Here is a 57,671-nt window from a genome sequence, read left to right as displayed (position 1 = left end):
CCGTCGTCCGGGCCGAACGCGCCGCCGACCACCATCACGAGCCGGTCGTGGTGGACCCCGGCGAGCACCTCGAGGCCGGCCGCCCGGGCCAGCCGGTGCACCTCGTCGACAGCGACCTCGGGCGAGGTCGGCGGCGCCGCGCCGACGACGACGGTGACCGACGGCGGGTTGCGCCAGCCGACCGCGGCGGCCCGCGACGGCAGGCTGCGGTCGACCTCGCCACGCACCACGTGGTCGACGACCAGCGCCTCCAGCCGGGCGTCCCACGCGCCGCGCTCCTCGGCGGCCCGCGCGTACACCACCGCGCCCGCGAACGCGATGTCCCGGGAGTAGCGGAGCACGTCGGCGAGCAGGCGCTGCTCGTGCTCCGGGCCGGCCAGCGTCGGCACCTCGGCCTCGATGGCCTCGACGGCGACCCGGACGAGGTCGACCAGCCGGCGGAAGGTCACCGCCCGCACCAGCTCGCGGGGCGCGACCCGGAAGACGTCGCCGGACAGCTCCCGGGCGTGCTCGGGGCGGCGGCACCACTCGACGAACGACGAGATCCCGGCCTGGACCACGAGCCGGATGTCCGCCCGGTGCCGGGCGGACATCGCCGGGTACCAGGGGAGAACCTCCGTCATCCGGGTGACCGCCCGCGCGGCGAGCCGGCCGCTGGCCAGCTCGACCCGGCGGATCACCTCGTCGGTGGACCCGCGGGGCGGGAGCGCGCGGCCGGCCGGTGCGCCGTCGGGGGAGTCGTCCCGCGCGGGCGGCGCGGTCCGGGCCGGCGGCACGACGTGGCCGGGGCCCGACGTCGACGAGACGGGGGTGGAGGAGGAGAAGGAGGCCGCGGTGGCCGGTGAGAGCGACGGGGGCAGCGGAGCGCCCTCCGCCGGCGATCCCCGACCGGCTGAGCCCGGTCCGGCTGAGCCCGGTCCGGCCGAGCCCGGTTCGGCCGGGGTCTCGGTGGTCACCCCGTCACCGGCTGCGGGCTCGTGCGCGGATGCCTCGCCGGACCGGTCTGCTGCCACGGCGTCGAGCATGTCACGCCGTCAGAGCTGGTCCCGATAGGTGGCGGCCCAGTCATGCACCCGAGCGACATAGGAGCGGGTCTCGTCGAAGTCCGGGATGCCTCCCGCGACGCGGACGGCGTCCGGCCCCGCGTTGTAGGCCGCGAGCACCAGGGAGATGCGATCCCCGGGCAGATTGGCCACGGCCTCGGCCAGGTGTGCCTCGTAGTTGGCCGCCGAGACGATCGCGTCGCGGGGCTCGAGGGGGTCGGCGCGGCCGTCGCCGCTGCCGTCGATGCCGAACTCCGCCCAGGTGGTCGGGAGGAACTGCATCATGCCGCGGGCGCCGGCGTGCGAGACGGCCGCGGGATCGAAGCTGCTCTCCACCCTGGCCTGCGCGGCGAGCTGCGCCGCGCTGAGGACCCCGTAGGTGGCGGCCGCGGCCTGGAACACGGGGATCAGGTCGGCGGGCACGTCGGCGAAGGGTCGTTCGAAGATGTGGCTGCATCCGGACAGCAGCGCGATCACGATGACCACGGCCAGGACCGCGGTGACGGGCGCGCGCCGGATCATGCCTCCTGTTGTCCGTTCCGTACGGGTGATGTGTCCGAGCGATTGTGGTCTTCGTCGCGGCCGTTCCAGCCGTCGCCCCCCCTCACCCGACAAGCCGTGACCGCAGCGAGCGCAGGTCCTCCTCGGGGACGCCCGCCCCGCGCGCCCAGGCGGCCGGACCACCCCAGATCTMGGCGACACCGCCGAGAAAACCGCGCATGACCTCCGGCCGGCAGCTCATCTTGTCGATGGTCAGCGGATCCTCGGGCCGGTTGTAGGACGGGCGGCGGGCGAGCCGGGCGTCGACCCGGGCGATGCGCTCGTTGGTCAGGGTGTAGTCCTTGATGATCGCCTCGTCGTCGACGCCGACGATCCCGAGCAGGAGCGCCGACAGTACGCCGGTGCGGTCCTTGCCGGCGGCACAGTGGAACAGTGCCGGCCCCGTCACCGGCTGGGCGAGCAGGCGGATGGATTCGGCCACGGCGTCCCCGGCCAGGCGGAGGTAGTCCAGGTAGTGCTCGACCCGGTCGACCGAGTCGAGGTCCTTCACGATCGCGGGGAACCGGGGATCGTCCGGCATGATCCATTCGCCGGGCAGGAACGAGTGGTTGTGGTAGGCCACGTCCTCGTACTCCAGCGGGCCGCGGCCCTCCCGCGCGGCCTCCACCCGGGCCCGCAGGTCGAGCACGGTCCGCAGGCCGAACACCTCGCGCAGCCGGGCCACGTCGGCGGTGGTCAGCTCCTGCAGGGTGTCGCTGCGCAGGAAGACGCCCGACCGGGTCAGACGCCCGTCGGACGTCGGCATCCCGCCGAGGTCACGGGTGTTGTCGGTGCCTGCTAGGTCTAACCACCGGTGCACCTCCCGATCATAGGTCGGCTCGGGGTGCCCCGGACTGGGGTTCGGGTGTCCTCGGTTCCACTATCGGTGGCCGGGCGGCGTCCGCACCGGCGTCGGACGGGTCGATCGGGCGGGCCGGCACCCCGGCCACGACGAGTCCGGGGCGCACGTCGCCGGTGACGACCGCCCCGGCGCCGACCACCGCCCCGGCGCCGATCCGCCGGCTCCGCACGACGCTGGCCTGCATCCCCACCCAGGCGCCGGGGCCGACCTCGACGCCGCCGCCGATCCGGGCGCCGGGGGCGAGCGTCGCGTAGTCGCCGAGGCGGCAGTCGTGCGCGATGCCGGCACCGATGTTCACCAGGACGTGCCGGCCCGTCTCGATGTTGGTGGTGAGGCTCGCGAGCGCGCAGACCACGGTGCCCGGCCCGAGCTTCACGTCGCCGCCCAGGTGGGCGCGGGGATGGACGATCGTGGCCGGGCGCCGTCCGCACGCGCTGGCGTACCGGTCGATGCGGGCCCGTGAGGCCGCCGCGCCGACGCCGATCAGGTAGTCGGCCTCGAGGCTGGCCAGCAGGTCGAGCCCGCCCAGCACGGTGCTCCCGCGCCGGGCGAGCGGGTCGGGATCGACCTCGCCGTCGTCGAGGAACCCGAGGAACCGGTAGATGTCCCGGTCGCTGGCGGCGTTGACCGCCTCGACGAGGTCGAGGAGCTCGCGGCCGTGGCCGCCGGCTCCCACGATGACGAGCTGGCGTCCGAGGTCTGGCACGGGGCCGACCGTAGAGCGATGACGGCTCCCGTTCAATCGGACACTCTGAGTAGTCGATCCTGTCGGGCGGTGCCGCCCGCCTGGAGGGTGCGCCGCCCCGGGATGTGCGGTATCGCCGTCCGCTTCCCTCGATTCGATTACTATAGGTATCTGATCGGTTGCTTATCGTCGCTTGATGTGCTCATGGGGAGTGATTCGGACGATGAGGGTCGTGGTGACCGGGGGCGCCGGGTTCATCGGTGCCCACCTGACCCGTGCGCTGCTGGCCCATGGCTGTGAGGTGGTCGTGGTCGACGACCTCAGCACCGGAGCCCGGTCGAACCTGCTCGGCCTGCCCGCGCGCCTCGTCCTCGGCAGCGTCACCGACCGTGAGCTGCTGGAGGACGCCTGCACCGGGGCGGACAGCGTCGTCCACCTGGCTGCGCGGCCCTCCGTCGAGCGCTCGCTGCTCGACCCGCTGGCCACCCACCACGTCAATACGACCGGCACACTGACCGTGCTCGACGTGGCGCAGCGGGGCGAGACCCACGTGGTGGTCGTCTCCTCCGCTCTGGTGTACGGGACGTCCGGCGGCCGCCCCCAGACCGAGGACGACCCGCCGCGTCCGACCAGCCCGTACGCGGCCAGCGCGCTGGCGGCCGAGGGGTACGCCCTGGCGCACCAGGCGAGCTTCGGGCTGCCGGTCCTGGTCGCGCGGCTGTTCAACGTCTACGGCCCGTACCAGCCGGCCCGGCGCGCCCACGCCGCCGTCGTGCCGTCGTTCATCGACGCCGCGCTGCGTGGACGTCCGTTGCCGGTGCACGGCGACGGCCGGCAGACCAGGGACTTCACCTACGTCGAGGCGGTCGCCGGGCTGCTGGCCGACGCGGCCTGCCGCCGGCTGGCCCACCCCGGGCCGGTGAACCTGGCGTTCGGGACGAGCACCGACCTGCTGGCGTTGGTCGCCCACCTCGAGGACATCCTCGGCCGCCGGCTGGACGTGGCGCACGGCGCGCCGCGCGCCGGGGACGTCCGCGACTCGTGCGCCCGCCCGGACGCCATGCACGCGCTGTTCGGCTCCGTCGAGCGCTCTGACCTGCGGGCGACCCTGGAGGAGACCGTGCACTGGTACCGGGAACGCCTCGGCGAGGCCCCGGCGCCGCGCCCAGATCCGCGGACACCCCCCACCGCTGACCGTCACCGCCGGCTCACCCGACCCGAGCCTCACCCGACCCGAGCTCGGGCGGCCCGTCCTGGCGCGGCTCGTCCTGGCGTGGACCGGCCTGGCGCGGCACTTTCGGCGTGGGCTGTTCGGTGGCCAGCCGGGCCAGCGTGGCCCGGATCAGATCCGGCGCCGCGTACGGGTCGACGTCCCGGACGGCGGCCGGGTCCAGCGGCGGCACCGGTACCTGCGAGATCAGCGGGTGTTGCGGCCGGGAGTCCCACTCGCCGGCGCCCAGCAGCTCCTCGTGCAGCTTCTCGCCCGCGCCGAGCCCGGTGTAGACGATGTCCACCGGCGCGGGCGCGCGGGCCGCGATGCGACGGGCGACGTCCGCGATGCCCACCGGTTCCCCCATGTCGAGGACCAGCGCCTCGCCGGCCGAGCCCAGCGCCCCGGCCTGCAGGACGAGCTGGACGGCCTCCTGGACGGTCATGAAGTAGCGGGTCACCTCCGGGTGGGTGACCGTCAGCGGCCCTCCCGCGGCGAGCTGGCCGGCGAAGACGGTCAGCACCGAGCCGTTGCTGCCGAGCACGTTGCCGAAGCGGACGCTGACCAGCACCCCCGGCGCCTGCCCGGCGACGTGGGCGGTGAGGCGCTCGGTGATCCGCTTGGAGTGGCCGAGCACGCTGCTCGGGTTGGCGGCCTTGTCCGTCGAGATGTTCACCAGGCGCCGCACCCCGCAGGCGACCGCGGCCTCCAGGACGGTCAGCGTCCCCCACAGGTTCGTCTTCACCGACTCACCCGGGAAGCGCTCCAGCAGCGGGAGGTGCTTGAGCGCCGCGGCGTGGAAGACGACCTCGGGCCGGCGGGCGGCGAACAGCGAGGCCATCAGCTCGGTGTCGCGGATGTCGCCGAGGACGATCGCGTCGTCCTCGAGCATCGCCCGGCCGTGCAGCGAGAGCTGGACGGCGCGCAATGCCGACTCGTCCCGGTCCAGCATGATCAGCTCGGCCGGCCCGAAGGCGTGGATCTGCCGGCACAGCTCCGATCCGATCGACCCGCCGGCGCCGGTCACCAGGACGCGGCGCCCGGTGAGGTACCGCTCGGCGGCTGTCATGTCGGTCTGGATCTGCCGCCGGCCGAGCAGGTCGGCGAGGTCGAGATCGCGGATGTCCGCGACGCCGACGGTGCCGTCCACCAGGTCGACGACGCGGGGGAGCACCTTGACGGCGAGCCCGGCCGGTTCGGCCAGCGCGCTGATCTCCCGCAGTAGGGCCGCGTCCGCGCTGGGGATCGCGACGAGCAGGGTGCGCGCGCCGGTGGATGCCGCGACGCCGGCGATCGCGTCCCGGCCGCCGCGGACCCGCACCCCGGAAAGCTGCAGGTTCCAGGTCCGCTGGTCGTCGTCGAGCAGCGCGACCGGGTAGTAGGGGCTGCTCGGCGTGCGCAGCATCGCGGTGAGCACCATCTGCCCGCCGTCGCCCGCGCCGAAGACGATCAGGGGCTCGGCCGCGTCCGGGGCCGGCCGGCGCAGCCGCTCCTCCGTCAGTCTCCACAGGTAACGGACGCCGAACATCAGTACCAGGGTCACCGCCCCGCCGAGCGGCGGCACGCTGAGCGGAACCGGCCGGGGCGCGCCGAACGCCATCACCACGACGAGCACCCCGAGGACGGTGAGGGCCACCGTGACCAGGATGCCCAGCACCTCCTCGAACCCGCCGAACCGGTACCGGCCCAGGTAGAGGTGCAGCGCCGTGCCCAGGAAGTGGAGCAGGCAGGTGGCCAGGAAGACGATGACCCAGAAGCTTGGGTCGGCCAGCGCGGCCGGGTCGAGGTCGAGCCTGCCGACCTGGGCGGCGGTGAACCCGAGCGCKAGCGCACAGACGTCCAGGACGATCTGGAGCCCGACCCGCTGACGGAGATTGAGGCGCGACACGCGCCGTGCGACCGCTGTCATCCACAGACCGTGACGCGATCCGTCTACTCTACGTCTCCACATGAGGCCATAGAGTAATTGCCACTGTGCGTAAATGGACAACTACAACTGCGGTACGTTGTGTCTGTCGAGTGTCACGGTGAGTGTTCGGGAGAGGTCCCGGGAGGGTGGTCGGCGAGTGGAACTGCGCGACTATGTGCGCGTCCTGCGTCGAAGCTGGTTGCTCGTGCTGACCTGCGTCCTGCTGGGAGGTCTGCTCGCGGCGACGGCGAACTGGCGGGCGGCCAGGATCTACGCGGCGACGGTGACCATGATCGTGTCGTCCTCGGACGACAGCGAGGGCGTTGCGACCGCCTACCAGGGCGGCCTGCTGTCCCAGCAGCGGGTCAAGTCCTACGCCAGCCTCGTCGCCAGCGAGCGGGTGGCCGCAGCGGTCATCGAGCAGCTGAAGCTGGACGACAGCCCGTCCGGTCTGCGCGGGCGCATCCAGGCGCAGGCCGTCCCGGACACCGTCCTGCTGCGCGCCGTCGTGCGCGACGCCGATCCGGGCCGCGCGCGGTCGATCGCGGACGCGGTCGGAGAGGCGTTCTCCGAGGCCGTCGCCCGGATCGAGCGGCCGGCCGCGGACGAGCCGCCGTCGGTGCGGGTCAGTGTCTGGGAGCACGCCAAGCTTCCCACCACCCCGGTCTCCCCGCAGCCCGTGCGCAACATCGCGCTCGGTGTGCTGCTGGGCCTGCTGATCAGCGTCGGCGCCGCGTTCCTCCGTCACCGCCTCGACACTAGCGTCGCCGGGGAGGTGGACGCCGACAGCGTCACAGGGCTGCCGAACCTGGCGATGATCAACTATGACTCGAGCTCCGGGCGGCGGCCGCTGATAATCCACGCGGGCCCGCACTCGCCGCGCGCCGAGTCCTTCCGCCAGCTCCGCACCAACCTGCAGTTCGTGGACGTCGACACCGCCCCCCGGTCGATCCTCGTCAGCAGCTCGGTGCCGGGGGAGGGCAAGACCACCACGGCCTGCAACCTCGCGATCGCCCTGGCACAGGGTGGCGCCCGGGTTTGCCTGGTCGAGGGTGATCTGCGGCGGCCTTCCTTCGGCGAGTACCTGGGCATCGAGTCCGCGGCCGGGCTGACCTCGGTGCTGATCGGCGCGGCCGACCTCGACGACGTGCTCCAGCCCTGGGGCGAGGGCCGGGTCGGTGACGGCCGGGTCGAGGTGCTGCCGAGCGGCCCGATCCCGCCGAACCCGAGTGAGCTGCTCGGGTCCCGCAACATGTCAGACCTGATCGAGGTGCTCCACTCCCGCTTCGACATCGTCCTGATCGACGCGCCGCCGCTGCTGCCCGTGACCGACGCCGCCGTGCTGGCGACCCGGGTGGACGGCACCCTGCTGGTCGCCCGGGTGGGACGGACGCGGCGCGAGCAGCTGCACCGGGCCGCGGAGGCTCTGCGGGCGGTCGACGCGCGGATGATCGGAACGGTTCTCAACATGGTGCCGACCAAGGGACTGAACGCCCATTACTACGGGCGGTACGAGAGCTACGCGCCGCGCGCCCGGCATGTGCGCGCACCCGGGCTGAACTGGGCTCGCACTCCAGCCGCCCCCGACCGCGGCCTGCGCCCGGCCGGCGGCCGATCCGCGGCGACCGCCAGGCCGGCCTCCGCCGCTTCCCCCGCGACGTCGTCTTCCGGCCGGCCGTCCAGGCAGCGTTCGGCGTCCCGCCCGGGGAACGCCTCGCCCACCGGGTCCGCGGCCCAGGGCGCCTCCGCGTCGGCGGCGCCGGTGAAGCCCGCCCCGGGCGCCCGCAAGGCCGCGACCTGGGCCGTGACCGATGCCGGTCGGGGGGGATCGCGGGCCGGGTCCCGGCTCGGATCCGGGTCGGGAGCATCCGCCCCGGTATCGGCATCCGCCGCGGGATCGGCGGCGGCGTCAGCGCCCGCGGGCCAAGGGGAGCCGGCAGCCGGTCCCGCACAGCCGCCGGCCGCCGCGGCGTCAACGCCCGCCGCCCCGGCGACGAAGCGATCGGCCGCTGGACGGCAGGGCGCGCGCCAGCAGCAGGGCGCCACAGCGCCCGATTCCAACTCGTCGGGGCCTTCGGGCTCCGCGCAGCGGGCGCCTGATCAGGCCACCGAGGCCGGTGCGAACCCGCCCACCGTCGAGATCGCCGCGCAGCGCGAGCCGGGGGACCACACCGCGCCGCTCGCCTATGGCGCGAGCACGCCCGACCGCGGTTCCGACGGTTCGACAGGCCGGTGACGCGGCGGTCGACGGGGGAAGCGGAACGGCCGGCCGGCCAGGGGGGACAGCCGGCCGGGGGAAAGGTGCGGCCGGGCGACGGTGGCACCAGCCCGTCGCCGCGGCGGGAGTGGCGACCGGACCGGAGGATCGTGGCGGGCGGCGCGCTGCTGCTGGTCGTCCTGCTGATGGCCGGCACCTGGATCGTCGTGCGCGGCCTGCTCGCGCGGTCGCACCTGGAGGCCGCCCGGGCACAGATCTCCCGGCTGCAGGCCGCCGTCACGAACGGGGCGGTTCCCGAGGGGGCTGAGCTGCGCCGGGCCGTCGCCGAGATCACCGCGCAGACCGAGTCGGCCCGCGCGCTCACCGCCGACCCGCTGTGGTCGCTGGCCGGGCGTGTGCCGCTGGCGGGCTGCCCGCTGCGCTCCAGCGCGGCCCTCGCCGCCGCGCTCCACGATGTGGCCGCCGGCGCGCTGCCGCCGGTCGCCGAGCTGGGGGACCGGCTGGCCCCGTCCAGCCTGCGGTCGGGGATGGCGGTGAACGTCGGGGCGCTGGCCGCGGCGCGCGCGCCCGCCGCGCGGGCCCGGGCGGCCGTCGAATCGTTCGAGGCGGCGGCCCGGCGGGTTTCCGGCTGCGGGTGGCTCGGCGGCGCGGTCGGCCTCGACGAGGCCCGGGAGGAGGCGGTCGCCACCGGCTCCCGGCTGCACGGCGCGCTCGACACGTTGGTCCTCGCCACCCGGCTGGGCCCGGGGATGCTCGGAGCGGACGGTCCCCGCCGCTACCTGCTCGTGGTGCAGAACCCGGCCGAGTCGCGGACGAACGGCGGCATCATCGGCGGGTTCGGCGTGCTGACGGCCACCGGCGGCAGACTGGAGCTCGACGACATCTCCGGCAACGGTGCGCTGCCCGGCGGGCCGACCCAGGCTCGGCCGGTAACCGCGCTGTCGCCCGAGTTCGCAGCGCGCTACGGGGCCTTCTGGCCGGCCAGGGTGTGGGCGAACGTCAACCTCACCCCGGACTACCCGAGCGCGGGGCGGCTCTACTCCCAGCTGTACCGCGCCGGCACCGGGACGGCGGTCGACGGGACGATCAGCCTTGACCCCACCACGCTGTCCTACCTGCTGGCGGCCACCCGCCCGGCCGTCCTGCCCGACGGGCGGGTGATCACGGCTGGAGAACTCGTCGAGCTGGTCGAGTCCCGGGTCTACCAGGAGATCGACGACGTCGCGGCGCGGGACGCCTTCTTCGCCGCGGTCGGCGAGGCGGTCTACGAGGCGGTCGTGTCGGACGCGGGTGCCGCGGGCGGTACGGAGAACCTTCTCCGGGTCATGGCCCGCGCCGCGAGAGAAGGTCGGCTGCTGGTGTCAAGTAACCACGCCGATGAACAGGAGGTGCTTTCCTCGACCGTGCTCGGTGGTGCGTTGCCGGAGGCGCCCGGCCCGTTCCTCGGAGTCGTCACGCAGAACGCTACAGCGAGCAAGCTCGACTACTGGCTGCGACGTAGCACCACCTACCGAATGGAGCGCCAGCCCGACGGGACCGGATATGTGACGATCACCGTGCGGCTGACGAACGCCGCGCCGGTGGGTCTGAGTGACTACGTCCGCAACCGCGCGGACCTCGACGGCCCCGGGCAGYGGAACGAAGAAGCTCAGAACAACCTGTGGTTCTCCCTCTACACCGGGCGCGGGAGCTGGTTCGTCGACGCGCGCCTTGACGGCAGGCCCGTCTCGCTGACGTCGGGCGAGGAGCGCGGCCACCCGGTCCTGTCGACGTATCTGACGGTCGACCGGGGCCAGACGCGGACGCTGCAGGTGCGCGTCCTCGAACCGGTGGCCGGCCCGACACTCGCCGTTCGTGGCCAGCCTCTGCCGTTTCCCGAGCGGCTGGTGGTAGAGGGGCTGCCCGTCACCTCACCCTGGTCACAGAGAGTTGGAAAGTGAGTGCGGAGCGTTCTAGACGCTGAGGGTGACTCTCTGTAGTCTCCCCGTAGTCAATCATCCAACGGCTTGAACGGATCATGCTCAGGGAGAGTGTCTGAATGAAGTTCCGAACTCTCGGCGTCGCGCTGCTGGCGGGCGGCGGGCTGGCGCTCGCCGCGCTGCCGGCTTCACCAGCGGCGGCGATCGACGACGAAGGGCCTAGCGGCTGCTTCGGACCGACCGGGGAAGGTGGCGTCAGCAGCTCGGTCGTCATGGTGGGCGAGCCAATCTACTTCAGTGGATGCGGCTTCGCGCCGTCGACATCGGTGAGAGTCGAGGTCAACGGAATCTACCGGGACAATGCCTCCGTCGACGGCGACGGCTTGTTCGGCATGAACCTCACCTTCTCCACCGCGGGTGTCCAGACGATCACCGCAGTCGGTACCGCCATTACTGGCCCCGGCGGGCCATACCCGCCTGTTGGGCCGGTACTGCCGGCGCCGGTGGACCCGCCGCCCGGTGATCCGGGGCCGCCGGACGTGCCCGCTGGGCCGGTATCGCCGGCGCCGGTGGACCCGCCGCCCGGTGATCCGGAGCCGCCGGACGTGCCTGGTGAGCCGGGACTGCTGGACGACTTCGGCGGGCCGGTCCTCCCGGATGCACCGCCGGCCGCGACCGAGCCGGTGGCGCCGGGTGTCGCCGCGACCGACCCGGCTGTGCCGGGTGTACCCGGCGTGCCGGCAGCCGTGACCGAGCCGGTGGTCCCGGATGCCGCGGCGGCCGTGACCGAGCCGCCTGTGCCGACCGGTCTCAGCGTGCTGGACAAGGACAAGGGCTACGAGGACTGGCCGGTGGGCGTGGAGGGCGAGCGCATCGTCACCGCCTCGGTGCTGGTCATCGGAATCGGTGAGCGCGGCATCACCGGTCTGCCCTTCGACCCGGCCCTGGTCGGGAGCTGGGTCGGCGACTGGGTCCGCTGGGGCGTCGGCGGCTTCGACAAGGACCGTGACCGCTCCTGCTTCGGCGACGGCTTCGACAAGGACCGCGGCAAGGTCGACGGTGTCAGGGACGACAGGTTCGGTGAGCACCGCGACGGTCTGGCCGCCCCGGTGGCCGCGCCACTGGCCGACGTCCGGGACGACAAGGATGGCTGGGACGACAAGGACGTCCGGGACGACAAGGCCGTCCGGGACGACAAGGCCGTCCGGGACGACAAGGACGACCGGGACGACAAGGACGGCAGGGACCGCAACGGTGACTGCATCATCGCCGGTGGCGTGGTCGGTGTCGGCGGTGTCGGCGGTGTCGGCGGCGCCGGCGGCGCCGGCGCGGCCGGTGGGGCGCTGCCCTTCACCGGTGTCGCGACCGGTGCCATGGCCTCCATTGCCGTCGCGCTGCTCGGCGGCGGTGTGCTGCTGCGGGTAGCCGCTCGCCGTCGCCGCCTCACCGGCCGGATGCAGGGCTGACCCGTCCAGGCTGAGGAAGTGCGGTCCGGCACCGTGGGGAAGAGGTGATCCGGCACCACCTGTGAACGGCTCGGGCCGCTCGCGCGAATCTCGCGCGGGCGGCCCGTCGCCGTTCCGCCGCGAACCGAGCCCGCCGCTGGCCGCTACCGGTGCCGCAGGCCCGAAGCGGCGGAGCGGGGCCAGCGGGCCGGGCGGCGCAGCGGGTCGAACGGGGCCAGCTCGGGCGGCGTCCGCCCGTCGACCAGCGCCTCGGCCACCAGCCGCCCGGTGATCGGGCCAAGGGTGATGCCCCACATCCCGTGGCCGCCGGCCACATGCACCCGCGGTGAGGAGGTCGGCCCGACGAGCGGCAGCCCGTCCGGTGTGCACGGGCGCGGGCCCACCCACTCCAGTGTCCGCGAGCGCAGGTCGACCCCGCGCAGCAGCTCGCCCGCGGCCGCGGCGATCGCGTCGACGCGGCGCGGGTCCGGCGCGGCGTCGGGACGGCGGAACTCCATCATCCCGGCGATCCGCAGGCCGTCCCCGATCGGGGTGCAGGCCACCCGGGAGGCCGGGAAGTAGATCGGCCCGGTGGGCGGCTTCTCCACCGCGGCGGTGAACGAGTAGCCGCGGCCGGCCTGCACCGTCGACCGCACCCCGTAACGGGCCGCCAGCCGGGGCAGCCAGGCGCCGGTCGCCAGCACCACCGCATCGAAGTGCACAGGTGGCTCGGTGTGGTCGGCCAGCGCGAGCACCACCCGGGAGCCCAGGTCGATGACCTTGTCGACGCCGACTCCCTCCCGGATGATCCCGCCGCGCTCGCGCACCGCGTCCGCCAGCGCGGCGACGAACCGGCCCGGGTCGCAGTAGCGCTGCCCGTGCACCTGGACGACGTGGGTGATCTGGTCGGAGAGCAGGGGAGCGAGGTCCCGCGCGGTCAGTGGATCAAGCGCGACCGCGTCCACCGGCTGGCCGCAGGCCCGGACGTCGTCGAGCTCGGCGAGCAGCGCGTCGGCGCCGCGCTGGTCGCGGTAGCAGGCCAGGAACGGGGCGGCGGCCCGGGTCGGCGCGGCCACCCCGCCGTCCGCGAGGTCGTCGAAGGCGTCCAGGCTGCGCCGGGTCAGCGGGGACAGCGCCCGCATCGCCGCCCGCCACCGGTCGTGCGTACTGTGCGCGACGAAGCCGGCGAGGAAGCGGCCGAGCGCCGGGTCGGCCGCCGGCGGCAGGTAGACGGGGCTGTCCGGCCGGAGCAGCATCCGCAGGCCATAGCGCAGCACGGCCGGTTCCGGCAGGGGCGTGGCCAGCCCCGGGGTGAGCCAGCCCGCGCTGCCCCAGGACGCGCCGGCCCCGCCCCAGACCGGACCGGGCGTCACCCGGTCGCGTTCGAGGACGGTGACGCCGACCCCGCGTTCCTGGAGGAACCAGGCCACACAGAGCCCGACCATGCCGCCGCCGACGACGGCCACGTGGTCGGGGCGCGGCCCTGCGGAGCGCGCCCTGGGGGCGGAGGAGATGACATGCGCGGGACGAGGGTCCACGACCGAAGATGTTCCCGCCCGTGGGCCGTTCAGCCCTCCGGCCGCCGAAACAGCCACCAACCGGGCACCTGCGGGCCACCCCGCCAGGTGGGCGGGGCGGCCGGCGTCGAGTGGCGCAGGCGGGCGGGCGCCGGGCGGGTGGGCGGCGCGGTGTGGGTGGGACGGCGGCTACCGCCGGGTGACGGCCCGCAGGTACTCGCGGTTCAGGTTCCCGATGCTCGTCAGCGGGATGCCCTTCGGGCAGGCCACGGTGCACTCACCGGTGTTGGTGCAGCCGCCGAAGCCCTCGGCGTCCATGGCCTCGACCATGTTGCGGACCCGGGTCTCGCGCTCCGGGGCGCCCTGGGGCAGCAGGTTGAGGTGGGTGACCTTGGCCGAGGTGAACAGCATCGACGACCCGTTCGGGCACGCCGCCACGCAGGCACCGCAGCCGATACAGGTCGCGTTGTCGAACGCGGCGTCGGCGACGGGCTTGGGCACCGGCGTCGAGTGCGCCTCGGGCGCGCTGCCGGTGACCACCGAGATGTAGCCGCCGGCGCCGATGATGCGGTCGAAGCTGGAGCGGTCGACGACCAGGTCCCGCACGACCGGGAAGGCACCGGCCCGCCACGGCTCGACGTCGATGACATCGCCGTCGTTGAACGAGCGCATGTGGAGCTGGCAGGTCGTGGTGCGGTCACGCGGGCCGTGCGCCTGGCCGTTGATGACCACTCCGCACGCGCCGCAGATGCCCTCGCGGCAGTCGTGGTCGAAGGCCACCGGATCCTCGCCCTCGAGGATGAGCCGCTCGTTGAGCACGTCGAGCATCTCGAGGAAGGACATGTCCGGGCTGACGTCGGGCAGGTCGTAGGTGACCATGGCACCGCGGTCCTCCGGGCCGCGCTGCCGCCAGATCCGAAGGGTGAGGTTCACGGTCGGGGCTCCTTCGAGTGCTGTGGGCTCGTCGCGCGGCGCGCGGACGTCCATGATCGCGCCGCCTGTGGCGCGGGGAAGACTGATGGCGGGGAGCGGGAAGCGGGGAGGGGCGCGTCCGGAGCGGCCGGCGGCCGCTGGCCGCTCCGGACGGGACGTGCCCGCGGCCGCCCGGGCTCACCCGGTGGGACGTGTGCCGGCCGCCGCTGGCAGCCCCGTCGCCGGCCGCCACCGTACCGCCCCACATCGGGGCGACGGGCGGCGGCCGACCAGGAGGATCACGAGTAGTTGCGCTGGGCCAGGTGGACGTAGTCGAACTGCAGCGGCTCCCGGTGCAGCACCGGGGCCCCGCCGGTGTACTCCCACGCCGCCGCGTAGGCGAAGCGCTCGTCGTCGCGCAGCGCCTCGCCGTCCGGGGTCTGGCTCTCCTCGCGGAAGTGGCCGCCGCAGGACTCGGCGCGGTGCAGGGCGTCGATGCACAGCAGCTCGCCGAACTCGAGGAAGTCCGCGATCCGGTTCGCCTTCTCCAGCGACTGGTTCAGCTCGCCGGAGTCGCCCGGCACCTTCACCCGCCGCCAGAACTCCTCGCGCAGCTCCGGGATGCGGGCGAGCGCCTTGCGCAGGCCCGCCTCGGTGCGGCCCATGCCGCACTCGTCCCAGATGAGCTCGCCGAGCTCGCGGTGGAACGAGTCGGGCGTGCGGTCGCCGTTGATCTCCAGCAGCCGGCCGAGCCGGCCGGTGACCTCGCCGACCACGGACGTCACCGTCGGGTCGTCCAGGCTGACCGAGCCCAGCTTGGTGCTGGCGATGTAGTTGCCGATCATGGGTGGCAGGACGAAGTAGCCGTCGGCCAGGCCCTGCATGAGGGCGCTGGCACCGAGGCGGTTCGCGCCGTGGTCGGAGAAGTTGGCCTCACCGATCACGAACATCCCGGGGATGGAGCTCTGCAGGTCGTAGTCGACCCACAGCCCGCCCATCGTGTAGTGGACGGCCGGGTAGATCCGCATCGGGACCTTGTACGGGTCCTCGCCGGTGATCCGCTCGTACATCTCGAACAGGTTGCCGTACTTCTCGCGGACCTTGTCCTCGCCCATGCGCTTGATGGCGTCGGCGAAGTCGAGGTACACACCGAGCCCACCCGGGCCGACGCCGCGGCCGTCGTCGCACTGGTACTTCGCCGCGCGCGACGCGATGTCACGCGGGACCAGGTTGCCGAAGGCCGGGTAGATCCGCTCCAGGTAGTAGTCGCGCTCGGCCTCGGGGATCTGGTCCGGCGAGCGGGTGTCGCCCTTCTGCTTGGGCACCCAGATACGGCCGTCGTTGCGCAGCGACTCGCTCATCAGCGTGAGCTTGCCCTGGTACTCCCCGGAGCGGGGGATACAGGTCGGGTGGATCTGCGTGTAGCAGGGGTTGGCGAACAGTGCCCCGCGCCGGTGGGCCCGCCACGTCGCCGTGGTGTTGGAGCCCTTGGCGTTCGTGGAGAGGAAGAAGACGTTGCCGTAGCCGCCGGTGGCGAGCACGACCGCGTCCGCCAGGTATGGAGTGATCTTGCCGGTGACCAGGTCGCGGGCGACGATGCCGCGGGCCCTGCCGTCGATGACGATCAGGTCGAGCATCTCGGTGCGGGGGTGGATCTCCACACCGCCGGCGTCGATCTGGCGGGACAGCGCCTGGTAGGCGCCGATCAGCAGCTGCTGGCCCGTCTGGCCCCGCGCGTAGAAGGTGCGCTGGACCTGCACGCCGCCGAAGGAGCGGGTGTCGAGCAGGCCGGAGTACTCGCGGGCGAACGGCACGCCCTGCGCGACGCACTGGTCGATGATCTGCGTCGAGATCTGGGCGAGCCGGTAGACGTTGGACTCGCGGGCGCGGAAGTCGCCGCCCTTGACCGTGTCGTAGAACAGCCGGTAGACGGAGTCGCCGTCGTTGCGGTAGTTCTTCGCCGCGTTGATGCCGCCCTGCGCGGCGATCGAGTGCGCGCGCCGGGGCGAGTCCTGGAAGCAGAACTGGATGACCTTGTAACCCTGCTCGGCCAGGGTCGCGCCGGCCGCGCCACCGGCGAGGCCGGTACCGACCACGATCACGGTGTGGCGGCGGCGGTTGGCGGGGTTGACCAGCTTGGCGGCGAACTTGCGCCGGTCCCAGCGGGTTTCGATCGGGCCGTCCGGGGCGGCGGTGTCGACGATGTCGTCGCCCACCGTCCAGTAGGAGCCTCCGCCAGAGCCGAGGGAGGTCGTCTCGGGCATCTCAGTCCACCAATCCGGCCAGCACGGCGATGGGAACGACCATGAAACCCGCCGAGAGGAGGACCGCCAGCACGGTCGCGACGGCCTTCAGGTTCTTTTCCCGGGCCGCACTGTGCACGCCGAGGGTACGAGCAGCGCTCCAGAATCCGTGATGGATGTGGAGACCGAGCGCTAGCATGGCGATGATGTAGAAAAGTGTGACCCACCACACGGAGAAGCTGGACACCACGTTGTCGTAGGCGGCGCCCTCAACCCCGTTGCGGTTGAGCGTCAGGGCCGTGAAATCGAGGAGGTGGTAAATGATGAACAGGCCGATGATGATGCCGCCGTAGCGCATCGTGTTCACGGCGTAGCTCGCCTCGAGCCGCTGCCGGTGCGAGTACTTCTGCGGTCGGGCCCTGAGGTCGCGCCGGCTGAGCTGGTACGCCGACGCGGCATGCAGAACCACCGCCGCGAGCAGCAGGGCTCGCATGATCCAGAGGAGCCAGGCTCCGTGGAGCGCCGGCACTCCGATCGAGCGCAGCCAGTGCGCGTACTCGTCGAAGCTCTCGCGGCCGAAGAAGATCTTCAGGTTCCCGAGCATGTGGGCGAGGAGATAGAGGAGCATCACCGCCCCGGTGACGGCCATCACAGCCTTCTTGCCGATGGTGGACCGCCAGAAGATGCCTACGGGGGACGTAGGCCGCGCGTCGTTCGTTACAGCCACGTTGGGAAACCCTAAGGACAAGTCTCCGAGTGGTCCAAGACATGATGGGCCTGATCTCGATAGCCAGTAACTATCGTCGGCTACCCTAAGGTGTGCAGCTCCATCAGCTTGCGTATTTCGTGGCCGTGGCCGAGACCAGGCACTTCACCCGTGCGGCCGAGCGTGAGCACGTAGCGCAGCCGTCCCTCTCGCAACAGATCCGTGCCCTGGAACAGGAGCTGGGTAGTCCCCTGTTCAACCGAATGCGGGGGAACATCACACTCACTCCGGCAGGGGAGACACTGCTCCCGCTGGCACGAAGGATCCTCGCCGACACCGAGACGRCCCGCCGTCAGGTGCAGGAGCTGCTCGATCTGCGGCACGGCACCGTGCGGCTGGGCGCGACGCCGAGCCTGTGCACCGGGTTCCTGCCCGAGGTGCTGCACGCCTTCCACCTCGACTACCCGGGCATCCGGCTGCTCGTCGAGGAGGGCGGCTCGCGCGATCTCATCCGCGACCTGGCGCAGGGCCACCTCGACCTGGCGCTCATCATCCTTCCGCTGCACAGCTCGGACCCGGCGCTGTCGACCACGCCACTGCTGCGCGAGGACCTGGTCGTCGTCACGTCCGAGAACTCCCCGCCGCCGGCGCGGGACGGCCACCTCCAGGTGTCCGACCTGCGCCACCGCCCGCTGGTGATGTTCCGCCGGGGCTACGACCTCCGGGAGTTCACCGTGAGCGCCTGCCGGATCGCCGGCTTCGAGCCGACCTTCGCGATCGAGGGCGGGGAGATGGACGCGGTGGTCGGCTTCGTCGAGGCCGGGCTGGGTGCCGCGGTGATCCCGAGCATGGTCGCCCGGCGTCAGCGGCTGCGTACCACCGCCTTCGCCCCGCCCGGTCTGCACCGGACGATCGGGCTGGCCCACCGCCGTGACGTCGAGCCGCCGCGGGCGGCCCAGGAGCTGCGGCGCAGCCTGCGGGCCTACCTGAAGAGCACGGCTGAGGCCGGAACGCTCCCGCCGGGCACGGATCTCCTGCCCGGGTGACGCATGCCTCCCGGCGTGGATGACGTGCGTTCGCTGGTCGACGGCTCGACCTCTGAGCCAGGCCTGAGGCGAGCCGGGCCGGCGGGGAAGATGGAGGGGTGACGACCACGCCGACGCTGCGGATCACCGGCCACGTCCTGGTGGGCCCCGACGACGTCCGGGATGAGGCCTGGGTGGTCGACGGGCGGGTGAGCTTCTCCGCCCCGACCGGGGCCGCCGCGCGCGACGTGCGCACCGTGTCAGGGTGGGCGATCCCCGGCCTCGTCGACGCGCACTGCCACGTGGGCCTCGTCGCGACCGGGGCCACCGACGCCGCGACCGCCGAAGACCAGATCCGCACCGACCGGGACACCGGCGCCCTCCTGCTGCGCGACGCGGGATCGCCGTCCGACACCCGCTGGATCGACGGCCGCCCGGACCTGCCGCGACTGATCCGCGCCGGCCGGCACATCGCGCGGCCCAGGCGCTACCTGCGCGGCTACGCGGCCGAGGTGGACCCGGGGGACCTCGTCGCCGAGGTCATCGAGCAGGCCGGCCGCGGCGACGGCTGGGTCAAGCTCGTCGGTGACTGGATCGACCGGTCCGTGGGCGACCTCGCCCCCTGCTGGCCGCCGGACGCGGCCCGCGCCGCGATCGACGCCGCACACGCCCACGGCGCCCGGGTGACGGCACACTGTTTCGCCGAGAACTCCCTCGCGGACCTGGCCCGGGCCGGCATCGACTGCGTCGAACACGCCACCGGGCTCACCGCCGACACCATCACGCTGTTCGCCGAGCGCGGCGTCGCGATCGTCCCGACCCTGGTGAACATCGCGACCTTCGAAGGGATCGCCGCCGGCGCCGAGGCGAGGTTCCCCACCTACGCCCGCCACATGCGCGACCTGCACGCCCGCCGGTACGACACCGTGGCCGCCGCGCACGAGGCCGGCATTCCGATCTACGTCGGCACGGACGCCGGCGGCTCCCTCCCGCACGGCCTGGTGGCGGACGAGGTGGCCGAGCTCGTCGCCGCCGGGCTCCCGCCGCGGACGGCCCTGAGCGCCGCCTGCTGGGACGCCCGCCGCTGGCTCGGCCGACCCGGCCTGGAGGAGGCCGCGCCCGCCGACCTCGTGGTCTACCCCGAGGACCCGACCGCGGACGTCCGCGTACTGCGCGCCCCCGACCTCATCGTCCTGCGCGGCCGCGCGATCTAGACGTCCCTTCGGGCCGTGGGCCCGGCGGAACCTCTCCGCGTGCCGCTCGTTCCACGTGTGGTGGGGCGGCGCCGTACCGATGCGCCGTACTACCGATGCGCCTGTGTCGATGCGCGGAGCCCGGTGACTGGTGAGAAAGAGAGGCGGAGGGCCGGATGACGGAGCTGGTGTCCGGCGCGAACCTGACCCTGCCCGGCCCCGTGGTCGCGCTGTCACTCCCCGGTCCCTTCGATGTGACCGCTCTGGTCCTCGGGCCGGACGGCCGAGTCTCCGGCGACCGGGACATGATCTTCTACAACCAGCCGACCGGTCCCGGTGTCACCCTGCGTGCCACCGCGGGCGTGCCTTCCGTCGAGCTCGACCTGGATGGCCTGCGCCCCGGCGGTGAGCGGGTCGTCCTGGTCGCGAGCCCCTCCGACGGCGCCACCCCCTTCGGTCGGCTGCCACCACCGCTGGCCACCCTGCGCGCCGCCGGCCGCACGATCGCGACGCTGCGCCCACCCCGCCTCGGGACGCAGACGGCGCTACAGCTCGCCGAGCTCTACCGGCGGGACAGGAACTGGAAGATCCGCGCGCTCGGCCTGGGCTACGCGGACGGACTGGCCGGGCTCGCCCGCGACTTCGGCGTCGATGTCAGCGCTGATGGCGGCGTCGACGCCGGGCCGGCCGGGGGAGTTTCCCGCGCGCCGGACGGTGGGGACCTCGCCGAGGTCGTGGCGCTGACGAACGTCGAACGAGCCCGGGGCGGCCTGGTCGCCCTGGTCACCGAGCCGCGGCTGGCCGCGGCGGCGCACCGGCACAGCGCCGACATGGCGACCCGGGGATTCTTCGCCCACGACACCCCGGACGGCATCACGGTGGCCGACCGGGTCCTGGCCACCGGCTACTCCTACGCCGTCGTGGCCGAGAACATCGCGGCCGGCCAGCGCACCGCCGCCGAGGTGGTCGCCGGCTGGATGAACAGCCCGCCGCACCGCGCGAACATCCTGCGCCCCGAGGTCCGCCAGACAGGCGTGGCCCGCTTCGACGGCGGCGAGTACGGCGTCTACTGGACCCAGGTCTTCGGCACCCCCCGCTGACTCCCGCCCCCGGCACTTCGGTGTGTCCCCACGCTGGTGGAATTGCGGTGGCCGTCCATTGCCGGCGGCAGCCGGGTCCAAAGGTGGCGATTCGTCGGCGGCTGGTGTGACGTAGGGTCTCCCGGACGCCGACCGAGGGCTGAATGCCCTGGTCCGGGCCCCTCGGAGCGGCGCCGGCGGGGTCTGGGGCCGGTGAGTTGTGGCTGGTTTGCTTGTCCGGCGACCATTCACGACCTTACGTTCGCTCCCGTCACCGTGATCAGTATTGTCGCGGTGGTCGTATGGTTCCGCGTATCTTCTCGCGGGCTTCCGGGGGGTCCTCTGTGACCATCCCGAGCGCAGGCAGGCACCGGTCACCGGTGCCATGTGAGGTGGGCGGCCGTGGACGACGTCATGGGCTACGCCCTGTTGAGCCTGGGTGCCGGCGCGCTGTACGCGCTCGTCGCCACCGGCGTGGTCGTGATCCAGCGCGGTGCCGGCGTGTTGAACATGGCGCAGGGCGCGCTGCTGGCGTGGGCCGCGTACGCGTTCCACGGGGCGCGCGACGAGTGGGGTCTGCCCGCGGCGCCGGCGGCGGTGCTCGCCGTCGGGTCGACGATGGCGGTCGGCCTGGTGTTCCACCAGCTGGTACTCCGCCCGATGCGCCAGGCCACGGCCGTGCTGCGCCTGATGGCCACGCTCGGCCTGCTGATCGTCATCCAGTCGCTGCTGACCCTGATGTACGGCGGGGATGTCCGGCGTTCGCCCACCGTGCTGCCGACCGGCAAGGTGACCCTGTTCGACACCGCGGTCGGGGTGGACGTCCTGGTGCGGCTCGCCGTGGTGGCTGCCGTCGTGGCGGGGCTGTGGGCGGTGTTCCGGTTCACCACGCTCGGGCTCGCGGCGACCGCGGTGACGGAGAATCCGCAGGCCGCGGCGTCGCTGGGCTGGTCGCCGGACACGGTGGCGAGCTGGGCGTGGCTGGCCGGGTCGGCGCTGGCGGGGCTGGGCGGTGTGCTGCTCGCGCCGCTGCAGAATCCGTTGTCGGCCGGTGGTCTGATGCTGCTGATCGTCCCGGGGCTGGCGGTGGCGCTGGTCGCCCGGTTCCGGTCGCTGCCGGCGGTGCTGGTGGGGGCGCTGGCGCTGGGCGTCGTGGAGCTGGAGACCCAGGTCCACCTGGTCGCGGACCATCCGGCCTGGCGGGGTGTCGACCGTGCCGTCCCGCTCGCGGTGATCGTGTTCTACCTGGCGGTGCGTGGGCGCGGCATTCCCGACCGGGGCCATGTCGCCGAGCGCCATCCGGTGCTGGGTAGCGGCCGGGTGCACTGGCGGGCGCTGGGGATCACGGTCGGCTGCGCGCTTGTCGCCGTGTGGTGGCTGCTGCCGGCGTCCTGGGTGAACGCGCTGAACGCGAACGCCATCTGGGCGACGATCATCCTGTCGGTCGTGGTGCTGGTCGGCTTCACCGGGCAGCTCTCGCTGGCGCAGCTCGCCTTCTCCGGGATCGCGGCACTGATCGCCGGACGGCTGGTCGCCACCCGGGGCTGGCCGCTGGAGGCTGCCCTCGTGGTGGGTGTCGCCGGGACGGCGGTCGTCGGCGTGCTGTTCGCGCTGCCGGCGCTGCGCACCCGGGGCCTGCAACTGGCCGTCGTGACGCTCGGCCTCGGTGCCGCCGTGGACGCGCTGCTGTTCCAGCGCGGTTACCACTCGCCGGCGGCAAGCCCGCTCGGTGCCCTCTTCGGTGATCTCGGCACGCTAGAGGGGACGGAGGTCGGCGACGCGACCCTGTTCGGGATCAGTCTGGACAAGGTGACGCACCCGCGCGGGTTCGCGACCCTGTCGCTGCTCACGTTCGTCCTGCTCGGGCTGGCCGTGGCGAACCTGCGGCGGGGGCGCGCGGGACGGCGGCTGATCGCCGTCCGGACGAACGAGCGGGCCGCGGCGGCGCTGGGTATCAGCGTGGTCGGGGCGAAGCTCTACGCCTTCGCGCTGTCCGCCGCGATCGCCGGCTTCGGGGGGGTGCTGTACGCGTTCTACACCTACGGCGAACGCGGCAACATCGACTACGGCGGCGGCCTGTTCTCGCCGTTCGCCTCGATCCTGTTGATCGCCTACGCGGTCGTCGGGGGAGTCGGCTGGATCAGCGGTTCCTTCGCCGGCGCGACGATGGCCGCCGAGGCGCTGGCGACGAGAGCCGGGGCCTGGGTCGGCAGCGTCCTCGGCCAGCTCGGCCTGCTGCTGCGCCTGCTCTTCGCCGCGGCCGCCGGCCTGCTGGGCCTCGCGGTCGGCCGCGCCGTCGTGCCAGGTACGGGGCCGACAGTGCCGGCCGCAGGCGGGACGGCGCCGGGCACGGTGCGGGCCGCGCACCTGCGGCGGGCGGCGCCGTGGGTGGTGACCGCGGCCTTCGCCGCAGCCGCCTTCGCGGGCGGGGGCAGGGTCGTCGACTGGCTGGCCGACCTTGACCGCTACGTCCCGCTGATCGGCGGCCTGGTGCTGGTCACGGTCCTCTCCCGGTCCGGTGGTGGGATGGCGCCGGAGAACGCCCGTACCGCCCGCCGGATCCTGGAGCGCCGCTTCCCGAAGGCCGTCGAGCGGCGGATGGCCGCCGACGCGGCCCGGGTCGCCCGCCTGCTCGGCCCCGCTCCGACCCTCGAACCAACTCTCGCCACCCCGAACGCCACCAACGGCACCGCTTCCCTGAGCGCCGCGACCAGCGCCCCCAGCGTCCCCGCCGCCAACGCCTCCGCCCCCGCCGCAGCGGCGGGCCCGGCGACGGGACCGATCCGCCGGGTCGGCACGGTCGCCTACCCGGCCCGGCCGGCCACGCTGTCGGTCTGGGGACTGTCGGTGAGCTTCGGGCCGGTGGCTGCGGTCCGCTCGGTCGACCTGCGGGTCGAGCCGGGACGGGTCGTCGGCGTCATCGGCCCGAACGGTGCGGGCAAGACGACGGTGATCGACGCGATCACCGGCTACACCTCGTCCGTCTCGCGGTCCCTGATGCTCGGCGACACCCGGCTCGACCGGCTGCCGGCCCACCTGCGTGCCCGTGCCGGGATCAGCCGGTCGTTCCAGAACCTCGAGCTTTTCGAGGATCTCACGGTCATCGAGAACATCCAGGCCGCCTGCGACCCGCGGGACGCCCGTGCCTACGCCGGTGACCTGGTGCTGCCGCGCTCCCGGCCGCTGCCCGCCGCGGCCGCCGCCGCCGTGGAGGCCTTCGGTCTGCGCGACGACCTGCTCCGCACGGTCTCGGAGCTCTCCTACGGCCGCCGCCGGCTGCTGGCGATCGCCCGCGCGGTGGCGACCTGCCCGTCCGTGCTGCTGCTGGACGAGCCGTGCGCTGGGCTCGACGAGAACGAGAGCGCCGGGGTGGCCACGCTGCTGCGGCGGCTGGCGGACAACTGGGGGCTGGGAATCCTGCTCAACGAGCATGACATGGACGTGGTGATGCGGATCTGCGACCAGGTGGTCGTTCTCGACGGCGGTGAGGTGATCGCGCAGGGCACCCCGGGTCAGGTCCGGGTCGACCCGCGGGTGCGCCGGGCCTACCTGGGCGCGGCGACCGGCGCCGGCCGCACACCGGCAGCCGGCTCGGCCGGCGCGGTTAGCCGGTGAGCACGAACCCCCCGGCCCCCGGTGTGCCGCGGCCCAGGACGGGGCCTGCCGCGCCGGTGCTCAGCGCGCGCGGGCTGTCGGCCGGCTACGGCGAGGGCGGGCCGGTGGTCCGCGGGCTCGACCTGGACCTGCGGCCGGGGGAGGTGGTCACCCTGCTCGGGCCGAACGGCGCCGGCAAGACGACGACGCTGCTCGCGCTGAGCGGGGCGCTGTCGCCCAGCGGCGGCACCGTCTCGTGGAACGGCCGGGTGACGACCGCCCCGTTGCACCAGCGTGCCCGCGCCGGGCTGGCCTTCGTCCCCGAGGACAGGTCCGTGATCATGGATCTGACGGTGCGGGAGAACCTGCGGCTCGGCCGCGCCGACACCGGCGTGGCCCTGGAGACGTTCCCCGAGCTGGCCGGGCATCTCGACCGGCGGGCGGGCCTGCTCTCCGGTGGTCAGCAGCAGATGGTCGCGCTCGCCCGGGCCCTCGCGCGCCGGCCCGCGGCGCTGCTCGCCGACGAGCTCTCGCTCGGCCTCGCGCCCCAGCTGGTCGAACGGCTGCTCGGCGCCGTCCGGGCCGCGGCCGACGGTGGTCTCGCCGTGCTCCTCGTCGAGCAGCATGTGCGCAGCGCGCTGGCGGTGGCCGACCGGGTGATCGTCCTGCGGCATGGCCAGGTCGCGTGGTCGGGCCCGGCGGCCGGGGTGCGGGCGGATCCCGACCTGCTCCTCGGCGCCTACCTGCCCCTGGCCTGACGCCACCCGGAGGTCGTCGCCCGGCGCGCGGGCCGGCTGGGCCCGCGCGCCAGGCCGTCGGGTCAGGCCGTCGGGTCAGGAAGCGCCGCGGGTCAGCAGGCCGAGCGCCTCGTAGGTTTCCGGCCCGAGCGGGACGAAGGTGTGCTGGGCGCTGTTCCAGCGGGCACCGCGCATCGTCGTGTTGAAGACGCGCTCCACACCCGGGATGGGGTTGGGCGTGGTGAAGTCCAGCGGCGGGATCACGCCGAGGTCGAGGCCCTTGGTCGCGCGGAGCTGCTCGAGCAGGCTCTTCGTCGTCAGGTCGCCCGAGACGGAGTTGCCGACCTTCTCGGCGATCTGGACGGACAGCCACGCCCCGGTGGTCTCCGTGGAATCCCGGAGCTCGGCGCGCGCGTCGGCATCGCCCCCAGCCGCCTCGGCGTCCATTTCGGAGATCATCCGCTTGAGCTCGGGGAACTCGGCGGCCTGGCTGAGCTCGGGGAACGCGCTGGCGACGACGAGGTTGTCGGCGGCCGGCCCGAGCGTGGCGAGGTACTCCTTGGAGAGGGTGCCGGCCGCGTGGCAGGTGCGCAGGTTCGGGTCGCCGCCGCCGATGACCGCGTAGGCGGCCTGGTCGAACACCACCAGGACGGCGCCGTCCGCACCCGCCCTGCTCAGCTGCGCGACGGTCGGGGTGAGGTCGCTGCTGGTGATCGGGATGCGCAGCTCGGGATTGATCGGCGCCCCGGCCGCGCGCCCGCCGGCCTGGGCCATCGTGATCAGGCGGTCGCTCGCGCTCAGGTCGTAGCCGACCAGCCCGACCTTGGACGCCCCGGCCTTGCGTAGCAGCGACGGGCAGACGGCCGGGTAGAAGGTGAGCGGGCTGACGACGAAGCTGACGTCCGAGCTGAGCTCGGAGCCGTCCGCCGCGATCCCGGCCGACCCGATCGCCGGGATGCCGGCCTCCTCGAGGATCGGCATGATCCCGCCCGAGCCGTTGACGGTGGAGACCACGGCCAGAACGTGCTCGTCCACCGCCTTCTGGGCGCATTCCTTCGCCGCGGTGGGGTCGTTCTTCTCGTTGCAGTGCAGGATCTCGACCGGATGGCCCTTGATGCCGCCACGCTCGTTGACACCGCGGGCGGCGGCCCGGACCGCCGCCACCATCTCGGGATGGTTGGCCCCGGTGGTGCCGACCGGCGCGATGATCATCAGCTTGACCGGTTCGCCGGAGCTGGTGGCCGTGCCACCGCCCTGCTCGCCGTCGCCGCCGCCGCACGCGGCGAGCGCCAGCGCGGCCCCGGCGAAGGCGGCCCCGAGCCGCAGACCCAGACGTCGTCTCACCGGTTCGTCCCTCCTGAATACTCCTGGCGTGCCGGCGGCGCGGCGGGGTCGTCCGCCCGCGCGGCGCTACAGGCCTCGCCACGGTAGACCCGTCCGTACGCGATCCCTACGGCAGGGTGAGTCGGGAATCTCCCGGTGTGCCTCCGGGGTGACGCTACGCAGCGTCGCGGGTCGTGGCGTCACAGGGCATGGCGAGACCGCGCACATTCGCCCTGACCAGGCCGGACGTGGTGCCCGAAGGTCAGGGCGCGGGTGCCGGAAGGTGTCGCCGGCCGGCGCCGCTCAGATCATCTGGGACGCCGTTCGGATTGATGTCAGATCACCTGGGACCACGCGTAGGCGAAGCCCATGACGTGGTCGGTCAGTGTCTCCAGGTGGCTCGCCGTCCGCTGGTCGACCACCTTGCCGTCCGGGCCGAAGGGCGGCGTCGAGGTGTCGATCGAGACGCCGAGCGGGGTCGGCCAGCCGCGCAGGGCATGGACGGACGAGCGCAGCRTCGCGAGCGCGGTGCCTGCGGTCTGCGGGCCGTCCGCGCAGACGATGAGCCCGACCGCACGCCCGTCGAGATAGGGGCGGGGCGCGTCCCGGAGGTCCTCCAGATAGTCCAGGGCGTTCTTGACCAGGCCCGACATGCCGCCGTGGTAGCCCGGAGTGGCGATGACGAGGCCGTCCGCCCGGGCCACCTCACTGATCAGCCGCTGGGCCGCCGGCGTCCGCTCCCGCTGTTCCGGGACGTACATCGGCAGGTCCAGGTCGGCCGAGCCGAGCAGGACGGTCTCCGCTCCCGCGCCGGCCATCGTCCGCAGGACGGTGCTCAGCGCGTGCAGCGTCGTCGACTCCGGCCGGGTCGTCCCCCCGATGCCGACGATGGTCGGGCGGCGCCGCCGCTCGTTCCGGACGGTCGGGCCCGCGAACCCGGTCAGCCCACTGAGCGCGTCGAGCCCGCCCAGGCCGCCCAGCGGGTCACCCCCCGACCGGGCCGGTAGATCCTGACCCGGTCGTACCCGGCGCCGGGCCAGCAGGCCCTCGGAGTTGTGCCCCTCGCCGTTCGTCGTGAACGCGCCGTGCACGTCGTCCATCGACTCCTCCTCACCAGACCTCGTGCGGTTCCCCGGTGGACCGGCGCGGTGCGGCGCCCCGGTCCGCGACCGGTGACCGCCCGAGACCGGGCCCCCGCCGAGGCCCGGGCGCCCAGCGCCGGACATCGGTCGGATGTGTTGAATGACTTCTCATCTCATTACCGCAAAGACCAGGTCAGATGCGACGGATGGTGGCCGGTCGGCGTGTCACGGGTGGTCGGCGTGTCAGGAGTGGTCCGGGCCGCGCCGCAGCGCAGCCGGCAGCGCCACCGCGCCCGGACCGAAGGCGGCGACCCGGTCGTCGGGGTTGGACATGTGACAGTGCTGCAACGACAGGCAGCCGCAGCCGATGCACGAGTCGAGACCGTCACGCAGCCGCTCCAGCGCCTCGATCTGCTCGTCGAGGCGGATACGCCAGTCGCGTGAGATCGCCGTCCAGTCCGCGCGGGTCGGGGTCCGCTCGTCGGGCAGCCGCCGCAGCGCCTCCCGGACCTCCTCCAGGCTCAGGCCGATGTTGCGCGCGGCCCGGATGAACGCCAGTCGGCGCAGCACGTGGCGGGCGTAGCGCCGCTGGCCGCCACTGGTCCGGCTCGCGGTGAGCAGGCCCTCCCGCTCGTAGAAACGCAGCGCGGACGGGGTGAACCCGCTGCGGTGCACGACCTCGCCGAGGGTCAGCAGATCCGTGGAGCGCATCGCCCGACGGTACTATCTGAACCTGAAGTCAGGTAGAGCTAGCTCGCGTGGCTGGAGTAGCTGTCGGGATGATGGCGGGTCGTCCGCCGGCGGCGGTGACCCGGGGGAAGGTGGCGCGCAACCCCCGCCCTTCGGGGCGGGGGTTAGCGTGTTGCCGCTGGTTGCTGCTGTCTGTCGATGTATTCGCGCAACGATGCGAGCGGGGCACCGCTAGCCGACGCGGCGAAGTAGGACGGTGACCAGAAGTGCCCGTGCATGCTGTACCGGTTCACCCGGTCGGTGTACTCGGAGCGCAGCCGTCGTGCCGAGACGCTCTTGAGGCTGTTCACCAGCGTGGACACCGCGGTCTTCGGTGGGTACTCGACGAGCAGGTGGACGTGGTCGTCTTCGCCGTTGAACTCGGTCATCGCGGCGCCGAAGTCGGCGCACACGTCGGTCATGATCTTCCGGCAGCGGTCGAGCATCGCCGCGTCGAGGACCCCGTGCCGGTACTTGGTGACGAAGACCAAGTGGACGTGGAGTGCGGAAACCACGTGCCTGCCGCGCCTGTAGTCGATCGGATTCTGYCATAGACCAAGTATGATGGGTGGCATGTCGACCGTGCGCTACCGCTACCGCGCTTACCCCGAGCCGGGGCAGGTTCAGGCGTTGACGCGGGCGTTCGGCTGTGCCCGGGTCGTGTTCAACGACGCGCTGCGTGCCCGTGACGAGGCGTATGCCGCTGGGGAGCGGATCAGCGATACCGACGTGCAGCGCCGGGTGGTGACGCTGGCGAAGCAGACCCCCGAGCGGGCATGGCTCGGCGAGGTGTCGTCGGTCGTTCTCGTGCAGGCATGTCAGGACGCCCGCCGCGCGTTCCGGAACTGGTTCGACTCCCTGTCCGGAAGACGGAAAGGCCGCAACGTCGGCCATCCCCGGTTCCGGTCGCGGAAGGACAACCGGCAGTCGATCCGGCTTACCCGCAACGGCTTCGGTGTGACGCCGCGCGGGGTGCGGGTGGCGAAGGTCGGTGATCTGCGGCTGGCGTGGTCGCGTCCGCTGCCGTCGGTCCCGTCCTCGGCGACGGTGATCTGGGAGGCGGACGGCAGATACTACGTGTCGTTCGTCGTCGACGTCGATGACGTCCCCTACCCGGCGGTCGACGCCGAGGTCGGTATAGATCTTGGGTTCGACCGGCTCGTGACCCTGTCGACCGGGGAGATCGTCGCGAACCCGCGCCATCTCCGGTCGCGGCAACGCACGCTCGCCCGCGCTCAGCGGGCGCTCGCCCGAAAGCAGAAGGGATCGGCGAACCGTCGGAAGGCGGTCCGCCGGGTCGCAGTGCTGCACCGGACGGTGCGGGAAACCCGCCGGGATCATCATCACAAGCTTGCCGCTCGACTGGTCCGCGACAACCAAGCGGTCCATGTCGAGGATCTGGCCATATCTGGGCTGGCCCGCACGAGGCTGGCTCGGTCGGTGCACGATGCGGGCTGGTCGATGCTGGTCGGTCTGGTTGAGGAGAAGGCGGTCCAGGCGGGGCCGGACGGTCGTCCGGGTCGGCCGGTTCTTCCCGTCGTCGCGGCTCTGCTCGGTCTGCGCGCGGAAGGACGGGCCGAAACCGCTGAAGGTCCGGGTGTGGACCTGCCCGGCCTGCAACACCGAACATGATCGCGATCTGAATGCGGCGCGGAACATCCTCTTCGAGGGTCAGCGCATGGTCGCCGCTGGGCGGAAAGACGCGGCTGCGATGCCGCGTCAGGCGGAGACCGTAAACGCCTGCGGAGCCGACGTAAGACCCGGACCTGTCCGGGCAGCTGGCCGTGAAACAGGAACCCACCGAGGCGCCGCGTGAACCCACGCGGCACGGTAGGAATCCCGCCCTTCAGGGCGGGGAGGACGTCAAGCATGTCTCTGGCGCCGGAGGCGCCGGTGGGGCGTTGATACGGTTCGTCGGTGCTGGTCTCGGTTTTCCCGTCCGATGACGGTCCTGGTCCGGATGATCAGCCCGGGCCGGGTGGCGACGGCGACTGGCGCGCCGAGACGCCCTCGTCGGCCGGGCTGGCTGAGGCCGGGTTGGCCGCGGGCGGGCCACCGGCGGGAGGGCTGGCTGCGGCCGGGCCCGCGGCGCACCGGCGGCACGATCCGCTGGGCGATCGCTGGATCATCGTCTCGGCGGGCCGGGTGGCGCGTCCGTGGCGCGGCGGCCAGGAAGTGGTCGCCACCGCCGTGGGGACCTACGACCCCGAATGCCATCTCTGCCCGGGAAACGTGCGCGCCTCCGGCAAGGCGAATCCCGACTACGACGGCGTTTACGTGTTCGACAACGACTTCCCGGCGCTGCGCCCCGAGCCCGCGGACCTGGCCGCGTCCCCCGATCAGGCGGTGTTCGCTGATCCGTCCGGGCTGGATGCGCGGGCGGCGGGGCTRCTGCACGCCGAGCCGGGCATCGGCACGTGCCGCGTCGTCTGCTTCGACCCGGGCCACGACCAGTCACTGGCGAGCCTGGGGCTCGACCGGGTGCGGGCGGTGGTCGACACCTGGGCCGACCAGGAGCGTGAGCTCGGCCGGACCTGGAACTGGGTGCAGATCTTCGAGAACCGCGGCGCCGCGATGGGGGCGTCCAGCCCGCACCCGCACGGGCAGATCTGGGCGTCGTCGTTCCTGCCCGACCTCGCCGCGGTCGAGGACCGCACCCAGCGCGACCATCTGCGGTCCAGGGGCACCTCGCTGCTGGTCGACTACGCGGCGCTGGAGGCTGAGCTCGCCGCCGCGGATGACGGCGCCAGCACCGCCAGCAGAGTCGCTGCTGGCAAGGCCACCAACGGCAAGGCCACCAACGGCAAGGCCGCTGACGGCGTGGACGGCCCTGGCCGGTCCGCGAGCCGGGTGGTCGTGGCGAACGACCACTGGCTCGTCGTCGTCCCCTACTGGGCGTTCTGGCCGTTCGAGACGCTGGTGCTCCCGCGCCGCCCGGTCGGCCTGCTCCAGCACCTGACCGACGCCGAGCGCGACGCGCTGGCACAGGCGCTGCGGTCCCTGCTCAGCTGCTACGACTCGCTGTTCGACTCGCCCTTCCCCTACTCGATGGGCTGGCACGCGGCGCCCGGCGCGCGCCCGGATCCCGACGCGCCGGTGCCCGCGCACTGGCAGCTGCATGCCCACTTCCACCCGCCGCTGCTGCGGTCACCGACCGTCCGCAAGCACCTGGTGGGCTACGAGATGTTCGCAGGCGTGCTACGCGACATCACCCCGGAGGACGCCGCCGCCCGGCTGCGGGCCGCCGGGGTGCGCGCGGAGAAACGGACAACAGAGCCCACGCGGGGGCTCACGCCGGGATGATCCCGAGCGGTGGCCTGGCTTCCGGTGGCAGCAGACGAGGGGGTCAGCGGGTGCTGGGGAGTGCCGTCGTCCCGGACCACTGCTGGGAGAACCCCCACAGGGTGCCCGTGGCCCACCACGGCCAGGCGTGTCCGCCGTCCCAGGGGATGCCCGCCACCGTCGACGAGCTGGTGACCCGCTCCGACTCGGTGCGCGCGTCCGGGAATGTGACATGGACGTAGTCCGACCAGCCGCCGCGCCACGGCACGGTGGTGTCCGCCGTACCGTGGATGTGCATCATCCGGATGCGTGCCTGGTCGCAGGGCACGAGCAGGTGGCCCGCGACAACGCCGGCCGCCGCGAACACGTCCGGTGCCTCGCAGACGGCGCGGGCCGCCAGCATCCCGCCGTTGGAGTAGCCCCAGACATAGACGCGGCTGCGGTCCACCGGGGTCCGCCGGGCCACGTCGGCCACGAGTTCGCGTAGGTAGGCGATGTCGTCCTGCCCATTCGTCCCGGCGCAGCAGGTGCCGGCGTTCCACGATCCGTCCACGGCGTGCCCGTAGGCGAGCACGAACCCGTGCTCGTCGGCGAACGGGGTGGCCCCGCTGATGTCGCGCATGTCGGCCGCGGTGTGGGCGTAGGCGTGCAGCAGGACGACGAGCGGCCTGGGCGCCCCGGAACGGACGGTGGTGTGCAGGTCGTAGCTGCGCCCCGACCGGAGCGCGATCTCCTTGGTGTACACCGGGCCCGCGTCGGTGGCATCGCTCGCGGTCCGGTCGCCAGTTCTGTCGGTGGCCCGGTGCATGGTGGACGCAGCGGCCGGTGACGGGGACGCGGACGTCGCGGCCGGCCGTGCGGGGGCAGGCGCCGTAGCCGCGGGAGGTGATCCACCGCCGTACATCAGGGCCACCGGCACGGCGGCCAGCGGGATGCCGACGATCACGAGCAGCACCGCCAGGAGCCTGCCGCCGGCCGTCACCGCACCCCCAACGCCCGGCCCAGCGCGACCTGAGGCCACCGAAGACAAGAAGAACGACCCTGCTCACGAGGAGGTGAGATCGGGTGGATCCGGGAGATGTTCGTACGTTGCTGTGATCGACAGAGGCTTCTCGCCGGGGGTGTCATCGTAGTGGGCGCCGACGGCCGGTCGTTCCCTGGGCGAGGCGTCTCACCGGCGGTGTCCTCCCGCGCGCGAGCCGCCACCAGCGGGTGCCTACCGAGGGTGCCATGGCGGCTGCCGTCCATGCGGGCCGGCCGACGTGCGCCGGCCGGCGGGTGACGGGCCCGGCGCGTGGCGAGGTCAGCCGGGGCGGAGCCGGTCGATCGCCCGGTAGACGCGCTCCTCGGAGACCGGGTACGGCGTGCGCAGCGCCTGGGCGAACAGGCTGACCCGCAGCTCCTCGATCATCCAGCGGATCGCCTGGACCGGTTCGGACCCGGCGCGAGCCGGGCCCACATCGTCGATCAGCTCGTTGAAGGCCTCGACGACGTTGCGCACCCGGAGGGTGAGCTGGCGGTCCCGGGCGGCGTCGGCGGGCAGCCGGTCCAGGCGCCGCCGGGCGGCGGTGAGGTAGCGCTCCAGATCGGGCAGGCGCTCGGCGCCCGTCTCGGTCACGAAGCCCCGCTGGATCAGTGTGTCGAGCTGGGCACGCAGGTCGGTCGCGGTCACTAGCAGCGCCGGGCTGCCCAGCGCCCGCACCCCGAGGCTGATCTCGTGGGCGGCGGCCAGCACGCGCTCGGTGCCGCGGACCACCGACCACGCGGTGTCCGCCAGGTCCGCACGCACCGTCTCGAGTAGCGCGGCGAAACCCGCCTCGTCTCGGGCGGGCCCGCCGGCGCGGCGCAGCAGCGTGTCCACGGCGGCGGCGACGCAGTCGTCCAGCAGGTCGGTGACGTCGCGGTGCGGGTTGTTGCTCAGGGCCAGCTTCGCCGCGTTCGGCAGCCGGCCGATGATCCCCCGGACGGGGGAGGCGACGTTGAGCAGCAGCAGCCGGCGGGTGCCGGCCCACATCGCGCGGTCGGCCTCCTCCCGGTCGTCGAAGACCCGGACCGCGACCGAGTCGCCCTCGTCGACCAGAGCCGGGTGGGCGCGCACGACATGCCCGCCGCGGCTGCGCTCGATCACCGCGGGCAGCGTGCCGACGTCCCAGGTGCGCAGGCCCGAGCGTTCCACGCCGGCGGCCGCGGCCGAGACGACCGCCTTCGTCCGGGGCCGTAGCCGGGCCCGCAGCTCGGCCAGGTCCTTGCCCTCCGCGAGCGTCGCCCCGCCGTCGTCGACGACCCGGAAGGTCATCCGCAGGTGCGGCGGCAGCAGCTCGGCCAGCCGCGGCGGCGCCCAGACCCCCGAGGGGAGCGCCGAGCCGCTCATCCGGTGCAGCTCACCGGCGACGGCGTCGGCCAGCGGGCGGTCGTCGGCCGGCGGTCCGCCGCCCTCGGCCGGGGGACCGCCGGGGGCCGGGCGGTCGTCGGAGGTCAGGCGGTCCAGGACGGCGCGGGCGTAGTTCGGCGCCGGGACGAAGCCGCGCCGCACCACCTTGGGCAGCGCACGGATCAGCGCGGTGACGAGCTCCTCCCGCAGCCCGGGCACCTGCCAGGTGAACGGCTCCGCGCGCAGCGTGCCGAGGACCGGCAGCGGCACCCGTACGGTCACCCCGTCGGCGGACTCCCCGGGCGTGAACTGGTAGGTGAGCGCCAGCTCGACGCCGTCGGCGACCCAGGCGTCGGGGTAGTCCTGCTGGCGGATCGCGCCCGCGTGGTCGTTGACCAGCATCGACGCGGAGAAGTCGAGCAGGTCCGGCTCGGTGCGGCGGGTCGCCTTCCACCAGGTGTCGAAATGGCGGCCGGAGACGACGTCGGCGGGTATGCGCTGGTCGTAGAACTCGAACAGCGTCTCGTCGTCGACGAGGATGTCGCGGCGGCGGGCCCGGTGCTCCAACTCCTCGACCCCGGAGAGCAGCTCCCGGTTCGCGTGGAAGAAGGCGTGCCGGGTGTTCCAGTCGCCCTCGACGAGCGCGTGCCGGATGAACAGGTCCCGGCTGACGACCGGGTCGATCCGGCCGTACTGGACCAGCCGCGACGTCACCAGCGGGATCCCGTACAGCGTGACCTTCTCGTAGGCCAGCGCCGCGGCCTGCTTGCGGGACCAGTGCGGCTCGCTGTAGATATGCCGCAGCAGGTGCTCGGCGAGCGGCTCGACCCACTCGGGTTCCACCCGCGCCACGGTCCGCGCCCACAGCCGGGACGTCTCGACCAGCTCGGCCGCGACGACCCAGGTCGGGATGCCCGGCCCGCGCCGCCCTCCGGCCTCCGCGTCCGCTTCCGCCGGTGCGCCCCGGCCCGCGTCGCCGGCTTCGGGCCGCGCCGGCCTCCGCCGCGCCAGCCCGGAACCGGGGAAGATCGCGAAGCGGGCGCCCCGGGCCCCGAGATAGTCCTTCTTCTCCGGCTCGTAGCGGCCGAGGTGGGAGAGCAGCCCGGTGAGCAGCGCCTGGTGCACCGACCGGGCGTCGGCCGGGCTGTCGTTCGGCTCCAGCCCCAGGCTCCGGGCGATCGCGCGCAGCTGGCCGTGGACGTCCTGCCACTCCCGGATCCGCAGGTAGTTCAGGAACTCGGTGCGGCACATCCGCCGGAACTGGTTGGACGACCGCTCCTCGCGCGCGGTGCGCAGGTGCCGCCACAGGTTCAGGATCGACAGGAAGTCCGACGTCGGATCGGTGAACCGGGCGTGCCGCTCGTCGGCGGCGGCCCGGTGCTCGACGGGCCGCTCCCGCGGGTCCTGGATGGCCAGCGCGGAGGCGATCACGAGCACCTCGGACAGGCAGCCCAGCTCGCCGGCCGCGAGCACCATCCGGGCCAGCCGGGGATCCACCGGCAGCTGGGCGAGACTGCGCCCGATCGGGGTCAGCCGTTTGCCGGGCTCGGCGTCCTCGATGAAGGCACCCAGCTCGGTCAGCAGCCGCATGCCGTCGGTGACCTGGCGCGACTCCGGCGGATCGAGGAACGGGAAGTCCGCCATCTCGCCGAGGCCGAGCGCCTCCATCTGCAGGATCACCGAGGCCAGGTTGGTGCGCAGGATCTCGGGATCGGTGAAGGCCGGCCGGCCGGTGAAGTCCTCCTCCGAGTACAGCCGGATGCAGATCCCGTCGGACGTCCGGCCGCACCGGCCGGCCCGCTGGTTGGCCGAGGCCTGCGAGACCGGCTCGATCGGCAGGCGCTGCACCTTCGTCCGATGGCTGTACCGGGAGATGCGCGCCAGCCCCGGGTCGATCACGTAGCGGATGCCCGGGACGGTCAGCGACGTCTCGGCGACGTTGGTGGCCAGCACGATCCGGCGTCCGGTGTGCGGGGTGAAGACCCGGTGCTGCTCGGCCGAGGACAGCCGGGCGTAGAGCGGGACGATCTCGGTCATCGGGAGGTCGCGGCGGGCCAGCGCGTCGGCCGTGTCGCGGATCTCGCGCTCTCCGCTGAGGAACACCAGGATGTCGCCCGGCCCCTCGGCGCACAGCTCGTCCACCGCGTCGCAGATCGCCGAGACCTGGTCGCGCTCGGTGTCGGCGCCCGCCCCGGTTCGGGCGTCGCCACCGGCTCCTCGCCGGGCCTCGCTGTTGCCTCTTCGGCCGTCGCCGCCGGCTCCCTTGCGACCACCGGCTCGTGGTTCGCTCCGTGCCGCGGTGCCGGCATCCGCGTCGGCGTCGGCGTATGCGTCAGCCTCGGAGTCGGCATCGACGCCCGGCCCGGTGTCGATCAGGGGGCGGTAGCGGGTCTCGACCGGGTAGGTGCGGCCGGAAACCTCGATCACCGGCGCGTCGTGGAAGTGGCGGGCGAACCGGTGCGGGTCGATCGTCGCCGAGGTGATGACCACCTTGAGGTCCGGGCGGCGGGGGAGCAGCCCGTGCAGGTAGCCGAGAATGAAGTCGATGTTGAGGCTGCGCTCGTGCGCCTCGTCGATGATCAGGGTGTCGTACTGGCGGAGCAGCCGGTCGGCGGTCAGCTCGTTGAGCAGGATGCCATCCGTCATCAGCTTGATCAGCGTGGACGGGCCGACCCGGTCGGTGAAGCGCATCTGGTAGCCGACCAGCCCGCCCCCGCTGCCGTTCCCGCCTCCGCCTCCGCTGCCGTTCGGGCCGGCCTGGGCCCGGTCACGGCCGGTCTCGGGGATCACGCTGCCGAGCTCCTCGGCGATCCGTTCCGCCACGGTGCGCGCGGCGATCCGCCGCGGCTGGGTGTGCCCGATCATGCCGCGCACGCCCCGGCCCAGCTCCAGGCACAGCTTGGGGAGCTGCGTGGTCTTGCCCGAACCGGTCTCGCCGGCGATCACCACGACCTGGTTGTCCCGGATGGCGGCCAGGATCTCGTCCCGGCGCTGGCTGACCGGCAGCTCCTCCGGGTAGCCGATCACCGGGACGCTGGCCCGGCGCGTCTCCACCCGCAGCCGGGCGGTCTCGACGTCCGCCGCCAGCCGCGCGATCGAGGAGTCGCGCGCCGCCGGGTCGCGCATCCGGCGGGCCCGGTCGAGGTGCCGGCTCAGGCGGTGGGCGTCGCGCGCCATGAGCTGGGGCAGGCAGGCACGCAGCTCGGCCAGCGGCGGCGGTGCCGGCGGCGGCGTTTCAGCAGGAGAGATCACAGACGGCGTATTCCCGGGCGGTCGTCGGTTCGTGGGTACCCCGGTCGAGCTGGGCACGGGCCACGCTACGAGCGCGGCCGCACTCCGGCCCGGACCGCGGCGGCCGTCTTCGCGCGGCGTTGTCTTCGAGGCAGCTCTTCCGAGGCAGCCCCTCAGGGCAGCATTGTGCCCGCGCCGCCGCGCGCCGGCACCTGCTTTTCTCCAGCGCCGGGCCGGCGGCCCGCATTCCCAGCGGACGCCGGCTCCGGTCGGGGATCGTCCCGGGATCAGCCCCGGGCCCGGGCGGACGCGCCGCCCGGGCGGGCGCGCTCAGTCGGTCGACGCGGTCAGTAGGTCGTGGTCGCCGCCAGCGCTAGCAGCACCAGCGCGCCGACGGCGGCGGTGGTGCGGATGGAGTTGAAGAAGTCCCACCGGGCCCGCTGGGACTCCCAGTCGGCGGGCGGGGCCTCCGGGCGCCAGGTGGCCATCGCGTTGTTGATCGGCAGGTCGCCCCGCACCGTGACGAGGATGTTGGTGAGCACGGCGACGGCCGCGACGGCGGCGATGATCGCGCAGGTGGACGCGCCGTCCACGGCCGCCACGACGGCCAGCGCGACCGTCGACAGCAGACTGCTGATCTGGAGCGGCTTCATCAGCTTCGGGTAGCTGACGTCGAACGCCTGCTTGACCAGCACATACGAAGTCGGGGGCAGGGAGTGCATCGCGGGCCGGACGGCGACCAGGCCGACGGCCATGGTCCCCGCGACGAGCCCGGTCAGGACTAGGGAGATCACGACAAGCGCCGAGACCATGGTTTTCCGGCTCTCCATCCTGTGGGCGCGGCTGAATGGGTGCATTCATACCAAGTTGCGGGAGCACTTGGGTGCCATTGCCTAGATGTGTGCCGGTTGATGCAGATGTGTGCCGGAGTCACCGACGGTGGACGCGTCGGCCGCCGCCGAGGTCGCTCGGGCCGGCCGTGGCCGGTTGCGACGTCGCGGATCGCGCCGCGAGCGCATCCTGAGCGCCGGGGCGGCGCCGTGTGGAGCCCGCGGATACGCCGCGAGCCGCGGCTCCGAGCACCGCGGCTCAGAAGGGTGTCGAGGTGGCCTGGCCCGCCCGAGCCGTGGCCTGCCTCGTGCCGCCGGACGGCCCCGCATGACTGGCTGGCCTATCCGGCGTCGGGGTGAATCTCGTTGTGGTACGCCTGGCCGGCTTCAGAGCTCGGTGATGATTTGGCTGAGAAGCTCGGGCGTGGTGGCCGGCGGCGGGCTGTCCACCGTCAGCCGGTTCATCGCTTCGGCGTAAATGTCCACATCTTCTCTTTTATCCATGTAGACGGCGCCGGTGAGCTGCTCCAGGTAGACCACATCGGGGAGGTCTGACTCCGGGAAACGCAGGATGCTGAAAGCGCCGCCCTCGGCCGCGTGCCCGCCGAAGGCGAAGGGCATGATCTGCAGAGTCAGGTTCGGCAGGTCGCACAGGGCGATCAGCTGCTCGAGCTGGCTGCGCATCACCTTGGGGCCGCCGATCGGGCGCCGCAGGGCGGCCTCGTCGACAACTACCCACAGTCGAGGCGCGTTCTCGCGGTGGAGAACCTTCTGCCGGTTCATGCGCACGTTGACCCGGCGCTCGATGATCTCCGCGGGCACACCGATGTTGCCCTGCTTGATCACCGCCCTGGCGTACTCCTCCGTCTGGAGGAGCCCGGGGATGAACTGGAGCTCATAGGTCCGGATGAGCTGCGCCGCCTCCTCCAGCCMGATGAAGGGCTGGAACCAGTTCGGGAGCACGTCACCGAAGCTGTGCCACCAGCCGGGCCGGTTGGCCTCCCGGACGAGGGAGAGCAACGGCGCGCGCTCGGCGCTGTCCGTCACCCCGTACAGGGTGAGGAGGTCGTCGACGTCGCGTTCCTTGAAGCTCACCCGCCCCAGTTCCATGCGGCTGATCTTCGACTCCGAGGCCCGGATGTGGTAGCCGGCATCCTCGCGGCTTATGCCCTTTTCCTCCCGAAGCCGACGGAGCTGTGAGCCGAGCAGGATCCGACGTACGGTCGGACCGCCACCCGGCTGAGTGGTCGTCACTGTCGGCCCCCTCGCCATAGGTCAATGCAAGAGTACGGCATTCGATCTTCTACCCTCGTTCACCTCGCGCCTTCTCCGCCCCGTTCAACTCAAGTCACGTCTCGTGGTGCGAACGAGATACGTATACACGGTTGACGGAGAGCGCTCGCGACCGACTCCCAATTTCGGTGGGGTACGAGACTCGGTCCGGCCGTTCCGCATACTGCCCGGTCATTGCGTCCCACGCTGGGTACGCATTCCGAGGTTGGGCGGGCGGCTCCGGGCGCGGCGAAGCCCCGGCGGCGGGTGCGTAACCCGCGTCAGTCCGGCCGGCTCCTGGGACGGCTGCCGTTACCCCCGCCATCGGGCATCCCCCGGGGCGGGACCACCGGAGGAGGTCTGGTGGTGCCTGCTTCCATCCGGATCCCCCTTGACCGGATCAGCCTTGCTCGGTCGCCACTGTGGCAGAAAGACCACGCTGGGTCGAGCAGTTGCCGGCCGCCGGAGCACACCTCTGATCTCCTCACCGGTGATCCCGTCGCCGGGATCGGAAGAGCGCCTGTCGACGGCGCGGAGCACACCTTTTTCCCCGCTCGCCGACGGTGCTCGCGCCTCGCGCACGGTGCCGCCGCGTTCGGTCCGGGACCCGCTTCTGTAGGCCGGAATCGGGCGTCGTGTCGACCGTACAACCTCCCCGCGGGCCTGCCGGGCGTGATCGGGACCTTCGTCTCTGCACGTAGGGCGGTACGGCGCTGAGGGCGGAAGCCTGGCCGCGCGCGCCGGAATTCACGTGGGAACGCTGCTCGGGGCACGCGCCGGCGGGATGCCGACAGGCCGGACGGGTGCCGCCGCGGGTGGTGCCGAACAGGCCGTTCGCCACCGCTGCCGGCGCCGGCGAGTGGGCACGATCGGGTGATCACCGGAATGGATCCTTCGGGCGGCCGAGGCGGGCTGGGCGCTGCCTGGCCGGGTCGGGACGGGGTCGGGACCGGACCGGACCGGACCGGGGCCAGGTTCGACGGGTCCGATGGCGTCGCGTCTGTCGGGGCTGGGTCCGTCAGCCGCCGGGTCTGTGTAGCCGTCGGGTCCGTCGGGCGTCGGGTCCGTCGAGCCCGGGCGTGCCGGGCCGGGGCCGGAGGGCTGCGGGTTCGTGGCGGGCTCTCTTCCTTCCGATCTTCTTTGTCGCCGGAGAAAGTCCTACACCACAGGGGATCTCCGCGATGATCCGTGTCCGTAACGACGATGAAATGTAGACGGAACGCGAGATCGACGTTCCGCCCGCGGTATTCCGTAGTGCATTCAGTGTGTCCTGGTGTTGATGTCGTGTGTCCGTGTCGCGGGTTGTGAGTGTCRCCCGAAAGGGCCGATCCGTAGCGGTCGAACGTCGCGTGCACGTGGGCGCAGGTCGGATGCACGTGCACACGCGCGTGCTGTATCGTGAGCCGAAGTCCGTGCAAGCGCACGCGCCGACCCCCGGAGGGAGGTGGGACGAGGCCTCTCATCGGCCGAGGCTTCCCTGTGGCGGAGCGGTTCTGTGGCTGCGGACGAGCTGCGAGCCGCTCGAGCGGAAAGGTGCCCAGACCGCGTGTAGCGATCGCCTGGCTCCGGACGAATCTTCAGGAGAACGACCTTGTCCAAGATCTACAGTGGTATGCCTGCCACGGCCCTACAGCGGGTTACCTGGCAGAAGAGTCGACGGAGCAATTCGCAGGGCAACTGCGTCGAGATGGCGCGGCTTCCCGGGGACGCGGTGGCCGTCCGAAACTCCAGGCATCCCGACGGACCCGCGCTGGTTTACACGCGGGCCGAGATTGAGGCGCTGATCCTGGGCGCGAAGGATGGGGATTTCGACAACCTGCTCATCTGAGCGGGGCGGTCTCACGGGGGTCCCCAGCACGTGGCGTCGCGGTCGCCCTCGGGGGTGGTGACCAGACATCCGTCAGGGTGTCGTTTGACACGTGTGAACTAACGGAAAGTGAAACGCCAAACGCATCAAGCGATCTCCAGGTAGCGAACGCATGGGACATCGCGCCACGCACCACCGGCGCCACGAACCTCCGCCTGGGTGACTCGCGCCAGGTACGCACCATCACCGCTGACGAACGAGGCGCCGGCCCACCGGCGCCGGCCGCTCGATCAGCGCCAGGGCGAGCTTGACGGATCCTGCTGTAGTCCGTCTCGCTCCGGATCACGACCGGACACCGGCGTCCGGTCATGATCGCAAGGTGAGATGCGTGGTTGGGAGCTCTCCGCCAGACCGTCTCCGTGACGCCCTGCGCGGGCCGCCGTGGCCCGTCGCCAGGCGCCGATACGGGGGGCGGGCAGTACCCCAAGGCCTCGGCAGCACCTGCCGGGTCGCATGACGGCTTGTGGACCGCCGGATCCACGCCCCCGCACCGCCGCACCCGACCGCCGACGCGAGACCCGGTACCCGCCGCACCACGTACCGATGCGACATCGACCCCCCGGGGCTGACGCGAGCGCTGCCATGCCCTGTACGCGCACCGGAGAGCCGAATGACGACCCTGACCATGGATCGGATCTTCACGTCCGGGGATCTCCCGCTCCTGTCCCTCCCGCAGGCCGACGGGCTGATCACCTGCAGATGGTTCCACGAGCCTGTCGTGGTGCGGGCCCTGGCCGAGGACGGCGGTGACGCCGTCGGCGAACGGCGGCGTGCGCAGGTGGGATTCGTGATGGTGGAGCCGAGCTGGCTGGCCCGGGCCGCCGCCGAGCGGGTCCGCGGCCCCGGGATCGACGCGGTCGTGATGCATGTGCAGGGCGGGCTGCCCGGCCGCAGCGCCCTGGCACTCGCGTTCGCCTCCCACCTGCGGTCGGTGCTGCTGCGCAGCGGGCGGGAGACCCACGTGGTCACCGCCGGCGCCCGGCCTGACCTGACCGGCCTGGCGGACCTGGTGCGCATTCCCCATCTGGTCACCGTCACCGACGCCACCGGCGCGATCGCCGACACCGTGGTCTGGGAGGTCATGACCGACGCCCAGTTCGACGCGTGGCTCGACGGAGCCCCCCGACCGGACCAGCACGCGATCGAGGCCCACCTGCCCGGTCTGCTCCGCCTGCGCGGTCTGCACCGGTCCGGCCGGCTCGACCGCCGGCGAGCCGGTGCCCTGCTGGACGTCCTCGAAGGCGGGACGCTGTCAACCCGGCTGATCCACCTCTGCCCTCGGGTCGTGCTGCCGCTCGCCGCGGCAGCGGCTGCCTAAGGCCACCCGCCGCGGCCGCGGCAGTGCGCAGCGGCAGCATGAGGCCACCCGCCGCGAACAGCCCGGTGCGGGCGCTCGACCACGTGTGACCATCTCGTCGTCCGCAGACCGTTGCATCACCCGGTGGGGCGGTGCAAACATGTACTAGCTGCCCGGGGATCCCCCCGTACCCCGGGCGGCCTTTTCATGTCACCGGCAGGGTCGTGCCATCCGTCGGCCCGGGGCCGACCAGCCACCGTCCGGTGCGTCGTCCAACGCCCCGTGGAGCCGGTCGGGGATGCTGATCACCAGCGCGGTGCCCGGATCCGCTCCCGCGGAGCGGATCTGCCGCGCAGCCGCCGCGACGGCCGACTCGATCACCGCCGACACCCCGTCGTTCATCGCCGGGACGGCGTAGACCACGTGGGGGAACCTGCGCAGCAGGTCGCCGGCGACACCGATCGCCGTGCTGATCCCGTGGTTGACCCGCTCGACCTGCACGGCGGCGCAGGATCCGTCGGCGAGCCGGGCGACACCGTCCGGAACGTGCGCGCCGGTCCGGACCGCCCGCTCGTGCTCGTCGCGCCAACGGCGCGCGCCCACCCACCCGACCACCGGGATGCCGGGCGGCCGGTGTTCCAGCAGCAGCCGGGTGCGAGCCACCTCGGCGGCGTGCACGGCCGCGGTCAGCGGGCCCGCGGCGCTGTGATCGACCTCGCCGACCAGGCGTGCGCCGTCGTCGGTGAGACGCACGATCCGACCCCGGTTGGCGAACAGCCCCTCCGCCTGGACGAGATCCGCCTGCTGCCAGCGCCGCACGACCGCCCTCGCCGCGCTCGGGGAGGCCAGCCGTGCCGGGTCGAGCACGATGGCGAGATCCACCTCGTAGGCCGAACCCATCTCCAGCAGCCAGCTCAGGCACCGGAAGTCACGCGCGTTGATGCGGATGCTGCCCTTGTCGGATCGTTCCTTTCTGGCCACCTGGCTCATCTGTGTGCCTTCCCTGGACACCGGATCGGGTGCCGCCTCCAGACTGGCCCGATCGCCGCGGAGGTCGTCCCGCCGCCGGATCGAGCGAGAAATTTATATAGAGGATTATTCTCTGGTTGTTTCGGCGGCACCCGCGGCGAGGTGGGTCTGGCACCGCGCGGGATGTGGGAGGTGAGGTTCCGCCTCCGGGTATTCGCCTCCGAGACAAAGGCACGCCGTGGTATCGGTCGATCCCACGGATGAGAACGCCGATTCCTCATCCGATGTGCCATCGTCGGCCGGAGGCCCAATTCTGCCAAGCGGGCGAACGCTGTCAAGTGCTCCGCCGGCCCGGCGCCGGTATTCGTGTCGACCCACGGCCGCTTTCCGTGACTCCGCTCCACGCCCGTATGGGCCTCGGGTCGTCGCCGCGGCGGGACGCCCGTCCGCGGCTTTACCGGGCCGCGTTTCCGGGATATTGACCGGAGTCAGCACTCCGCCGCTGTGGGCCGGTGGGCGGGTGGGGTTCGCCGCCGGAGCCGCCGGCTTGGCTGACCCGGCCGTCCGGCCGTCCGGCCGTCCGGCCGTCCGGCCGTCCGGCCGTCCGGCCTGCCCGGCTCCCGGCTGGGTGGGCGTGACCGCAGGTGGCGTGGCGGTGACCGACCGGTGTCGGGCCCGCCGCCGCGGGACCGCACCGGACGCCCGTCAGCGCCCGCGGCCGGCGGGGGAACGAGGGAAAGTCGGCGAAGCCAGGCGGGTGAGGTTCGTTCTCCCGAATCTCGGAATCATCCCGCCGGCGCGGTGAATCGGTCCGGCCGCGTGATTCGTGCGGGGGATCTTCCGGGCTTCTCCGCCACCCGGCGAGCGGCCCGGCCGCGGCCGGGCTACGGTTCCGCCCATGTCGTCAGCCGTCACACTGCCTGCATGGACCGAAACGTCGAAGTACCTGTCACTGACCACCTTTCGCAGTGACGGGCGATCCGTCTCGACGCCGGTGTGGTTCGTGGTCAACGGCGCCGAGCTGCTCGTTCTTACCGACGAAAAAAGCGGAAAGGTGCGCCGTCTGCGTGACTCCCCGCGGGCGACGGTCGCCCCGTGCGACGCCCGCGGAAAGGCGGCGGAGAGCCCGGTGGAGGTGATGGCAGAGATCGTCCCGGAACGTACCGGTGCCGCGCGGGCCATGGTGCGCCACCGTTACCGGGTCGCGGCGCCGCTGGTCTCGGCCATGTCGAAGGCGGCGCGCACGGTGCGCCGGCGTCCGCCGGAGACCCAGACCGCCATCCGGATCACCCTGCCCGGCCGGTAGCCGCACCCGCCACCCGCTGTTGGGGCGGCGGCCTCACGTGCCGTGGACGCCGCCGAACATCGCCTCCGACCGCAGCCGCAGGCCGGCCGTCTGGTCCACGATCTTCCGTTGGACGGCGGCCCGGGGGTCACGGCTGGTGATGCCCTTGATCCCCAGGTCGACGGCCAGCGCCCGCAACCGGGCCACCGTAAGCGGGCCGAGGGCGTCCAGGAGCTGCTCGGCGGCCGCGCGGCTGGGCGCGTCGAGCAGGGATCGGCGCAGCTCCTCGAGCTCGGCTCCGCTGGGAATCTCGACCTGGGCCCGGCCCGCGGCGCCCGCCGCCGCACCAGCGGGACGTCGCGCCGCCGTGCCCGAAGGGCGTCCGGCGGCGGTGGACACCACGGCGAGCCGGGCGTGGCCCGCGATCAGGTCGGCGACCTGGCGGCTGTCGAGGCCGGTCAGCAGCTCCGCCACCTGGCGCAGCAGCAACGCGCCGAGGTCCGCGGGCGAGGCGCCGGAGTCAGCACCCACGGCGCCGGTTCCCGTGCTCATGGTGGTGGCTTCAGTACCCACGGTTGGCCGCCCCGATCCGCCGGAGGAACTCGTCGACGAGCGTGCGCAGCTCGAGCGCGAGCCCGCGGGGAATGCGCTCGGAGAGCACGACGGGGAGCTGGGTTCCGGCCGCGCCGGCGAAGTAGCTGTTGCTCTCCCGGACCATCGCGTCGAACACCGGCGCGTCGAGGCTTTTCGCCAGCTCGATGTGCGGCTGCATCGCGGTGATCGGCTGGCCGCCGTAGTACTGCACCATGGTGAACACGATGCCGAGGATCTGCGGGTCGAGCCGTTTGACCCCCGGGTGGCGGTCCGACTGCATGTCGGCGACCCGGTTGTACTCCCACGCGAAGCGGCGCAGCCGGGTGAGCAGGTGCTCGATGCCCAGCGTCGACAGCTCGTCCGGCCGGGCCGGGACGAGCAGGAAGTCGCACGCGGCGACCGCCATGCGGGTGATCACACCGAAGTTCGGCGGGCAGTCGATGAGCACCAGGTCGTAGTCGTGCGGGTGGAACGTCGCCAGGCCCGCGGCGAGACGCTGGTAGACGTCGAAGTAGTACCGGGTCGAGCGGTGGACCTGCGCCCCGCCCAGCCGGGCCGCCAGGTTCATCTCGACGTCACCTAGCGAGAGGTGCGACGCGACCAGTCCGAGCCCGCCGCCGTTGTGGGTGATGGCCGAGTTGACGACCGGCGGCGTCGTGACGAACGGTGAGAGGTGCGGAACGTAGGACTCGCCGCGCCAGGCCTCGAACCACTCCTTGACGGTCCGGTCGTCGGCGAGATTCGCCCGCCACTCCTCCGGGCGGTAGAACGAGAACGTGAGGCTCGCCTGTGGGTCGAGGTCGATCATCAGGACGCGCTTTCCCCAACGGGCGATGTCCGCGCCGATGTTCGCGGTGAGCGTCGTCTTTCCCACCCCGCCCTTGTAATTGACGACTGCCACGACTTTCACGGCATCCTCGCTCCCGTATCCCGCCGGTGCTGGTAAGAGGAAACCACACGCCGGCGCGTGATTCGTGCGGCGGGGCGCACGGCGGAGATTCGCGCGGAGTGGGTTTGTGCGGAGAGTGTTTGTACGGCGGGGCCGGGCCGGGGCGGATTCGCCGCGCCGGGCACGCTACTCCGTAGGACGGCCGGGCACGCTGTTCCGCGGGGCGGAGAGCGCGGCGGACCGGCCTGCCGGCCGTCAGGGCGGCGCGTAGCCGATGAGCCCCTCCGCTGTCTGGCCCTCGCAGTCGGCCTGGAGTGATTCGAAGTGATCCTCGCCGATACGGCACCGGTACACCGCCTGGGTGGCCGGCTCCGCCGGCTTCGCCGCGTAGATCCAGCCCAGCACGCCCACCGGCGTGCGACTCTCGCATGAGGACGCCAGCGAGGTGAACGACTCCGCCCCGTTGAGGCACGTGTAGACGGGAACCGTCCCAGGGGCGTCACCGCTGGTGAAGAGCTTGCCCAGCACATGCTCCAGGTGGAAGCCGGCCGCCGGCGCCGCGCTCGTGAGCGAGGCGTGATCCTGACCGTTGTAGTAGCGGTACAGCGGCGTGGCCGGCGGCAGCTGCGGAGTCTGGGACGGCGCGGGCGCGGGGGCCGCCGACGGCGGCACACCCGGTGTGCCCGTTGAAGGGCCCGGCGGATTCGAGCCCGGCGCCACGCCGGGGGAGCCGGAGGCGGTCTGGGTCGCGCCCGGCTTCGCGGGATCCGCGGCCGGGAAGCCCGGCCGGCTCGCGCGTGCCCCCTTGTCCGCCGGCACCGGGGGCACCATGTCCTTGAGCGCCCCGACCCGCATCCGCGCGTCCTGGTCGCTCCGGTCACCGCTCCCCGCCGACCGGTCCCATCCCACACCGGTCACGGCGAGCGTGACCGCGAGCACGGCGAGGGCCAGGCCGGCGGCGGCGAGACCGGTCAGCAGGCCGGAGCGGCCGCCACCGGTGCCGCCGCTCCCGCGGCGGCGCGCCCGCAGGGTCCGATCCGCCACCGTGCCGATGCCCGGCGCCACCACCGAGCCCGCCGGTGCCACCGAGCCCGCCCGCGCCGCCGCGGTCTGGACGTCCGACACGTCGGGCGGGGGGCCGGCGCCTGGCGGCGTCGGTGGAACCCAGCCGGTTCCGATCAGTCCGCGGACCGCGGCGTCGGCCTCGTCGAGGCTGGCCACCACGACCCCGGCGAGGCTGGACACGACCTGCGTCGCCGTCGGCCGCAGGCCCGGGTCCTTGGCGAGGGCCCGGGCGAGCAGCGGGAGCAGGTGGTCGGGCACACCGGTCAGATCGGGGTCGTCGGCGAGCACGCGCATCGCGGACACCGCCGGCGCGTCGGCGGGGAATGGGTGCCGCCCCCGCGCCGCGAAGACCACACACAGAGCCCAGGCGAAGATGTCTCCGGGTGGCCCGACCCGCTCGCCGCGAAGCTGCTCGGGCGCCATCCACGCGACGGTCCCGAGCACGCCCCCGGCGGTCGTGTGGCTCGTGGCGTCGAGCGACCGGGCGATGCCGAAGTCGATGATCTTCGGGCCGTCCCAGGCCAGCAGCACGTTGGACGGCTTGAGGTCGCGATGCACCAGGCCGGCGGCGTGCACGGCCACCAGCGCGTTCGCCAGACCGGCGGCGAGGCCGGCGAGCATCGGCCCGTCGAGGTGCCCACGCCGGCTCACCGCCGCCTGCAGGCTCACCCCGTCGACGTACTCGGTCGCCATCCACGGCGTCGGTGCGTCGACGTCGGCGTCGAGAACGGCGGCGACGAACGAGCCGCGCACCCGGCGGGCGGCGGCGACCTCCTGGCGGAACCGGCCGCGGAACTCGGCGTCGCCGAGCAGGTCAGGCCGGACGACCTTGACCGCCGCTGGTCGGCGGGCGGGGTCGAACCCCAGGTAGACGGCGCCCATCCCACCGGTGCCGAGCCTGCCCGACAGCCGGTACGGCCCGATGGCACGCGGGTCGGAGTCGATGAGCGGCTCCAGCATCCGGTGTCCTTTCCGCCGCGGCTCGGTGTCGACGGCGCCGGGCCGGCCGCCCGGTCGCCGATGGTATCCACCGGCCACATGCGCCCGAACAGGCCCAAATGCCACACGGCCGTGGCAGCGGCCGGGTGTCACCTTCGGCAGGGGGCCGCGTCGAGGGCGTCGAGGGGGCGCGACATCATGGGACGTACCGGCGCATGGCCGGCCATCCGTATCGGCGCGGCACCTGGGAGCACCCATGTCCGACCTGTCCGTTGATCTGAACGCCGACCCGGCCACGCTGGTCGACGCGCTGGGCTCGTTGTCGGAGTCCCAGACGGAGACGGTTCTGCGTGGCCCGTCGGGCGACGCCGTCCTCGACGAGCTGTTCGCCCGGATGCGCGACAGCTTCCAGCCCGAGAAGGCCAAGGGCGAGGACGCGCTGGTCCAGTTCGTCCTCAGCGGTGGGCCGGGCGGTGCGACGCGGGTGTATGTGCTGGCCGTCCACGGTGCGGCGTGCGAGCTGACCATCGACCCGCCCGGCGGCACGGCGCCGGGCGGCGGGCGGACGGTGACCATCACGACCGACCGCGTGCGGCTGGTGCGCGTTGTCACAGGGCAGGCGAACGCCGCCAAGCTCTACCTCACTCGCAAGATCAAGATTGATGGTGACCTCAAGTTCGGCGGGCAGGTCGTCTCCTGGTTCGGGGTTCCCTCCGAGAACTGAGCGCCGCCGGTTACCGAGCGCACACCGCTGCGGGATCGCGTTATGGTCCAGCGGGGATCCGTAAACGGGCTGTAATCGATCCGCGGGACGGGTCGCGTCGCCTCGAGGTCCGTTCCGGTGGCCGGTCTGGCAGGCCGCCGGAACAGCTGTTGTGCAGGGTGTTGCCAAGACTTCCTGCTCACGCAACCATCTATCACCGTGACATGCGACGAGGTAATGCAGGTAACTGACCCGATCGAACGTGCGGGGCTTGCCGACGAGCTGATGTGGACGTCACATCCGCAGCGTTCGGCCCTGCGCGCAATCAGGGCCGCCGCCATCAGGCAGGCGCTCGAGGGCGGGTACGCCCCCACCGATCTCGCCAGCCGGATGAAGGTGACGGTCGCCGACGTCGGATGGATGGCGGACCACCCGGTGTCCGTGCTGCCGGCGGCGCCGCGAATGGCCGAGCGGGCGACACGCATCGCCTGAGCTCGCGGTCGGGACCGCGACGAGGGACGTAGTCCGGTCAACGGCGACCGGGCACACCTTTCGCCGGCCCCCTGGACCCGCCGAATCCCGGGGTGGCTCCCGCAGGCGGATCCGCTTTCTGCCTTTCTCCTCGCCAGCCCACCCTTCGCCTTTGGCCCTTGGCCCTCGCTCGTCGCGGAGCAGGGCGACGTCGGCCCGCCGGGCGGCCCCGGTCGCAAAAGCTTGACCTGAAGTCAACTTCAGGTATTAGCGTCCGAGCCGGCTCGTGATCCCCCGGCCGTCCGGCCGAGGGGCCGCGCGCCCCGAACGCCGCCGGCGCGCCCACCTGGGACGCGCGGAAAACTGTCGGACCTCCGTGTTCCGATACGTGCGGCCGTACGGACCTCGGCGACGGACAGGTGGTGTTCAGATGAGCATGGAGTTCGCGGCCTGGAACTCGATGTATTCGGCGATGCACGCCCAGGAGGAGCGGCGCCCGTTCTCCCGGGCGACCGTGCGCCGGATCGCGGGATTCGCCCGGCCGCACCGCCGTACCCTGGGCCTGTTCCTGGTGACGAGCATCGCCGGAGCCGTCCTGGCGGTGGCGACGCCGGTGCTGGCCGGCCGGGTCGTCACCGCGATCGTGGACGGCTCCCGTCCCCGCACGGTCATCGTCCTCGCGGCGCTGATCGCGGCGATCGCGGTGGCCGAGGCCGCCCTCGGCGTACTCAACCGCTGGCTGTCCGCGGGCATCGGCGAGGGCCTCATCCTCGACCTGCGCACCGCGGTGTTCGACCACGTCCAGCGGATGCCGATCGCCTTCTTCACCCGCACCCGTACCGGTGCCCTGGTCAGTCGGCTGAACAACGACGTGATCGGCGCCCAGCGCGCCTTCAGCGACACCCTGTCAGGAGTCGTCGGCAACCTCGTCGCGCTCCTGCTCACCCTCGTCGTCATGATCAGCCTGTCCTGGCAGATCACCCTGCTCGCGCTGGTCCTGCTTCCCGTGTTCGTCCTGCCGGCACGGCGGATGGGCTCCCGCCTCGCCCGCCTGGAGCGCGAGGCCGCCCACCACAACGCCGTCATGGGCTCGCGGATGACGGAGCGTTTCTCCGCCCCCGGCGCCACCCTGATCAAGCTGTTCGGCCGGCCCGCCGACGAATCCGCCCAGTTCGCCCGCCGCGCCCAGCGGGTGCGCGACATCGGCCTGCGCACCGCCATGGTCCAGTGGGTGTTCGTGACGGCCCTGACCCTCGTGTCCGCCCTCGCACTGGCGCTCGTCTACGGGCTGGGCGGCTACTACGCCCTGCGCGGCGAGCTGGAGCCCGGTGCCGTCGTCGCCCTGGCGCTCCTGCTCACCCGCCTCTACGCGCCGCTGACCTCACTGGCCAGCGCCCGGGTGGAGGTGATGAGCGCCCTGGTCAGCTTCGAGCGGGTGTTCGAGATCCTCGACCTCGAGCCCCTCATCGTGGAGCGCCCCGACGCCCGCCCGCTGCCCGCCGGCCCGGTGTCGGTGGAGTTCGACCACGTGCACTTCGCCTACCCCTCGGCCGACGCCGTGTCACTGGCGTCACTGGAGGAGGTGGCCGTCCTGGACGAGCGCGAGAACGGTGAGGTGCTGCACGACGTCTCGCTGCGGGCCGAGCCGGGCCAGATGATCGCCCTCGTCGGTTCGTCCGGGGCTGGAAAATCGACGATCGCCCAGCTCATCCCGCGTCTCTACGACGTGGGCTCGGGCGCGATCCGGCTGTCCGGGGTGGACGTCCGCGACCTGACCGCGGACTCGCTGCGCGAGACCATCGGCATGGTCACCCAGGATGACCACCTCTTCCACGACACCGTGCGGGCGAACCTGCTGCTGGCCAGGCCCGAGGCGACCGAGGCCGAGCTGTGGGACGTGCTGGGCCGGGCCAGGCTGGCGGACCTGGTGACCCAGCTTCCCGACGGGCTGGACACCGTGGTGGGGGAGCGGGGCTACCGCCTCTCCGGCGGGGAGCGCCAACGCCTCACGATCGCCCGCCTGCTGCTGGCCCGCCCCCGGGTGGTGATCCTGGACGAGGCCACCGCGCATCTGGACTCCACGTCCGAGGCGGCCGTGCAGGAGGCGCTCGGCGAGGCGCTGGCCGGCCGGACAGCGCTGGTGATCGCGCACCGGCTCTCCACCGTGCGGTCGGCCGACGTCATCCTCGTCATCGAGGCCGGCCGGATCGTCGAGCGCGGCAGCCACCCCGAGCTCATCGCGGCGGGCGGTCGTTACGCCGAGCTGTACCGGACCCAGTTCGAGCAGCGGGACCCCGCCGTGGAGGTGCCGCTTCAGCCTGCGCCTGCGCTCGCCGGCGCCGAGTAGGCCCGGCGGCGGCGAGCGCAGGCGGCGGTTGGCGCGCGGGAGCCGCCGTCGATCGCGAGGCGGCCGAAGAACTGCAGCCCGGCGGAGGGAGGGAGGTTCGACTGGCCGCCCGGTCGGGTGATAGCTCAGCGCCGCGGTGTAGTGCACGTCCGCGGTGATCCATACGGTGTTGCGCACCCGGTTGCGCCGGATCGCCGAGAGGGCCTGCCCGATCTCGACCTCACGACCCAGCGGCACCCCGGGCGAGCCCTGCGCCACTCCCTCGATGGCGGTGGTGCCGTCCGGGACGACGCCGCCGAGCGGCGGGTCGTTCGCGATCACCTTCCAGGTCGCCCTGCTCCTGGTCAGGCCATCGATGAGCCAGTCCCGCTGCCGGGTGCCGAGGATCGCCGCGCCGGCCGGATCCGTCTGCCCCACCCCGTTGTTGTTCTTGTAGCTGCGCATGTCCAGGACGAACACGTCCAGCAGCGGGCCGTAGGAGATCTTGCGGTACAGCCGGCCCGCCGGGTCCGGCCGCACCGGCCGCGCGCGCCCCGGCGGTCGCCCCCCATGGCCGCCATCCCGCGCGGTGGCTCCGGCGCGGCGTCAGCGCGATGGCCCCCAGCGGGGAGAAGCCTGGCAATCACGGCGATCCGGCGACCGACTCCCCGCCGACGCTCCGCGTACGGCGCGATGAACGTTGCGGAACGCGATGAACATCGCGCAGAGGGATGAGCGCTGCGGATCGGGCGGGCCAGCCAGCCCGGCAGCCGGCCAGCCGGCTGGTGAGGGCCCGATCCCGGCTGGCGAGGTTCTGAACCCGGCCGCGGGCGGCGCGGAACAGTCCCGGTGGCGATCTGGCCCGGTCGGAGGGTGTCTCCGCGTGGGCGCTCCTGACCAGCGCGGACGGGACCACCGGGTGGTCCCGTCCGTGAGTGCATAGCCTATGATTTCCGCCCCAAGCGCTGTTTTCCGTGTGGTGCGCCGGAGGGAGACCCTGGATTGGGCGGGCGACCGGGTGTGCCACGGGATCCAGAGCGGCGATCCAGAACGCTCCCGTTCGACCTGCGCGGCGGAGGCCGGCCGCCCCGCAGCGCCTCCTCGCAGCTCTCCCGGGTGCTCCTCGGCTTCCTGTCCGTCCTGGTCTTCGCCGTCACCGCGGGCGGATGGGCCGTCTACACGTACGCCAACGGCCGCATCGGGCAGGTCAACCTCGACCTCGGTGACGACCGGCCCGAAGAGTCCGAGGGCGCCACCAACTTCCTGCTCGTCGGCACGGACAGCCGTGCGGGCCTCGAAGGGCAGCGCTCCGATACCACGATCCTCGCCCACTTCGGTGAGGACGAGACCGTGACCATGCTGTCCATCCCGCGCGACACCTACGTCACGATCCCCGAGTACACCGACACCGACGGGCGCAAGCACGCCCGGCACAAGGCCAAGTTCAACTCCGCGATCTCCGACGGCGGCCCGTCACTGCTGGTCCGCACGATCGAGTCGCTGACCAACATGCGCATCGACCACTACGTCTCGATGGACCTGGCGGGCTTCAAGTCGATCACCGACGCGATCGGCGGCGTGGACGTCTGTGTCCTACCCTCGGACCACAAGGAGTTCGTCGCCGAGAACGGCCGGACGAGCCGCAACACCAACGACCCGATGAGCGGCTTCGTCGGCGGCCCGGGGACGGTGCACGTCGGCGGCGAGCAGGCCCTGGCGTTCGTCCGGCAGCGGCACGGCCTGCCCGGCGGCGACATGGACCGCATCCGCCGCCAGCAGCAGTTCATGGGCGCGGTGTTCCACAAGGTCGTCGGCGGCGGGGTCCTGACGAACCCCAGCCAGCTCGAGCAGCTCCTGTCCACGGCCACCGGCGCGCTCACCCTGGACGACAACACCGATCTCCTGGACCTGCGGAAGCTCGCGACCAGGCTGAAGGGCATCGCCTCGGGCGGGGTCGGCATGCAGACCCTGCCGACCCATCCGCCCACCAGGGCCGAGGGCGCGGTGAACGACCGCGGCGAGATCCTCGTCGGCGGCCAGCGGGTGTCCGTCCAGTTCTACAATCCGGCCGATCTGGAGCGCATCGTCGCCCCGCTCGGCGGCTCCACAGGTTCGGCCCCGGGCGCCGGCGGCGGCGCCGACGCCACCGAGGTCGCCGTCCAGGTCTTCAACGGCAGCGGGATCGCCGGACTGGCCGCCGACGCCGTCGACGAGCTGAACGGCAAGGGCTTCCGGGCAACCAACGCCGGCAACGCCTCCACCAGCAACTACGTGACCTCGCGGGTCCGCTTCGGCACCGGCCTGGACGCCGCGGCGGCCACCCTGCAGACCCTCGTACCCGGGGCACGGCTGGAGAGCGACCCCGGCATCGACGGGCTCCAGCTGATCCTCGGATCGTCCTTCGATGGCATCGCCGACGTCCCGGTCACGGCTCCCGCGGCCGCTCCGGCCGCCACCGGCGCCGAGACCGCCGCCGCCGGTACCACGGCAGCCGGAACCGTCCCCGGCGCGCCCGCGCCCCCCGCCGCGGCCACCCCACCCCCCCCGCCGAACTGCACCTACTGACGTGGGATGTCCACCCGACCGCGGGACGCCGTAGTCGGCCCGGGGGCTGACCGGGGTGCCGGGCGGGTCAGTCGGGGTCCGGTTCGTCCGTCGCGTGGCTGGCGGAGCCCTTCGGGATCCGTTGGCGTGGACTCAGCGCGACCCAGTCCTGGGCCCAGGCGGACAGCGGCTCCAGAACGCCCAACAGCCGACGTCCATGGCTGGTCAGGCGGTACTCGCCGACCTCGTCGACCTCGACCAGGCCGGCTTCGCGCAGCTCGCGCATCCGCTGCGAGAGCTGGGACTCCGGCGCGCCGACCCGTCCGGTGAGAGACCGGAAGGAGGACGAACCGCCGCGAAGGCTCCAGAAGGCGGCCAGCGTGTACCGGCGTCCCAGCAGTTCCAGGATGGCGGCGAGCTCCTCCGGCACACCGGCCGCAGCCTGCCCGGAGCCGGAGCCGGAGCCGGAGCCGGAGCCGGAGCCGGAGCCAGGCCCGGACCCGGCACCTGACCCCGGCGTGGCACCGCCGGCATGCGTGGACGTCCGCCGGCCGCCGGGGCCGCGTCGCCCCCGGTCAGCGCGCACGGACACCGGTGTGGCCGCCGGCGGCCGGGTGGACCCGTGCCGAGCGCTCGCCAGCGGGACGGACCCGGACGGCCTGCAGCCAGACCGCCCGGAACCGGCGTTTCCTGGGGTGGTCCCCCAAATGGGGCAGGGCCCACACCGCGGTGTGGTGGGAGATGCTGGTCGTCGTCAGCGCGAGTGCACCCCCACACCGTTGGAGCTGTGCGCTCCCAGGGACGCGGCGAAGGTGGTGCCGTCGCTGTCCTGGGCGCTGCCCAGCACGGTGCGGACCCGCTGGGCGAGGGCCCCGGCCTGGGCCGAGACCACCCCGGCGACGCTCTGGACCTCCGGGCGTTCCCTGACCTCGCGCGCCTGGCGCATGATCGCGTCGTAGTGGTCACGCCCCGCACGGGCACCGAGGACGTACCCGATGCCGAGGGCAACGACCACACTGGGCCTGATGCGCATGGTTCCTCCCGGGGCAGGAGCCGGGCGTTCGCGGCTGACACCGCGCTTGCTCCGGCTTGTCACAGGCTTGTTTACTACCCCACCGACAGCCGTGCCGGAACCTCAGGTAGGCTGACGACGTCAGGCACGATCCGTCGCCGCCACCCGCCCGGTTCGGGCGGCTAGATCCAGGCGGCACGGCGGCCAGGCCGCGGAGCATCTGGTCGCTCGGCGGAACCTGGGCGGTTCGGGCCTGACGGAAATGACGGTCCCGCGTAGCTCAATTGGCAGAGCAGCCGGCTGTTAACCGGCAGGTTATAGGTTCGAGTCCTATCGCGGGAGCATCGCCGCAGGTCAGAGACCTGCACCCTCCTTCTCATGTAGATCATCTCCACAGATTATCCACACTTTATGGGCCGTGCCTGGCCACAGGTTTGCCGTCGAGCCGAGAGTGCATGACCGACATCCTGCGTCCGCCTCGCGCGCGGTGCGTGATCGAGAGAATGTGACTGGCGCCACATCGATCTTGGTTGTGGTCCCTCGTGGAAGTGCGCTCTCGCGTCGGTCTGTGGACGACGGGCGATCCGCGCAACGCCCTCGGAGGTCCGCCGAAGGCGGACCTCCCTATGTGCCGGTGCCGATCGGGTGACCACGGCGGCGTGGTCGGGAACCTCTGTCCGTGGCCTTCAAGATCGTATCCAGATCGTCTGCCGGGGTACTGCCGTGGCGCGTCGCCGTGATGATGGCGGGAGGTGGCAGGGCTGCCATCGCATAGCTTCGCGGGGCGTGAGCGCTGTACAGGTGTCATCTCGGGCGTTCAGGCCAAACTGATGATCATCCGATGTCTGGCAGATGCGGCCTGAGTGTGGGTCGGCCTCCCCTGTTGCTGCGCGGGTCTCGCTGCAATGCTGCGGATGGTGGCCTCGTGGCGTGCACCGCCGACGCCGCAGGCGGCCATTCACCGCTCGTCAGGCGTCGAGGGCCCTGTCCGCAGGATCTCCTGCGGACAGGGCCCTCGATGGCTATCGGCTGGAGGTGAGGCCGGCGGTGAAGTGTGCGACGCGGTCGCGGTCGGGGCGGAATTCGATGCTCGCGGCGATGATGTCTATGCCGGCGCGGGGCCTGCCGTTTTCCCGGTCGGTCCACAGGTTGGTCTGGATGTCGGCGACGCGGATGACGAGCCAGTCGGCGATGTTCAGGGAGGCGTCGCGGACCTGGGTGGCGAGGTTGTCGTAGGCCTTGACGGTGAAGTAGCGCATTTTGCCTTCCCGGACTCCTTCGGAGGTGACTCGGTCGGGGAGGCGGAGTCCGAGGGGGATGGCGGCCCAGATGCCGGAGCGGCGCCTGAGGTCTCCGATGTGGACCTTGTGACTGACGTATCCGGCGATCGTGCAGTCGATCATTCCGTGCATGGCGACCTCCTCGGGCGGGGAGGGTTTGACCGCCGGGTGGCGGCCTGGTCTGTGTTTCCCTTCCCGGCGTTTTGGTCGGTGGCGTCGGGCGATGGGGTGTGTCAGCCGGGCGGCCGTCCGGTCAAGATGTTCCACGGCCCGGAAATCGTGAACGGTGAAGATCGGATTCATGTCGGGTCGTGGAAGATCTGTGAACGGGCGGAAGAGAGCCCGGTTGACACGCCACTTTCCGCCCGGCGCATGCTGACCGAGCCGGGAGGGAATACGCGGATCTCGGGCTGCCTGGGGCGGTGAATCTGACGGGCCCGCAGGGGCGACGCGGTGTCGATGACGATGGATTCCGCGAGTTGGCGGAATGCGGAACGGATAGCGGTGCCCGCTTGGCTCTACGTGTTTCCTCTGGTTCTGTCGACGATCACGTGGCGAGGAGGACGCGTTTACGGAGGAGGTCGAAGTGGGCGCGGCCGTACATCTGGCGTTTAAGCATCTTGATGCGGTTGACGTGTCCTTCGACTGGACCGGAGCTCCAGGGCTGGGTGAGGCCGGCACTGACGGCGGCCAGGTCGCGTTCGAGACCGTTTGCGTACCTGTGCAGGGGTAAATGTTCGGTGATGCCGTGGGATCGCACGTCGAGGTCCCGGCCGGCGTTGCTGGTCGGTTGGGTGTCGGCGAGGCGGGGTCAGGCCGCGTGCTGGTCGGGCGGATCGGCGCCGTCGGGGCTGTCGGCGGTGTCCCCGGGCGCGGGTAGCCAGACGAAGAACTGTTCCAACGCCGTGCCATCGGGTGGTTTGCCCCCGGCGTCGACCCTGCTGGCTAGGGCCTGTTCTGAGTTCGGATCATGGGGTTGGCAGGCTGCGTAGCCAGAGGATGGATCCGCGCAGGTGGAGTCCTGCGGCGTAGCTTTCGGGTGTCTTGTCGTAGCGGGTGGCCAGACCCCGCCATTCCTTGATCTTGTTGATGCCACGCTCCACGGTGTTGCGGTCTTTGTAGAGCGTGGCGTCGTGGCTGACCGGGCGGCCTCCGGCGCTGCCGCGCTTCTTACGGTTGGCCTTCTGGTCGGCCTTCTCCGGGATCACCGCCTGGATCTTCCGTGTGCGCAGGTGGGCGCGGTTGGCGCGGGAGGAGTACGCCTTGTCTCCGGCGACCGCGTCCGGCCGGGTCCTGGGGCGGCCGACCGGTCCACGCACCTTGATCTTCTTCAGGACTGGGAGGAAACGTGGGCTGTCCGCGGCCTGTCCGGGGGTGAGGATGATGGACAGTGGGCGGCAGCGCCGGTCGGTCGCGAGGTGCACCTTGCTGGTCAGCCCGCCCCGGGAGCGTCCCAGTTCGGCGGCGGTCAGC

General features: G+C 72.5%; 42 protein-coding genes, 1 tRNA gene and 4 pseudogenes (1 of these 47 running past the window's edge). 20 read left to right on the top strand and 27 right to left on the bottom strand.

What is annotated here, in order from left to right; translation table 11 throughout:
- The 4 genes from BBK14_RS10090 to BBK14_RS10075 form a co-directional block, all read right to left on the bottom strand.
- On the bottom strand, positions 1-1,025 hold the 5' portion of the coding sequence (locus BBK14_RS10090; protein WP_241831368.1) for a PucR family transcriptional regulator. The gene continues 616 nt to the left of window position 1, outside the view; only the first 1,025 of its 1,641 coding nucleotides appear in the window; the start codon lies at positions 1,023-1,025; its stop codon lies off the left edge, out of view.
- Between the two features lie 9 nt (positions 1,026-1,034).
- Positions 1,035-1,565: a transglycosylase SLT domain-containing protein gene (locus BBK14_RS10085; protein WP_071061309.1), complete on the bottom strand. Its 531-nt coding sequence runs from the start codon at positions 1,563-1,565 to the stop codon at positions 1,035-1,037.
- Between the two features lie 82 nt (positions 1,566-1,647).
- Positions 1,648-2,403, bottom strand: coding sequence for a tyrosine-protein phosphatase (locus BBK14_RS10080; RefSeq protein ID WP_071061308.1), 756 nt, complete (start codon positions 2,401-2,403; stop codon positions 1,648-1,650).
- Positions 2,404-2,410: 7 nt separating this feature from the next.
- Positions 2,411-3,151 (bottom strand): NeuD/PglB/VioB family sugar acetyltransferase, encoded by a 741-nt coding sequence (locus BBK14_RS10075; protein ID WP_071061306.1) that lies wholly within the window; start codon positions 3,149-3,151, stop codon positions 2,411-2,413.
- Positions 3,152-3,326: 175 nt separating this feature from the next.
- On the opposite strand from BBK14_RS10075, the pseudogene BBK14_RS41645 reads away from it, so the two are divergent.
- Positions 3,327-3,977, top strand: a pseudogene (locus tag BBK14_RS41645) (NAD-dependent epimerase/dehydratase family protein); the annotation flags it as partial.
- 361 nt (positions 3,978-4,338) lie between these two features.
- Here BBK14_RS41645 and BBK14_RS10065 read toward each other — a convergent pair.
- Entirely contained in the window at positions 4,339-6,249 is a 1,911-nt protein-coding gene (locus BBK14_RS10065) for a nucleoside-diphosphate sugar epimerase/dehydratase (RefSeq protein ID WP_241831363.1), read from the bottom strand.
- 157 nt (positions 6,250-6,406) lie between these two features.
- Here BBK14_RS10065 and BBK14_RS10060 point away from each other — a divergent pair, with 157 nt between their 5' ends.
- The 3 genes from BBK14_RS10060 to BBK14_RS38145 all read left to right on the top strand — a co-directional run bounded on the left by BBK14_RS10060 (position 6,407) and on the right by BBK14_RS38145 (position 11,852).
- Positions 6,407-8,485, top strand: a complete 2,079-nt coding sequence (locus tag BBK14_RS10060) for a tyrosine-protein kinase domain-containing protein (RefSeq protein ID WP_241831361.1) — start codon at positions 6,407-6,409, stop codon at positions 8,483-8,485.
- Positions 8,486-8,616: 131 nt separating this feature from the next.
- Entirely contained in the window at positions 8,617-10,407 is a 1,791-nt protein-coding gene (locus BBK14_RS10055) for a DUF4012 domain-containing protein (RefSeq protein WP_071061300.1), read from the top strand.
- A gap of 98 nt (positions 10,408-10,505) precedes the next feature.
- A complete protein-coding gene (locus BBK14_RS38145; RefSeq protein ID WP_071061298.1) occupies positions 10,506-11,852 on the top strand; it encodes a hypothetical protein in 1,347 nt (448 codons plus the stop codon).
- A gap of 143 nt (positions 11,853-11,995) precedes the next feature.
- On the opposite strand, the gene BBK14_RS10045 is transcribed toward BBK14_RS38145, so the two are convergent.
- The 4 genes from BBK14_RS10045 to BBK14_RS10030 form a co-directional block, all read right to left on the bottom strand.
- Complete coding sequence (locus tag BBK14_RS10045; RefSeq protein WP_071061297.1) at positions 11,996-13,297, bottom strand: NAD(P)/FAD-dependent oxidoreductase; 1,302 nt, start codon at positions 13,295-13,297, stop codon at positions 11,996-11,998.
- 240 nt (positions 13,298-13,537) lie between these two features.
- On the bottom strand, positions 13,538-14,281 hold the full coding sequence (locus BBK14_RS10040) for a succinate dehydrogenase/fumarate reductase iron-sulfur subunit (RefSeq protein ID WP_020458904.1): 744 nt from the start codon (positions 14,279-14,281) through the stop codon (positions 13,538-13,540).
- 278 nt (positions 14,282-14,559) lie between these two features.
- Positions 14,560-16,524 carry a fumarate reductase/succinate dehydrogenase flavoprotein subunit gene (locus BBK14_RS10035; protein ID WP_071061295.1) on the bottom strand — a complete coding sequence of 655 codons (1,965 nt, stop codon included), beginning with the start codon at positions 16,522-16,524 and terminating at the stop codon, positions 14,560-14,562.
- 1 nt (position 16,525) lies between these two features.
- Positions 16,526-17,188, bottom strand: a complete 663-nt coding sequence (locus BBK14_RS10030) for a succinate dehydrogenase cytochrome b subunit (RefSeq protein ID WP_338045448.1) — start codon at positions 17,186-17,188, stop codon at positions 16,526-16,528.
- 134 nt (positions 17,189-17,322) lie between these two features.
- On the opposite strand from BBK14_RS10030, the gene BBK14_RS10025 reads away from it, so the two are divergent.
- The 5 genes from BBK14_RS10025 to BBK14_RS10005 all read left to right on the top strand — a co-directional run bounded on the left by BBK14_RS10025 (position 17,323) and on the right by BBK14_RS10005 (position 24,858).
- Positions 17,323-18,255, top strand: a complete 933-nt coding sequence (locus BBK14_RS10025; protein ID WP_071061292.1) for a LysR family transcriptional regulator — start codon at positions 17,323-17,325, stop codon at positions 18,253-18,255.
- A 98-nt stretch (positions 18,256-18,353) separates the two neighbouring features.
- Positions 18,354-19,448 carry an amidohydrolase family protein gene (locus BBK14_RS10020; protein ID WP_071061291.1) on the top strand — a complete coding sequence of 365 codons (1,095 nt, stop codon included), beginning with the start codon at positions 18,354-18,356 and terminating at the stop codon, positions 19,446-19,448.
- Positions 19,449-19,603: 155 nt separating this feature from the next.
- A complete protein-coding gene (locus BBK14_RS10015) occupies positions 19,604-20,527 on the top strand; it encodes a CAP domain-containing protein (RefSeq protein WP_071061289.1) in 924 nt (307 codons plus the stop codon).
- 381 nt (positions 20,528-20,908) lie between these two features.
- On the top strand, positions 20,909-24,121 hold the full coding sequence (locus BBK14_RS10010) for an ABC transporter permease subunit (protein ID WP_071061287.1): 3,213 nt from the start codon (positions 20,909-20,911) through the stop codon (positions 24,119-24,121).
- A complete protein-coding gene (locus tag BBK14_RS10005) occupies positions 24,118-24,858 on the top strand; it encodes an ABC transporter ATP-binding protein (protein ID WP_071061286.1) in 741 nt (246 codons plus the stop codon). Before BBK14_RS10010 ends, BBK14_RS10005 begins: the two co-directional genes overlap by 4 nt.
- Positions 24,859-24,933: 75 nt before the next feature.
- Here BBK14_RS10005 and BBK14_RS10000 read toward each other — a convergent pair whose 3' ends face one another.
- The 4 genes from BBK14_RS10000 to tnpA all read right to left on the bottom strand — a co-directional run bounded on the left by BBK14_RS10000 (position 24,934) and on the right by tnpA (position 28,546).
- The gene (locus BBK14_RS10000; RefSeq protein ID WP_071061284.1) at positions 24,934-26,181 is read right to left on the bottom strand and encodes an ABC transporter substrate-binding protein; all 1,248 of its coding nucleotides are present in this window, start codon (positions 26,179-26,181) and stop codon (positions 24,934-24,936) included.
- A 314-nt stretch (positions 26,182-26,495) separates the two neighbouring features.
- Positions 26,496-27,260, bottom strand: coding sequence for an NADPH-dependent FMN reductase (locus BBK14_RS09995; protein WP_071061282.1), 765 nt, complete (start codon positions 27,258-27,260; stop codon positions 26,496-26,498).
- A gap of 225 nt (positions 27,261-27,485) precedes the next feature.
- Positions 27,486-27,953, bottom strand: a complete 468-nt coding sequence (gene soxR / locus BBK14_RS09990; RefSeq protein ID WP_020458915.1) for a redox-sensitive transcriptional activator SoxR — start codon at positions 27,951-27,953, stop codon at positions 27,486-27,488.
- A gap of 143 nt (positions 27,954-28,096) precedes the next feature.
- Positions 28,097-28,546 carry an IS200/IS605 family transposase gene (tnpA, locus tag BBK14_RS09985; RefSeq protein WP_083390834.1) on the bottom strand — a complete coding sequence of 150 codons (450 nt, stop codon included), beginning with the start codon at positions 28,544-28,546 and terminating at the stop codon, positions 28,097-28,099.
- Between tnpA and BBK14_RS09980 the strand changes: the two are divergent.
- The 3 genes and pseudogenes from BBK14_RS09980 to BBK14_RS09975 form a co-directional block, all read left to right on the top strand.
- Positions 28,533-29,414 (top strand): annotated as a pseudogene (locus BBK14_RS09980) (RNA-guided endonuclease InsQ/TnpB family protein); the annotation flags it as partial. The gene tnpA and the pseudogene BBK14_RS09980 sit on opposite strands and share 14 nt — an antisense overlap.
- Positions 29,359-29,787 (top strand): zinc ribbon domain-containing protein, encoded by a 429-nt coding sequence (locus tag BBK14_RS42115; protein ID WP_420849142.1) that lies wholly within the window; start codon positions 29,359-29,361, stop codon positions 29,785-29,787. The pseudogene BBK14_RS09980 and the gene BBK14_RS42115, both read left to right, overlap by 56 nt.
- A 101-nt stretch (positions 29,788-29,888) precedes the next feature.
- Positions 29,889-31,274, top strand: a complete 1,386-nt coding sequence (locus BBK14_RS09975; RefSeq protein ID WP_071061279.1) for a UDP-glucose--hexose-1-phosphate uridylyltransferase — start codon at positions 29,889-29,891, stop codon at positions 31,272-31,274.
- Between the two features lie 43 nt (positions 31,275-31,317).
- On the opposite strand, the gene BBK14_RS09970 is transcribed toward BBK14_RS09975, so the two are convergent.
- The 4 genes from BBK14_RS09970 to BBK14_RS09955 form a co-directional block, all read right to left on the bottom strand.
- Positions 31,318-32,235, bottom strand: a complete 918-nt coding sequence (locus tag BBK14_RS09970) for a CE1 family esterase (protein WP_071061277.1) — start codon at positions 32,233-32,235, stop codon at positions 31,318-31,320.
- Between the two features lie 321 nt (positions 32,236-32,556).
- Positions 32,557-36,876 (bottom strand): DUF3418 domain-containing protein, encoded by a 4,320-nt coding sequence (locus tag BBK14_RS09965; protein ID WP_083390833.1) that lies wholly within the window; start codon positions 36,874-36,876, stop codon positions 32,557-32,559.
- A gap of 326 nt (positions 36,877-37,202) precedes the next feature.
- Complete coding sequence (locus BBK14_RS09960) at positions 37,203-37,667, bottom strand: anthrone oxygenase family protein (protein ID WP_020458920.1); 465 nt, start codon at positions 37,665-37,667, stop codon at positions 37,203-37,205.
- Between the two features lie 405 nt (positions 37,668-38,072).
- Positions 38,073-38,939, bottom strand: coding sequence for a helix-turn-helix domain-containing protein (locus tag BBK14_RS09955; protein WP_071061273.1), 867 nt, complete (start codon positions 38,937-38,939; stop codon positions 38,073-38,075).
- Positions 38,940-40,548: 1,609 nt separating this feature from the next.
- Here BBK14_RS09955 and BBK14_RS09950 point away from each other — a divergent pair.
- Positions 40,549-40,785 carry a DUF397 domain-containing protein gene (locus BBK14_RS09950; protein ID WP_020458923.1) on the top strand — a complete coding sequence of 79 codons (237 nt, stop codon included), beginning with the start codon at positions 40,549-40,551 and terminating at the stop codon, positions 40,783-40,785.
- 649 nt (positions 40,786-41,434) lie between these two features.
- Positions 41,435-42,142 (top strand): hypothetical protein, encoded by a 708-nt coding sequence (locus tag BBK14_RS09945; protein WP_020458925.1) that lies wholly within the window; start codon positions 41,435-41,437, stop codon positions 42,140-42,142.
- 189 nt (positions 42,143-42,331) lie between these two features.
- On the opposite strand, the gene BBK14_RS09940 is transcribed toward BBK14_RS09945, so the two are convergent.
- On the bottom strand, positions 42,332-43,111 hold the full coding sequence (locus tag BBK14_RS09940) for a hypothetical protein (RefSeq protein ID WP_071061271.1): 780 nt from the start codon (positions 43,109-43,111) through the stop codon (positions 42,332-42,334).
- An 877-nt stretch (positions 43,112-43,988) separates the two neighbouring features.
- Between BBK14_RS09940 and BBK14_RS09935 the strand changes: the two genes are divergently transcribed.
- Positions 43,989-44,396: a PPOX class F420-dependent oxidoreductase gene (locus BBK14_RS09935; protein ID WP_071061269.1), complete on the top strand. Its 408-nt coding sequence runs from the start codon at positions 43,989-43,991 to the stop codon at positions 44,394-44,396.
- A gap of 33 nt (positions 44,397-44,429) precedes the next feature.
- Here the strand turns inward: BBK14_RS09935 and BBK14_RS09930 are convergent, their stop codons facing one another.
- The 3 genes from BBK14_RS09930 to BBK14_RS09920 form a co-directional block, all read right to left on the bottom strand.
- A complete protein-coding gene (locus BBK14_RS09930) occupies positions 44,430-44,927 on the bottom strand; it encodes an oxidoreductase (protein WP_241831356.1) in 498 nt (165 codons plus the stop codon).
- Between the two features lie 10 nt (positions 44,928-44,937).
- A complete protein-coding gene (locus tag BBK14_RS09925; protein WP_071061265.1) occupies positions 44,938-45,879 on the bottom strand; it encodes a ParA family protein in 942 nt (313 codons plus the stop codon).
- Positions 45,880-46,113: 234 nt separating this feature from the next.
- Complete coding sequence (locus BBK14_RS09920; RefSeq protein ID WP_071061263.1) at positions 46,114-47,883, bottom strand: protein kinase domain-containing protein; 1,770 nt, start codon at positions 47,881-47,883, stop codon at positions 46,114-46,116.
- 235 nt (positions 47,884-48,118) lie between these two features.
- Here BBK14_RS09920 and BBK14_RS09915 point away from each other — a divergent pair, with 235 nt between their 5' ends.
- The 3 genes from BBK14_RS09915 to BBK14_RS09905 all read left to right on the top strand — a co-directional run bounded on the left by BBK14_RS09915 (position 48,119) and on the right by BBK14_RS09905 (position 51,383).
- Entirely contained in the window at positions 48,119-48,586 is a 468-nt protein-coding gene (locus tag BBK14_RS09915; RefSeq protein ID WP_071061261.1) for an SCP2 sterol-binding domain-containing protein, read from the top strand.
- A 216-nt stretch (positions 48,587-48,802) separates the two neighbouring features.
- Positions 48,803-49,057 (top strand): hypothetical protein, encoded by a 255-nt coding sequence (locus tag BBK14_RS09910; RefSeq protein WP_020458932.1) that lies wholly within the window; start codon positions 48,803-48,805, stop codon positions 49,055-49,057.
- A gap of 409 nt (positions 49,058-49,466) precedes the next feature.
- Positions 49,467-51,383, top strand: coding sequence for an ABC transporter ATP-binding protein (locus BBK14_RS09905; protein ID WP_071061260.1), 1,917 nt, complete (start codon positions 49,467-49,469; stop codon positions 51,381-51,383).
- Positions 51,384-51,551: 168 nt separating this feature from the next.
- Here the strand turns inward: BBK14_RS09905 and BBK14_RS42775 are convergent.
- Positions 51,552-51,902, bottom strand: a pseudogene (locus tag BBK14_RS42775) (alkaline phosphatase D family protein); the annotation flags it as partial.
- A 480-nt stretch (positions 51,903-52,382) separates the two neighbouring features.
- On the opposite strand from BBK14_RS42775, the gene BBK14_RS09895 reads away from it, so the two are divergent.
- Positions 52,383-53,927, top strand: coding sequence for an LCP family protein (locus BBK14_RS09895; protein ID WP_420849139.1), 1,545 nt, complete (start codon positions 52,383-52,385; stop codon positions 53,925-53,927).
- Positions 53,928-53,994: 67 nt separating this feature from the next.
- On the opposite strand, the gene BBK14_RS09890 is transcribed toward BBK14_RS09895, so the two are convergent.
- Positions 53,995-54,492, bottom strand: coding sequence for a winged helix-turn-helix transcriptional regulator (locus tag BBK14_RS09890; RefSeq protein ID WP_241831354.1), 498 nt, complete (start codon positions 54,490-54,492; stop codon positions 53,995-53,997).
- 168 nt (positions 54,493-54,660) lie between these two features.
- Positions 54,661-54,939: a hypothetical protein gene (locus tag BBK14_RS09885; protein ID WP_020458943.1), complete on the bottom strand. Its 279-nt coding sequence runs from the start codon at positions 54,937-54,939 to the stop codon at positions 54,661-54,663.
- Between the two features lie 248 nt (positions 54,940-55,187).
- Here BBK14_RS09885 and BBK14_RS09880 point away from each other — a divergent pair.
- A tRNA-Asn gene (locus tag BBK14_RS09880) sits at positions 55,188-55,260 on the top strand.
- A gap of 680 nt (positions 55,261-55,940) precedes the next feature.
- Here the strand turns inward: BBK14_RS09880 and BBK14_RS09875 are convergent.
- The 3 genes and pseudogenes from BBK14_RS09875 to BBK14_RS09865 all read right to left on the bottom strand — a co-directional run.
- Positions 55,941-56,501, bottom strand: a complete 561-nt coding sequence (locus BBK14_RS09875; RefSeq protein ID WP_241831352.1) for a hypothetical protein — start codon at positions 56,499-56,501, stop codon at positions 55,941-55,943.
- 244 nt (positions 56,502-56,745) lie between these two features.
- Positions 56,746-56,937, bottom strand: a pseudogene (locus BBK14_RS09870) (transposase); the annotation flags it as partial.
- 229 nt (positions 56,938-57,166) lie between these two features.
- A partial coding sequence (locus BBK14_RS09865) for an IS5 family transposase (protein ID WP_116430038.1) occupies positions 57,167-57,671 on the bottom strand: 505 nt, incomplete at its 5' end.

Origin of the sequence: Parafrankia soli, from assembly GCF_001854695.1 — a bacterium.
In the GTDB taxonomy this organism is placed as follows: Bacteria; Actinomycetota; Actinomycetes; order Frankiales; family Frankiaceae; genus Parafrankia; species Parafrankia soli.
Note: the sequence above shows the minus strand (reverse complement) of the source record. Positions and strands in the feature narration are given on the sequence as shown.

Bases quoted from the DNA above. Each gene is read 5' to 3' on its own strand.
- BBK14_RS10085 (WP_071061309.1), bottom strand. From the start codon at position 1,565: ATGATCCGGCGCGCGCCCGTCACCGCGGTCCTGGCCGTGGTCATCGTG.
- BBK14_RS38145 (WP_071061298.1), top strand. From the start codon at position 10,506: ATGAAGTTCCGAACTCTCGGCGTCGCGCTGCTGGCGGGCGGCGGGCTG.
- BBK14_RS10035 (WP_071061295.1), bottom strand. From the start codon at position 16,524: ATGCCCGAGACGACCTCCCTCGGCTCTGGCGGAGGCTCCTACTGGACG.
- BBK14_RS10015 (WP_071061289.1), top strand. From the start codon at position 19,604: ATGACGGAGCTGGTGTCCGGCGCGAACCTGACCCTGCCCGGCCCCGTG.
- soxR (WP_020458915.1), bottom strand. From the start codon at position 27,953: ATGCGCTCCACGGATCTGCTGACCCTCGGCGAGGTCGTGCACCGCAGC.
- BBK14_RS42115 (WP_420849142.1), top strand. From the start codon at position 29,359: ATGTCGAGGATCTGGCCATATCTGGGCTGGCCCGCACGAGGCTGGCTC.
- BBK14_RS09960 (WP_020458920.1), bottom strand. From the start codon at position 37,667: ATGGTCTCGGCGCTTGTCGTGATCTCCCTAGTCCTGACCGGGCTCGTC.
- BBK14_RS09945 (WP_020458925.1), top strand. From the start codon at position 41,435: ATGACGACCCTGACCATGGATCGGATCTTCACGTCCGGGGATCTCCCG.
- BBK14_RS09940 (WP_071061271.1), bottom strand. From the start codon at position 43,111: ATGAGCCAGGTGGCCAGAAAGGAACGATCCGACAAGGGCAGCATCCGC.
- BBK14_RS09935 (WP_071061269.1), top strand. From the start codon at position 43,989: ATGTCGTCAGCCGTCACACTGCCTGCATGGACCGAAACGTCGAAGTAC.
- BBK14_RS09930 (WP_241831356.1), bottom strand. From the start codon at position 44,927: ATGAGCACGGGAACCGGCGCCGTGGGTGCTGACTCCGGCGCCTCGCCC.
- BBK14_RS09920 (WP_071061263.1), bottom strand. From the start codon at position 47,883: ATGCTGGAGCCGCTCATCGACTCCGACCCGCGTGCCATCGGGCCGTAC.
- BBK14_RS09915 (WP_071061261.1), top strand. From the start codon at position 48,119: ATGTCCGACCTGTCCGTTGATCTGAACGCCGACCCGGCCACGCTGGTC.
- BBK14_RS09910 (WP_020458932.1), top strand. From the start codon at position 48,803: ATGCAGGTAACTGACCCGATCGAACGTGCGGGGCTTGCCGACGAGCTG.
- BBK14_RS09905 (WP_071061260.1), top strand. From the start codon at position 49,467: ATGAGCATGGAGTTCGCGGCCTGGAACTCGATGTATTCGGCGATGCAC.
- BBK14_RS09885 (WP_020458943.1), bottom strand. From the start codon at position 54,939: ATGCGCATCAGGCCCAGTGTGGTCGTTGCCCTCGGCATCGGGTACGTC.
- BBK14_RS09875 (WP_241831352.1), bottom strand. From the start codon at position 56,501: ATGAATCCGATCTTCACCGTTCACGATTTCCGGGCCGTGGAACATCTT.